Genomic DNA, 57,671 nt, shown 5'->3' on the forward strand with positions numbered 1-57,671 from the left:
CAATAATCTTATGAAAAGAAAGCAATTAATTTTATATTTTATTTGTTTAACATTGGTAATTGAACTTTATAATTTTCTAATTGCCCCATATATTTCAAATTTGCTTTTGAATATTATATTAAGCGGAATATGCGGAGGACTAATTACTTTAGTAGTTTATAAATTGAGCAAATAGAAAAGTTTTTAATTTAGTAGTAGATTTTTTGCTTATTATAAAATTTATTTCATTTTTATAGTTCAAATTTAATCTAGCTACCATTAAGGATTTTTTGGAATACTGAAATCTTATGAAAGTACGAGAAACTATTATGAAAAAAGGTATTGTTACAACTCTTTTTTATAAATATGATATAACAACAACTTTTGTGTTACTGGCTTTATTAAATCTTGGATCACCGTGGGGAAATTTTTCTTACCGTATGGTTATGGTTCTAATGAACATTGTTGTTGGAGCTAGTATGGAATATTTAGTTAATAGGTTTTCTTCAACAAGACGCCCATTGTTTAAAGGGATGGTAGCTTTAATTTTACTTTTTATAAATATAATTTGGATTTTAGTTACGGTCATCTAGTCAAGTATTGAAAGATATATGTAACCCTCTAGATTTCATCCGTTTCGGGCAAGTCTACCCTCGTCGCTTCAGCCGGCTAAAGCCGTCTTCCGTATCGTCTCGGAATAGCTAGATCCTCCACTACTGGACTTGAGAGGGCAAAATCATATATATAATTAAAATAGGATGTTTTCAAATTCTTAAACAAATAACATACTACAGAAAATTTTGTAAAAGAAAATGCAGAAAAAATATATTGTTTGTAGCAGATTGATAAAAATAGCATTGTATTAAATTTAATTAATCATTAAAAATAAGTAAATAAAACCGGATCATTAGTACTAATGATCCGGTTTATAGTTGTATGTAAGGATTAATTAACCCTTAAGAATAATAATTACTACATCTTCTGGCTTCATAATTCTTTTCCTCCTTCTTTATTTAATCTTTATATTACTAATTATATTTAGCTCAGTTATAAAATGGTTGATTAGGCATATTTGACTCAGAAATTGTTTTTGATGAATTTTTGTAATTCTTTGCTATACTCCGACATTCCTGCTCTAGATAAAATATCTATTATCTCTTCACACCTTTTTAGCTTCCTCACATTTCCTCTTTTCACTTCAATTAGATTATTAAAAAAATCAATATCCAACTTATAGAAAAGTAACTTAGGAGTTGTTTTAGTTTTGTTAACACTATTAGTAAAGTAAGAGATATTATTAAAGTCATTATTTTCAATAGAAAAAATCATGATGTTACATACTATAGCTAAAATTAGCTCTTGAATATCGCTATTTTTAGTATCTTGATATTGTCTTAAAATCGTTTTGGTGATTATTTCATTGTCTTCGAGACTATAAAAACGCATAAAATCGCAGTAAAGCATTAACTTTTCTTGAGAAAAAGAAGGAATATCAAATATCTTATTTTTAATAGACGATATTAATTCTTTATTATTGAAACTTGAATCCATTAATGCTAGAAATCCATCAATTAATAATATTTGGCTTTTTTGATCGGATTTATTTAATTTACTACTATAAACTAATTTTTTAACTTTATTCATTTTGTCAAGATTATTAGTATAATAAGCTTCAATTATCATATCTTCAATATCATTTATTTGATACTGTAAGCTATAATTTTCTTTATCAAATTTACTAAAAAATTTTTGAACAGAAATCTCATTGTAATGAAGTAAGTCTACCAAGTTCTTAATTGTGAGTTGAGTATTATTTTTTTCTACTTTTGAATAATAAGATTGTGTAACTATTGTACCAATAAAAGCTCTCTGACTTTTGCCTTGTTTTAAACGATATTCTTTCAAAAGTTCTCCAATTTTCATATTTTTGTCTCTTTCTATTTTTAGTCATATATGACTTATTTTACTGCATCCAGTTTGCTACTAGTAATATATTTAAGCAAGAGGTGAAAAATATGAATATTTTCTTAACTAATAAAAACTATCGGCTTTTCTCAATTGCTAGCTTCTTATCTAGTGCCGGTGATATCCTGTTTTATTTAGCATTTATGACGTATGCAAGTAAATTAGAAAATTATTCCTTAGCCTTGTCATTAATTGCTATTTCTGAATCAGTACCTAAATTGTTTACGATTTTTGGTGGATATTTTGCAGATAAAACTCAGAGAAAGTTTAGAAATATTTTTATGACAGCACTTGCTCGGTGCATCTTATATGGCCTAGTAGGATTTTTATTTATCAGTCGAATAGATCAGTGGAATTTAGTAATTATAGTTGTAGTTATCAACTTGATTTCTGATACATTTGGGGCTTATTCTAGTGGATTAGTTTCACCGTTAATTGTTGATTTAGTTGGACAAGACCATTTTGGTGAAGCAGAAGGATTTACTAACGGAATTAACCAAGTTATTAATATTGTTGCTCAATTTGTGGGGTCGGCATTGTTGCTAATAATGTCATATTCATCTTTAGCGTTTGTTAATGCATTGTCATTCTTGTTGGCTGGACTTTTATTTGCGAGTGTAGGATTAAAGTATAGTAAGCAAGGTGAAGGAGTTAAGAATCAAGAAGTTAATACTCAACCATTTTTTAAGACTATGAAGACATCGTTCAAGCAAGTTAAGAAACAAGTAGGACTTTTTGAAGTGGTGTTGGTTGTTGCTGTTCTTAATGGTGCCTTAAGTTCAATAGGAGCATTAATTCCAATTATGATCGCTGGACATAAGGCAACAATGGTAATTTCTAGATATAGCTTTACTATTGCTCTAATGGGAGTAGTAGTAGGTTGTGGAGCTGCCTTAGGAAGTATGTTCGGAACACAAATATTTAAGAAGTTTACTATTTTTTCCATGACAATTTTAGCAACGGTAATCTCATTATTAACCACATTTTCAATTTTTGTGGCCAACATTTATCTGATTTTAGGTTTGTACTTTTTATTGGCTTTAACAGCTAGTGCTACTTCTATTAAATTGACGCAGTGGCTCGTATCTTCAGTTGAACATAAAATATTGGCATCAACAGTTGGCTTATTAAATACAATTTTAATTGCGTCTGCACCATTAATAACGACTATTTTAACTACTATTTCTGGCCTTACCAATATTAAGTATGCACTTGTCACGCTAATAGTTTTTGAAATCTTTACGCTGTTAACCGAATGTAAAGTAAGTCAGAAAGTTAAACTTACTCAAAACACCCTTTCAGTGAAGGAATAGAAAATCCAGTAGCGTAAGGCTTTGTAGAACAAAGTAAAAGCAGTTTTCGAACTGCTTTTTTATGTATTTAAATTAAATAGATGCAGATGATACATTAGGATCGTGCAGAAAGTGAGTGCTTGATACTATCACTGTGTGATGATACTTAACTTGTATATTTATTTATAACTCCATTTAGTGCATAACTATATTCGTCTATTCCCGCTAACTTAATACTATGAGTAATATCTTTACAGTTTTCTATATAAACTTGTTTTTTATTAAAATGGTAGTCAATTAGATTTTGATAAAATGCAATTAACTCTTTTTCTAAAAACAAGCGTGGCTTTATGGAAATTTTCTTTGAATTTTGTAAAAGATAATCCGTGTAGTTATAGTTTCCTTCTTTAATAGATAGATAAAGTAAATTACCAATGATACTTAATAACACTTCTTGTATATCTACTTCTTTTGTATCTATAAACTTGTTAATAGCTTGTTTTGTAATGAAAAAATTACTATCTAAGTCATAAAATTCCATAAAATTACAAAATAGAGTTAATTTGTTTAAGTTAATAGATGGCATGTTGAAGATTTGATTTTTTAAATCTTCCCTTACTTGTATATCTGGTTCATCATCATTTGTTTTCATGCATTCAATCCAACCGCTTATCGATAAAGATAATTCATTCTTATTTGGTAAATGACTTTTATCTATTTCTTCTTTTAAAACTTCTAATTGCTTCTTATCTGATCTATAGTATGCATCTAAAGCCTCTTCCTCTATAGATAAATTTCGATAATGTTCAAAATCTCCTTTTAAAGTTAAATTTTAAAAAAAAGACCAAAGAGGAATACCATTGTGTTCTAAAACAGCAATCAGATCTTCAGCAGTAATACGATGACCATCCTTTTCAACTTTTGAATAATATGAAGTACTTACAATTCCATCTGCAAATTGTTTTTGGGTGAGTCCCTTTTTTATTCTTTCCTCTTTAAGTAATTCACCAATCGTCATATTTTTTCCTCCTAATGTTCAAATACGACATTTTTAAAAATTATTTTAATTCCTTGCTAAGATTAAGGCAACATTAAAATAAAGGAGTTAAACATTATGAACGTATTTTTGAAAAATAAAGATTATAGAAGATTTTCAATTGCTAGTTTTCTATCAGGGACTGGGGATGTACTTTTCTACTTAGCATTTATGACTTATGCAAGTAAATTACAAAACTACTCTCTAGCCTTATCATTAATTGCAATTTCTGAATCTATTCCAAGATTATTTGAGATTTTCGCAGGTTATTTTGCCGATAGAACACATAAGAAGTTCAGAAATATTTTCTTAATGGCAGTCGCAAGATTTATTTTATACGGTCTTGTTGGAATTTTATTTGCTACTAATGTTTCAGATTGGAATTTAGTGATTGCAGTAGTAGTAATTAACTTCTTCTCAGATACTTTTGGCTCATATTCAGCCGGGTTGGTATCTCCATTAATTGCAGATATCGTTGGTAAAGAAGAATTTGGTGAAGCAGAAGGCTTTACTGGTGGAGTATCGCAAATCATTAATATGGTTGCACAATTCGTTGGTTCAGGTTTACTTTTGTTCATGTCATACTCAAGTTTAGCTTTTGTTAATGCACTTACTTTCCTTGTAGCAGGGATTTTATACTTAAGTGTTGGCTTGAAACATAAAAAGCTGGTCAATCACTTGAGCGTCAAGAAGTTAATGAGCAAAAATTCTTGGCAACAATGAAGTCATCATACATGCAAGCTAAAAAGGCACATGGTTTATTAACCATTATGGTTATTGTTGCTTTACTTAATGGTGTATTAGGTGCAATGAGTGCTTTAATTCCAATTGTAATGGCAGGTCATAAGTCAACCATGTTAATTGGTAGCTACAGTTTCACAATGGCATTAATGGGCGTATTAGTCAGTCTTGGAGCTGCATTTGGTAGTATGTTTGGTCAACAATTATTTAGAAATGTTTCAGCATTCGCAATGACAATTACTGCTGGAATCTTAAGCTTCTTAACGACTCTATCTTCAATCACAGCTCATATTTACGCTATCTTGCCATTCTTCTTCCTTTTAGCAGCTACAGCTAGTATCGCTTCTATTAAATTAACTCAATGGTTAGTAAATACAGTTGAACATAAAATTTTGGCTTCAACTATGGGACTACTCAATACTTTTGCAATGGCGTCTGCACCAGTCATGACTACTATCTTTACTACTATTTCAGGCATTAGCGATGTTAGATATACTTTAATTGCACTGCTTGCAGTAGAGGTAAGTGTTGTATTCGTTGCTGTAAGATTAAGTGTAAAAGTTAAAAGATCTCAAACAGAAGCTGAAACAGTTATTAAAGTTAGTGAATAGTAAAGTAATGTTTAACGTCAATAAAAAGACATACTTAATGGAAATGAGTGGAGCTAATCCCCTAAAGTTGGACATGAATTTGAGCGTTACTACATTGAAGCATCTTCTTTTTTAAATCTTATTATCATGATGCTTCTTTTTATCAAAATTGTGAAGCCAGATACCCCATGCAGCTTGAAATACGATAATTAACATGCTAGCAGAGATGAGCACTAAGAGAATTAAGGCATAACTAGCGGTTTCACCTAATTCAGCGGTATCAAAACTATATGTAAAGAGTTTACCGCCTCCATACATAATCAAAATTATCCAATAAATGTTTGCTAGCCACCACAATTTTCTCATTTAGATACCGCTTTCATTCGCTATATATAGATATTATAGCATTCTTATAGGTAATTAAAAGTTTACTGCAAAGCTCTTAGGAAAAAGATAAGTGTATAATTAAGTAAAAAATAGAGAGGCAAGTGAACTAAATGGGACAAGCGTGGGATAAATTTAAAGAAAATACAACTGTGCATCGTCTTGTGACCCTCTGTTTAATTATTCTCGTTTTATATGCAGCTCGCTCGATGATGAACACCATCTTGCTAACGTTTATTTTTACCTATTTAATTGTGCATTTAATTCGATTTACTCAAAAGAAAATACCAAGCTTACCTGCGCAGGTAATTGTAGTTCTTGCTTATCTCTTAGTAATTGCACTTATTTACTTTGCGATTACGATCTATGTGCCGATTTTAATTAAGCAAATTATAAAAATGAGTCATTCTCTGATTAAATTCTATCAATCGGATGATATGAACTGGGTATCACGCTACTTAAGTCATTACATTAGCAATAGTGAGATTACAACACAGGCAAAACATGGTGTAACTATTTTGGTTCATGCTTTAACTAATTTTGGAACATTGACTATAGCGTTTTTCATGTCGCTAATCATGAGCTTTTTCTATACGATTGAGCTTAATTCCATGACTGAATTTTCTCATACTTTTTTGCAGAGTCGTCACTTATCTTGGCTATTTGAAGATATTGCATATTTTGGGAATAAGTTTGTTAATACTTTTGGTGTTGTTTTAGAAGCCCAATTTTTTATTGCTTTATGTAATACTGTGATGACAATGATCTGTTTAATTATTATGAGAATGCCGCAAATTATAGCTCTAGGATTAATGGTATTTATTCTTAGCTTAATCCCGGTTGCTGGAGTTATTATTTCTTTAATTCCCTTGAGCTTAGTTGCTTATTCAGTTGGAGGTCTGAGATATGTAATCTACATCTTTATTGTGATTATGATTATTCATGCCATTGAGGCCTATATTTTGAATCCAAAGTTTATGTCAAGTAAAACTGAATTGCCAATCTTTTATACCTTTGTTGTTTTACTTGCAGGGGAACATTTCCTTGGAACATGGGGATTAATCGTAGGAGTACCGATCTTTACCTTCTTGTTAGATATTTTAGGAGTAAAGTCAGTTAAAAGGAAAAAACCTCAAATTTTAAAAATTGAAAGTAAAAAATAAAAGCAGCTGTAAAGCTGCTTTTTGCATATTGTAAATAGGATAGTAGGTTCCAAATGAGAATATATGAAAAATACGAGATATGAATGGAGTCTTTTTTGGTTATTTACAATACAATATTAATTACGCAAAAAAATTAGTTTTTTGTTATTTTTTATAAAAAATTGAGATAAAAAATTTTAGAAAAAAGTAATTACTCTTTTACGAATTTGGGTCTATTTTGATCGATTTTGTGTTTTTAATAATTATTTAAGAGAACATGATAAAGTATAAGCATAAATATAAAAGTTTAGAGAGAAGAGATTTTATGGATGATTTTTTTAACTCGATTTTAAAATTGCAAAATAAAAAGACAAAGCAAAAGACGATTAAAAAAGATGGTTCTAAAGGAACTAGAAGAAGTTTAATTTGTTTTCACGATTTTAGTTTAGGTTGGCTTAAAGATTTTAGAATTTAGCAGAAAGGAAAAGCTAAAGATGTTACCAATTATTAATTTACAAGCTGTAAATCGGACTGCACACACGGAATATATGGGAGCTCCAAAGAAAAAAAGAAGAGTAACAACGACTATTATTTGTTGGAATCAATTTCAAAAATAGTGAGGAGGCATTAACATGCAAAACTATGAAGTTCTAAAGTTACAAGGAAGTCAAACATCTAATATGCAGGCGACTGGATTATTGGAATCTAAAAGAATTAGCGTATTTTGTTTTAATAAAAGAGGTAAGCACCGTCTGCCGAATGTATATTGGGACTAATGAAAAGGGATAGAATTTATTTATTTAAAATAGATGTTTTATTGTTAATTGCAATTCTATTAAGCGTTGCGGGAAGTGTATGCAATTTGATTTTACCACTTTTCGTTAGACAATTTATTGATGTTAGAGCTACAAGTCTAATGTCATTTGATTCTCTGCTACCAATTCTTACTGTATTAATGATGGGATCAATTGTAAATGCAGTAAGTATGTATCTAATTAGTGTGTCTGGTGACAGAAGAATAAGAGATATTCGTGAAAATATAGAAGAAAAATTGCTTAAATTGCCCATCTCTTTTTATAAAGAAAATGCAAGCGGAGAATTAGTAAGTCGGATTATAAACGATTCATTAATTATAAAAGAATTTACTACTAATGAAGTTCCAAATGCAATAGTTAGTATCATTACGCTTATTGGAAGTATAGGTATTCTATTATATTTGGATTTAAAGTTAACATTAGTAATTGTTCTTTCTTTTACTATAGTAGCGATTATTGCTTATCCTTTAGGAAAAATAAATGAAGGTTATTCATTCTTGATTCAGGACTATCTGAGTAAATTATCGCAGGTAATAACTGAAAATATTCAAAATATTCAAATTATCAAGCTATATAATGCTCAAAAAGAAGTAAAACATAAGTTTAAAAAGATAAATAATAACATTTATGGATTATCAAAAAAAATAGATAAAATTTTTAGCATAACTGGCCCAATTCAGACAATGTTTACACTTTTGGCTTTCTTAATAATTGTACTTTATGGAAGTACTAGAGTATCACAACATACGCTTTCAATGGGAATTTTAGCATCATTTATGATGTACATATTTGAAATTATTACTCCAATAAATACGTTAGCCAATTTTTATGTTAGTTATTCCGAAGCTAAAGGTGCATCTAAGGTAATTAGCCGAATAATGAATACTACAGAGGAAAAAGTAACTGGAAAAGACATCAATGGCATAAAAGAACCATATATAGAGATGAAAAATATTTCATTTAAATATGGGAAGAAGAGCTCACTGGTATTAAAACGTGTATCGGTATCTTTTGATTCATTAAAAAAGATTGCTATCGTTGGACCTTCAGGAGCTGGAAAAACGACGCTAATTAGTATTTTAACTAGACTCCAAGAAAAATATGATGGACTGGTATTTTTAAATGGAAGAAATAGTAAAGATTATTCCTTAGCTAGTTGGCGTAGTTTGTTTAGTGTAGTTACTCAAGAAAATAGTATATTTTCAGGAAGTATAAGAGATAATTTAACTTTTGGATTAATCGATAAGCCAAGTGAAGAAGAATTAAATCAAGCGCTGAAAGTTGCTTCTATGAGTAAAGACATAGATAAGTTTCCTGGAAAATTAGATTTTGACGTAGGTGAAAACGGTGGAAAGTTATCAGGTGGTCAACGACAAAAAATTCAAATTGCTAGAGCATATTTGAGAGATACACCGTTTATTATTTTTGATGAAGCTACATCAAATTTAGATCCTGAATCTGAATCGGAAATTTTAAGTTCAATAGATGAATTATCATCAAAAAAGACATTAATAGTAATAGCTCATAGGCTCTCTACAATTGTAAATGCAGATAAGATTTATTTTCTTGATAATCATCAAATCTTAGGAGCAGGGACGCATGAAGAGCTTCTAAGAAAAGTTGAAAAATATAAAACGTTTGTGAATGATCAGTTTATATCTAAAGAGTAATTATGAAGTATACAATTCAAGATTATTTACCATTTTTAAATGATAAAGATAATTTCTTTATTGATCCATCCAATACCGTGGATAATTTTAATATTACTCCACCATCTAAGGAATGGAAAATATATAAAGATAAACATTGGACTTTTTTAAGAAAACTTAGCGTAAAATTACCAACTCAAGGTTGGAAAATACATTTGTCGGCAGGCTATGATAAAGCAGAGTTACAATTGATGATTAATACTGCTTGTGATTATTTATTTGCAAATAATATTTGTTTTAAAGTAACTAATAGCTATGAGGAATGGTTAATAAAAAATTCTAAATCGGCAGATAGAGTTTCTGCAGGAAAATTTATAACTATCTATCCTCAAAATGAAACTCAATTTAAGCAAATAGTAGAAAAATTAAAAATTTTATTGCAACCATATAAAATTGGTCCATATATTCTGTCAGATAAAAGATATCAAGAAACAAATATTTATTATCGTTATGGTGGTTTTAAAGAAATTAAAAATAATAATGGGGAATTATGTATTAGGGATCAGCAAGGAAATCTAATTCCTGATGAAAGATTACCATTTTATAAGAAACCAGATTTTGTTGAAGATCCGTTTGAAAAAGCTACAAAAGATAAATCGAATAAAATAGTTAATAAAGATAAATTAGATAGCTACAATATTTCTAGTGCTCTGCATTTTAGTAATGCAGGTGGGGTATATTTAGGACAGTGTGGAGAACGAAAATATGTTATCAAAGAAGGAAGAAAAAATGCTGGAATAGATTCTCATCTCCAAGATGGTTTTTCAAGAATTAAGCATGAAGCTACCTTTTTAAACAAGTTGAAAGATTCTCCATATGTTGTAAATATTAAAGATTATTTTCAAGTATGGATACACAATTATTTAGTTGAAGATTATTTACCGTTAGAAAATTTGGGAGATTATATAAGCAATAAATTCCCTGTTCATGGTGATGAAGCACACTATGTAGAAAAGATTAAAACTATAGCTAAAAACTTAGTGACTGCCGTAGATGATGTTCATGAACGAGGAGTAGCATTAGGAGATTTACAGCCAGACAATATTCTGATAAATGAAAGTAAAAATCAAGTTCTTTTAATAGATTTAGAACAAGCTAATGAACTTATGGCTCAGTATGATCCTGGTCTAAAGACGGTAGGATTTGTAGATTCAAATATGGTTATTAGTACGTATGAACAAGCAGATTGGCTGGCAACATATAAAACTATTAGATATGCTTTAGAGCCCTTGATTGATATTGATTCCTTGAGTACATATAACGAGAAATATAGAGATCTAAATTGGATGAAGTATCGAGAAGAAGTAAAAAAATTCCTCCAAGAATTTAAATTAGAATGTTTTAAAAGAGGACATATTAATCATAAAAATGACAATGTTCCTACTAATCCTGTTATGCTAGGAACTTTGGATGAAAATATAACGAAGCTAAAGCGGGGGATAGTAAGTAATATAGACGATACACAATCGACTATTAACGGAGATATTGAACAATTTCTGTCTTCGACTGGAAAGATTAATGTATTAAACGGCTTGATGGGGCTCGGGTTAGTTGAACAAGAAAAAACAGAGCCAATTTTTCGTTTATATACTAATTTATATTTAAATAGTAAAGATCAACTTATCCAAATAGGTAGTAAAGATAATGGTTTGTTTACTGGAGCAGCGGGAATTGGTTCACTTATTTATAACTGGTTTGATAAAAAAATTGGTGAACAAATAATTAACAATATTGATGCAACTAAAATACACAATATGTCTTTAAAAAGTGGATTAGCTGGAATTGGATTAGCTAAACTAGCTTTGTATCAAGCTAATAAACAAGAAGAGCAAAAGGTAGAAGTTCAAAAAATTGCAAGCATTGTAACAAGTCATTATAAGGCTTGTCAAACTCTAGGAATATTGGATGGAAAGTTAGGCCTACTATTATTTTTAGAAAAAGTAGGAATATATTTTATATGATTCAAACTTAATTAAAATTGTAAAGCAAGAAATTAATAATTTTGTTGCAGTACATCTCAGTTTTAATGATGGGGTATATTTAGCCGGAACTGCTTTAGGTAGAGAATCATATTTTCCATATCTTAATAGTGGCACTGCTGGCCTGGCCCTAGTATTATTAGAATTTATGTATGATGAGATTGTTTCGAATGAAATTAGGCCACTTATTAATAAATTAATAGAGACTTTAGATGTTAATTTAACTTACATGAATGGTCTATTTGATGGTTTTGGTGGATTAATGCTAGTGGATCTTGCAGCCAAAAATTATGGCTATCCAAATTACCTTGCTAAAAAAATAGACTTAATAAACAACTATCTTGATATAGAAGAAGATCAAATCTTAGTTCCGGGACCATATGGATTAAAGAATTCAATGGACTTAGCATCTGGTGCAATAGGGATGCTAACTGTCTTTCAGGGAATTAAAGAGAATAATTGGGGAAAGTGGATACCACTTGTTCATAGCACTAACTTTTCTCTATTTGAAGGAGGTGAATAAATATGCAAAATGATGAAAAACAATCATTACTTGGCTTACAAGCTGCAAGCCCATTTGTAAGCTTTAGAAAAAAAGGTGGTAGTACTCATAACCACAATACTTATAATTCTGTTATTTGTTGGAATAAAATTATTACCTTGTTTGGTTAATTTTAGTGTATTTAAAAAAGCGTAACTTTTGTTGCGCTTTTTGGCATATAAACGTAATCTAAAATTTAAATCTAGAAGGGAAGAGACTAAATGAGTAAAAAAAGAAATTTAATTAGCTTCCAAGGCGTATTGGGATTTAATCCCAATGTAAGTTTTTTCTCGAAAATATCACCTAAGGAGCAGTTATTCATAAAACGTCTAAAGAAATATTTAGGACTTTAAAAGATGCTGTCAATTATTCTATATATGACTCTATTAGTTCTATCACCACTAGTAGATTTTTTTAATTACTTTAAAATTATTAAATTTAAGACAAAAGAAAAAATAAGTAGGATTTTGATCTTACTTGTTTTTTTGGTGACAATTTTTGAAGAAATAGTCGCAGATTTAATAGCTTTTCCTCCTCTTGATGCTGTTTTTACAATAATAGAAATGGGGCTGCTTATTTTAGTATGCTCTCGATCAAAAAAAGATTATAGAGTTCTTTTAACCGGCGCATTAATTATTGGGATTATTGACTTAGGCAATAATATAGTAGTTAGTTTTTGGGACAAGTTATTTGATATTAGAGCAGATACTAGTGCAGTGATCTACATCTTTTTAGTTTTACTATCATATATTTTTATTAGTTATTACGCTAAAAAGATTAATAAGTTAATTAGTGGTAGGAATAAAAATATTCTCTTAAATTCTGCTATTTATCTATATATTTCAAGTATTATTGCCTATATAATAGCTAGCATTGAAAAGACTTTGTCTACGGCCTTGGTTATCTTAATAGGAATTTTGATAATTCAAGGAGTATATACTATCGTTAATGTAAAAATCAGTGTACGAACAAGTAAAAATATACTGAATGAAGCTGAACAAAATTATCTAAAAAAGCAAAATGCGCAATTACAACGTAATAATAATCAGTTAAAAGAATACGCTAATTCGTTGGAAAAAGACGAAGATAGACTCCGTAGATTTAAACATGATTATCGGAATTAAATAGTTTGAAAATTAGTGCGCAAAAAGAAGATTCTAAAGTGTTAATAAAACAACTTGATGAATATACTAAAGAGCATTTTGATTCAGACGCCTTAAGTAAATTTAAAGACGTAAACCATATTCATGATGAGCTTGTAAAAAGTATTATAATAACGAAACTGTCTAAAATGTTTAACAATGGAATAAAATATAGATTTAGTTGCGAAAAAGATATAAATACTTTTCCTTTTTTATCTTCTTCTGAACATATGGATGTGGTTAGAATTCTGGGAATTACGTTTGATAATGCTATTGAAGCTACGAAAAAAGAGAAAGATCCTAAAATTGAAGCTATGCTTTATCAGAATAATGGTAATTTGGAATTCATAATTAGAAACTCTATAGCTAAAGAGATAAATAAAAATGAGGTCTTCCAGATGGGACATACAACAAAAGAAAATCATTCAGGCATAGGATTAAACAATGTTTTAAAGATTGTTGAAAAATATCCAAACAATATGATGGTGGATATTAATACAGAAGCAGGATGGTTTACGTTTAATTTGGTTATATTTAAGTAAGGAGGAATTAAAATTAAGTATTCAGTTTTTATATGTGATGATGATTTACAACAGATAAAATTTATAAATGATTGTTTAGAAAAAGCTAGCATAATCTTAAGCGATGAAGAAAAAATAGAATTTGATGTTGTAAAGAATGCTAGTAGCTATGAAGAGGCAACATCATATATTGAAAATACACATATAAGTGCCGGAATTTATTTTCTTGATATAGAGATTGGTAAAAAGTTACATGAAAAAAATGGAATTGATCTAGGTGAAGTCATTAAGGAAAAAGATAAAAAAGCCCAATTGATTTTCATTACTAGCCATGAAGATATGGCATTTTTAACGTTTGAACGAAGATTAGGCGCAATAGACTTTATTGTTAAAAGTAGTGATTTAGATAAAACCCGTGCGCGTATATTGTATGCAATTGAAAATGCAATAGATAAAATTTCAAAGTTTGATTATATAAAAAGAAATACGTTTTCTTATCGATTTGGTCAAGAAATAAAGAATATAAGTTTAGATGATGTGATTTACATTACAACTACGAATGTTGGTCATAAACTACAATTAGTAAAGAAGACAGGCTGGGCAGAATTTATTGGTAGTTTAAAAGATATTCCAACAATATACAGTCAACTGGTACAAATTAGTCAATCTTGTGTGATTAATCCGCATAATGTACAAAATATTGATTTGAAAGAGAAAAAAATAATTTTTATAAACGGAGATATTGAATACTTTTCAGTAAGAAATACTCGTAAAGTTAAAACTTTGTTTAAGATGTAGGTTATTAGATAACTTTAATTAAAACGCAAATTGCAATAATAAATTGAACACTTTTAGTTAAGCTGCTTGATAGATTAGATCTAATTCTCTTTCAAAGATTTCATCTGGTGTATGATAGGCCAGTATCTTTCTTGGCAAAGAATTGCACCAGGTTTCAATATTAATGATGTCTTGTAAAGAATAGTTAGCTATTGCTTCTCCCTTAGGAATGAATCTGCGAATAAGACCATTGTGTCTTTCAACTGTTCCCTTATCACAAGAAGTGTAAGGATGGACATAGTAAACCAGTGTATTGGATACTTTTTCTAGGTTGGAAAGATCTGCAAACTCTGAGCCATTATCAGTGGTAATGGTTTTAAAAATATCATTCCAATGTTCGCTGTATTGCCTTTGGAGTTCTTTAAAGGCCTGCATGACACTGACAGAAGTCTTGTCAGGAATACGAAGAATTAAAAACTCACGACTCATACGCTCAGATAAGGTTAGCAGTACCTCATCATCTTTGCTCTTATGTCCGAGAACTAAATCGCATTCCCAATGACCGAATTCATTACGTTTATTGATCTCTTTAGGACGTTCTTCAATGCTTCTGCCAAGTTTTTTCTTATTTTTGCGAATACGATGAAGCTTAGTATTGCGTTTAAGCTTCTCTGGCAAGTCGTAATTATAAATTCCTAATAAGCCTTGATCAACGTAATTATAAAGAGTTTTGGTGCAGACAACATCGCTGCTAGCGAATTCGCCAACAGCAGTAGCACGATTACTGCACACATCAAGCGACCAGCCATCTTTAAAAAAATGCTTGTGGACATAGCGCATGAATTGAGCTTTTCTGAGAAAGTCTGATTTGCGCCCACAATTTTTACGATGAGCTTTATATGCATCATGCCCTTGAGTAGCCTTATATTTTTTGACTTTACCATGATACAGTTTTACAGTGCCACGCTTAACCTCATAGCTGATAGTAGAAGGAGAACAGTTAAGTTCACGGGCAATTGCACGCAAAGAATAGCCATCTTTCAAACGCAATTGAATAATAACTCGCTCTTCAAATGATAAATGCTTGCCTTTAACGTGCTGGTTCATGGTAGAATGTAAAGAGTCCATTTTGACCTCCAATAGAAAGTTTTTGTGGTTATTAACATTCTATCAAACAGGTCCGAATGGACTTTTTATTTTTTATCAAGTGTTCAATTTAATTTTACAATCAGCGACTTTAATTAAAAATGCAATATTTAAATATATCATGAGTAGTCTTGGGTACAGGAGATATCCCTAAGACTATTTTTTGTTATTTTTTATAAAAAATCCAAGTGCTAATAATAACGATTTCATATATTTTTTTGATAAACTGAAAATGAAAGAAAGATATGAGGCAATGTTATGAAAAAATATGATTATATAATTTTAGGAACAGGTCCTGCTGCATATCAATTAATTAAGCTCTTGGCTACACAACATAAATCTATTTTGGTTGTAGAAAGCGGCTTATTTGGTGGAACTTGTCCCAACGTTGGATGTGAACCGAAAATATATCTAGACGGTGCTGTTCAAGCAATCTTATCTAGTCGTCAATTTGAGAAAGAGGGGATAATATCTCAAATTGGAAAACTAAATTGGTCCCAGTTAATGAAGGAAAAGAAAGAAAGATTTGCTAGCTGGCCAAATGAAACAAGAAAGAACATTAGTAAAATCAGTGATGTAATTAGCGGGAGTGCCCATTTTGTTGATCGACAAACAATTGAAGTAAATAGACAATATTTCCAGGGAAATAGAATTATAATTGCAACTGGAAGGAGACCCCATGAACTCTCGATTCCAGGGGCGAAGTTCTTACATGATAGTTCCGATGTTCTCTCTTTAAATAAGCTTCCAGAGCATGTTACGTTTATTGGCGGTGGATATGTAGCAATGGAATTAGCGACGTTTTTAGCTGCTGGGGGTAGTCAAGTAACTATTTTAGTGCGAGGAGATCGAGTATTACGGCATTTTTATCAAAAATATAGTCGTGAATTGGTTGTAAAAATGAAAGAGCGAGGAATCCAATTTAAGTTTGAAACGGAACCAACTCGTATTACGCAATTAAGTGATAAGTATGTTGTTGAATTAAATCAAGATGGACCAATGATAACGGACTATGTAGTAAATGCTAGTGGACGTACCCCAAATATTGAAAAGCTAGATCTATCAGCCGCTCAAATTGATTATTCAACTAGAGGCATTGACGTAGACCGTCATCTTCAAACAAATGTTAATAATATTTATGCTATTGGAGATGTTACGAGCCAAGACATACCAAATTTAACTCCTGTAGCAGAATTTCAAGCACAATACCTCTTTAATTCTCTTGAAAAGGGGCTTACTCAACCAATTAACTATCCGGCTATTGGGACGGGAGTATTTGCTTTTCCGCAACTAGCTCAAGCTGGAATCAATCCTGATAGTGTTCTTGAAGATGGAGATAATTTTGAAATTAGAGAATACGAACTAAGCCAAAGTAGTTTATATGCTGGTCAAAAAGAAAAAGGTTTATTAACTGTAGTTTATGATAAGACTAATTATATTGTTGGAGTTAGTGAGATAAGTACTAGCGCAATTAATGATATAAATTACTTTATTCCAATTATTGGGTTAAGAATTAATAAAAATGAATGGCATCGAAATGTCTTGCCAATTTATCCTGCATTGGCCGATAAAATTGAAGGAATTCTGAGATAGAAAAAAGCACCGTAAGGTGCTTTTTTATTACAAATCTAAATTTTATAAGTCGCTACCACCATAGTTTGGAGCTTCTTTTGCCATTTGAACATCATGTGGATGAGATTCACGTAAACCAGCATTAGTAATTTGAACAAATTGACTATTTTTAATTAATTCTTCAATTGTGCCTGCACCGACATATCCCATTCCTGCACGGAGACCACCCTCAATTTGGTAGATGATATTTAAAACATCGCCTTTATAAGGAACTAAGGCTTCAACACCTTCCGGAACTAATTTATTTGCTTCATTAACTCCACCTTGGAAGTAACGGTCAGATGATCCATGTTGTTGAGACATAGCACCAACTGAACCCATACCGCGGTAAGATTTAAATTGTTTCCCTTCATTAGTAAAGATTGTTCCTGGGGCCTCAGTGGTTCCGGAGACCATTGAACCAAGCATTACAGCATTTCCCCCTGCAGCTAAAGCCTTAACTACATCTCCAGAATATTTAATACCACCGTCAGCAATTATCTTTTTACCATATTTTTGTGCAACACTAGCAGCGTCGTAAATAGCTGTAATTTGTGGAACTCCCACACCAGCAACAATACGTGTAGTACAAATTGAACCAGGTCCAATTCCAACTTTAACAACATCTACTCCGGCGTCAAATAGGGCAGCTGTTCCTTCACCAGTAGCAACATTTCCAGCGATTAATGTAGCATTAGGAAAATGTTCACGAATTTCTTTGATTTTACGTAAAACGCCAGCGGAATGACCGTGTGCTGTATCAATGACAATTGCATCCGCGCCAGCTTCAAGTAAACTTTCAGCACGTTCAAAAGTATCACTTGTAACGCCAACAGCAGCTGCAGTTAAGAGACGACCTTGTTTATCAACTGCTGGGTGAGGTAAGTTAGGATCGACAGTTTTACCTTTAGCTTTTTTAACTTCTTCAACTTGGGCTTCGATTGAGAGGTTTTTATGAATAACCCCTAAGCCACCGTTTTCTGCCATGGCAATTGCCATGTTTCCTTCAGTAACAGTGTCCATTCCTGCAGAAATGAGTGGAATATGAAGTTGAAGATTAGGCGCTAATTTACTATCTAGTTTAACTTCATTCGGTAACACATGGCTTTCAGCTGGAATTAAAAGTACATCATCAAAAGTTAATCCTTTTTTGGCAAATTTTGTTTCCCACAAACTCATTGTAAAGTCCTTTCTTTAGAAGCAACGTTTTAATATTAAATTAGCTAAACTTTACTCAAATATGTGATAGAAGTCAATTAGAAATTTGATTTAATTTTTGAACAATTAATTTTGCTAAGAGCTCATAACCCTTAACGCCAAAATGGAGTCCATCATTCTTTTTGCCATTGAAAATTTCTGGGAAATCTTTGTTTGCCTGCATCTTACTTGCCAGATCAATAAACGAAAATTTATATTCATTTGCAACACGTTTGATTATGTTGCTATATTGCTGCACTAAAAGGTTGTTTCGTACTTTTTGCTTATTTTCATCAACTGCAGGTGGGGTAACAAAGATAGCCTTTCCTGGATAATAAAGCCAAATAATGCTAGAAGCGATTAATTTTAGATTATCTTCAAATTGTTGCAAGGAGACTTGCTTGTGTACTGCTAAGTCATTAGTGCCAACTAAAATGATCAGATAATCGCATTTTGGCTGATTGAATACCAAATTGGGTAAAGAGAGGGCAAGACCACCAGAATTAATTCCCGAGATAGCTGTATTGTAAATCTGATACGGATTTAGTTTTTGTAATTGAAAGTTAATTTCTGGGATAGAGTGGTTTTCTGAACGGGCGATTATACTGTCGCCGGTAAGAAGTAACTTCATATAAAAAATCCTTTAGGGTAGAAAAAAGACCTTGAGATTTTCTCAAGATCTTTTTGATTATCATAATTTGATTTTTAGAACTTGTTCTTGTCCAAAGCAACTGGAGAATCTGGTTTTTCACCGTTGATCATCTTTAAGTTGTTGTCAAATGCTTTAGTTACCATGTTACGTACAGCATGAGTAGTGTAGAAAGCAGTATGTGGAGTTACCAATACATTTGGACGATCAATTAAGTCAGCTAAACGAGCATCTGGGAATTCTTTGCCTTCCCAATCTTCGTTAAATACACCAACTTCACCTTCGTAAGTGTCCATTACGAAACCAAAGATCTTACCAGAATCTAAGCCGCGGATAACAGCGTCAGTATCAACAAGTGGACCACGTGAGCAGTTTACGATTACAACGCCGTCTTTCATCTTAGCGATTGATTCATCATTAATCATGTGAACATTTGCTGGAACATCTGGAACGTGAAGTGAAATTACATCAGCTTGCTTGTATAAGTCATCAAGTGAGTCAACGTAGTAACCCTTCTTTTCAAGTTCTGGGTTCTTGAAGATATCGTAAGCAATAACTTTTGCGCCAAAGCCTTCCATAATCTTCATAAATACTTGTCCGATGTGACCAGTACCTACAACACCAACAACTTGGTCACGAACTTCACGACCAATAGTAGGTGCCCAGCGTAAGTCGCGTTTAGCCATCTTTTCATCCATACGCTTATCTTGACGTAGTACGCGAGCAGCTTGAATTGCAGCATGTTCAGCAATTGCGTCAGGAGAGTATACAGGAACGTTAGTGATTTCAAAGCCTAATTCCTTAGCCTTGTCCATATCGATGTTATCAACACCAACGTTACGTAATGACATCTTAGTTACGCCAGCATCAGCTAAAGCTTGAAGAGTTTCTGGAGTGTAGTCTAATTGTTGGTAAACAACAACACCATCAGCACCCTTAGCTAATTTAGCAGTTTCAGGAGTTAAAAGTTGATCAGTGTATTCGACTTCGATATCCTTGTGTGCATCTTTCCATTCGTTTAAGAAAGGTTCTTCATCTTTACGAATAGCGTAAGCAAAAATCTTTGTCATAAATTAAACCTCCGTCAAAATTAATAGTATGACCGTCTTTTATTATACACTTGACTTTGTTAATAAAAACACAAAATCTAATTTTTTTGAAACTTCTTTTGAAGATGTTTCATGTGAAACTGTTAATGTTATAAAAAAATATTTTTTCTTTTGCTTATCAATATAGGGTGCCTTATGATAATCATTAGGGAAAAAGAGCAATAAGTAAGCTACTAATATGTTATTAAAATTTGATCAAGATAGATGAGGGAATAAGTAATGTCAGTTGTTGTTAAATATGTAGACTTAGACGATAATTTGGTGGAGCTTGCAAATTCAGGAGAGTTAGAAGGAAAAGTAGGAGAAAGAATAGAGTACAGTACAGCAGATGAGATAAGAAAATTGCTAGCTGCTGGTTATGTACTAATTAATAACCCTTTTGATTCAAATGGTGAAGTGAATTTCTTTAATGAAGATTCTCAAGAATTCACGCTTACTTTTAAACATGGTAAAGAAGAAATAACTGCCAAAAATTTAAAGTATGGTTGTCATCTAGAGGATGTTCAAATGAAAGGTGAGCAAGTAGTTCACTATCTTGGACTTGAAAAAAATATTCCTGATAAGGTTACCGAAATTGCTTTTAATAGAAAGATTATTTATGACAAAGTTACTAAGCAAAAATTATTAACTAATACCTGGCAACCAGAAAAGTACACCTTTCCTTTAGTTGCAAGTCCTACTTTTATGAACTATACACCTGATAAAGCAGTAATTGGCGGAGAAGAAGCAACCTTTCAAAAACCAAAGCATGAATATGTGGTCACTTATTTACCTAATAAGAAAAATGCCAGGAGACAGAAAGCTGAAATAAAATTTATTGACGTTGACGATAACAACAAGGAATTAGCTACTTCTGGCGAATTAAAAGGTAAGCCTGGAAAAGAAATAGCTTATGATACCGCAGAGGTTTTGAAAAATTTAACAACTAAGGGATATGAAGTTGTTACGAATGATTTTGATTCTGAGGAACAGAAGCCTGTTTTTGGAAATAGTAGAGATTATGTTCAAATCTTTTTTGTAGTTTTAAAGCATAAAAAACAAGTTGTTAACTCTGAAAATCCATTTTCAGGAATTGATACAAGTTTGTATGAAAAAGAAGTTCATCGAACGATTAGTTTTTCAGGAGTAGAAGATAAAAAGCTCAATGATGTAGTTCAAACAGCTCTTTTAAAACGCGACTTAACAATTGATCTCGTAACTAAAAAAATTATTTCGGGCGAATACACAAGTCAATGGCAGAGTAGTGAAACCTACCCTTCAGTATCTGTATCTATAGTTTCAGGATATCATACTAGGATTCGTGAAGTAGTAGCTTCACCAGTAGAAAAACAAGATTTAACTGAAGAAGTTAAATACTATCCAAATGGATATTTGATTCCTGTTGATGTAAATCACAATGAATTTTCAGAAATAAACAAAAAGCAACTAATTACTAATTCAATTGATTCAACTAAGGTGGTTTTACCTGAATTAGACCTAGAAAATATTGTCTTAAAACAAATTAAAGAAGTAAAAATTGCAGATCCGAGTCGTAATTATGAGATTCCATATTTACTAGTTCATAAATATGTTGCTGTTGATGAAAAAAATCCCCAAGAAACAGTAAGCCCCGCATATTACCGTCGAATTGTTACAGCCCGAGTTCATTATCAAGGAGCTGGAGACCAGACTCCTCCAGATGCTGAACAAACAGTGCGCTGGACAAGAACAATTACTTATGATGAAGTAAGTAAAGAAATTATTGAGAACGGGATGTATACGACCGACTGGGTAGCTGATAAAGATATTTTTGAAGCAACTCCTACACCTGTAATTAAGGGCTTCGCCGCAAATATTGGCTTAATTGGCGAACACCCAGTTACGGAAACTGACTTAATGGCTACAATTACCTATACTCCGCTTGGAAAGATGATTCCGGTTGATGAGCATGGAAATGAAATTAAAAATGCTATGCACCCAACATACGTTAATGATCCATATGATCCTGTGCGTGTCCTCTTTACTGAAGAAGTACCAGAAGTGCCAGGATATGCACCAGTTAAAAATACAATTTCTGTCAATGATCCTTTTACGGATATTAAGGTGTCCTATACTTTAAAGCCACGCTATATCCCTGTGAATAGCGAACATCCTTATCGTCCGATTAAGCCAACTTTGTATAGTGTCCCAGTTAAGGAAATAATTAAATATCAGGGAGCTGGAGACCAGACGCCAATTACTAGAATTCAGGGTGCTAATTGGACAAGAACATTGACGGTTGATGAGAATACGGGTGAATTAGTAGATGCAGGTAAATATACAACCGGGTGGCTGGTAGACAAGAAGCAATATATAGCAGTAAAAACACCAATTATTGATGGCTATCATGCAGATAAAAATATAATCGATGAAGAAAAAGTAAAAAAAGCCGATCTAAACTTCACGGTAACTTATAAAGCTAATGGGCGGATAGTACCAGTTGATGCAAAAGGGAATGTTTTAAATGGTGTAGAACAGCCACCATATGTAACCGATCCAAGCGATGCAACTAAGGTGATTAAAACACAAGGTGTACCGAGAATTATGAATTATATTCCAGATCGAGCAACAATTACCGTAAAAGATGCTAGCAAAAATACACTGGTTAAATATTATACTTTTGATGAGATGAGTGAAGTAAAAGTAGAATCTAAAAAAATAGAGCAAGAAAAAAGCAAAGATATAAAACCACAAAAGAAAGTGGAAGAAAAAGGTGCAAAGGAGGAAGAGCAGAAAGCGGAGATGGCTTCTAAGACAGAATCTACACAGGTAGATGGACAAAATGAACAAGAGCGTAAAGTATTAAAGCACATTTTTCCATGGATGAAATAGAAGATAGAGGAGCTAGATTTGATTAAGCAAATCTGGCTTTTTTATTTTCAAAGTTTTTAGACCAATTTTGAGGAAGAAGTGTATAATTAATTTTCGAAAAAACTTTTTCGGAGGAAAAATTGTGTCTGATAAAAGCGAGTCTTTGACCAAATTAGAAGAAGACGAAAAGTATAATCGGTTAACAGCATTGAAGTTATTCGCCATGACTTCATCAATGGTTATCTCAGTTAATGAGTTGGCTCCATTTGGAAAAACTGGTCCAACAGCAGTTTTTTATTTGCTATTAGCAGGCTTAATATGGTTTGTACCAATTACGCAAATGGCAGGAGAAATGGCTTCAGTTGACGGCTGGGATAAGGGTGGAATTTTTACTTGGGTAAAAGGGTCCTTAGGAGATCGAGCTGGCTGGACAGCTATGTTTTACCAATGGATTCACATTACTGTTGGGATGAATACAATGATGTACGTAATTATTGGTGCCGTATCTATTACCTTTGATACTCCTTGGTTTAACACTACACCAAGTATTAGATTTCTATTGATGATGATAATTATCTGGTCAATTACTCTTGTCGAAATGGTAGGAGTTAAGAAAATAGGCCATATTGCAGAGTGGTTATTTGGACTTGGAATAGCTTTACCGGTAATCTTGTTAATTATTACCTTCTTTGTATATCTCTTCCAAGGACGTCCCCTATATATGCATCTAAGCTTAAATAATATTTTTCCACATCATTTAACTGGGGCTACCTTAGTGGCTTTTGTGCCATTCGTGTTGGCGTTTTGTGGTGGGGAAGCATCTGCTCCGCATGCAAAATATCTAGAAAATCCTAAAAAGTATTCGACTGTTATGCTTGCTTTAGCTGTGACTGCCATTTCTTTTGACTTACTTGGTAGTACCGCAATTGGAATGACAATTCCTAAAGATCAAATTCAAAATTCAACTGGTTTTGTCTATGCCTTTGGAAAAATTTTGGATTCAATTGGCTTACCAGGTGATATTATTAAAAAGTTTATCGGTGTGTTACTGGCAGCTGGTATTATTGGAGAACTTGGAAATTGGCTTGCTGGTCCTAGTCAGGGTATGTTTGAAGCTGCTAAAGAAGGCTATATGCCTAAATTTTTCGCTAAATCTACTAATCGTGATGTACCGATGCGGTTGATTGTTTTACAGACTTTGATTGTAACTGCATCTGCAATTTTAATTACTTTCACTAGTGGTAAGAACTCTGATTTTGCTTTTAATGTTTCTTTAGCTGCTACCACTGCTCAGTACTTGATGGTCTACATTTTAATGTTGATCTCCTATATTGTTTTAAAAGTAAAACATGGGAATTTAAAACGCAGTTATTATATGGCAAAGAGTAAAACTTTAGGAGTAATAATTGCAATTATTGCCCTGGTAATAACTGTGGTAGCTTTCTTTATTTCCTTTATTCCTGCACAAGGAACACCAGCTGAATTAAGAGGTGTTTATGTTTGGACGATGATTGGTCTGTGCCTAATAGTTACGATTTTGCCATTGATTATCTATCACTACCATTACAAATTTTAATAGAATGAATAAAATTATAAGAATTATTAATAAATCGAATTTTTTACTTGTAAAAAATTACAAACCATATTAAATTAGGATTGTATTCAAGTTAAAAGTGTAAAGCAAAAGAGCTATGGTAAATTTGAGGTATCCATAGCTCTTTTGTTTATAATCTAAAAACTACATTAAGGAAATAAATTAATGAATAACCCAGAAGAAATACAGCATTTTATTGATGTATTACTCAAAGAAGATAGTTTTGTGAAAGCAGCAAAAAAGCTCTACATTTCTCAACCCTATCTCACCCAGTTAATAAAAAGAATCGAAGACCGTTTAGGAACGCCAATTATTGATCGAGATAAAAAGCCCTACGCATTGACTCAAGCAGGCTTACTGTATTATCAATATTTAGAAAATATTTCTTATAACAAACAACAATTAAATAAAAAATTAGCCCAATATACACATCCTAATAAAGAAATTATTAGAATTGGAATTTTAGAGAGTTTAGGCACTTATTTACTACCAGAAATACTGCCAGATTTTTTAAGGAAAAATCCTCGAGTAGAAATACAGCTTTTTGAAAACTTCCCAAGAGAAAGTGAAAGAAATTTACTGAGTGGAAATATTGACTGTTATATTGGTCAAACTCCAGAAGCAATTGATTCAAGCTTAGATATTGTAAGTAATGGTGGTGAAAGATATTATGTAGTAATTTCACCTTCATCTCCGTACTATCATGAAGGAAAATTTATCCTCAAGCCGAATGACTTAAATCTTAAAGACTTATTACAAGAACCATTTGTTTTAAGTGTTCCTGGTTCGGCTATTCGGCACCAAGTTAACGGAGTTTTCCAACGATTTCATTTAGAGCCACGAGTTGTTTTAGAATCTAAAAATATTATCACTGCAACTAGTCTGGCCATTCATGGTATGGGATTAACTATCTCCACTGCTAGTATCATTAAAAGAATTGGTGAAACACCAATTAATCTCTTTCCCTTAAGCTATGACTTAATTAATGTTACTTTCTTTATTGCAACAAAAGCCGAAAAAACGAAATCACAGGCTTTAAAAAATTTAATTGAAGAATTTAAAAAGAAAAATTTACAACCCATTATTAGATAAGACAAACGTAAGGTCATCCTAGATCGGCTATAACAAATTTGTTATTAGTGATTTGTAAAAAAGATATTTAAGCCTGCAAATTTAATAACTTATAATTTAGGTGAAAATATTTAAGAAAGGGTAGAAAAATTATGAAATCAGGAAAATACAACGTAAAAGCTCAAGGACATGGCGCAAGTTTCATGCCTATGGAAGTTACTCTTTCCGAAAATAAGATTGAAGATATTAAGGTTGACGCTAAAGGTGAAACTAAGGGAGTAGCTGACGAAGTATTTAGACGTTTGCCTGAAGAAATTGTTGAAAATCAGACTTTAAATGTTGATACAGTTAGTGGTGCTACTATCTCTAGTCATGGTGTTATTGATGGAGTAGCATTGGCAATTAGTGAAGCTGGCGGAGATCCAGATGAATGGAAAAACCGAGCTAAACCAAAGGAACAAAGAGCTAAAGATGAGACTTATACAACTGATGTTGTAGTGGTTGGAGCTGGTGGGGCAGGTTTAGCTGCAGCTGCTAGAAGTATTCAACATGGTAAAAAGGTTGTTATACTTGAAAAGTTCCCACAAATTGGAGGAAACACTAGTCGTGCTGGTGGTCCAATGAATGCTGCAGAACCAGATTGGCAAAATCAATTTAAAGCTTTAGCCGGTGAAAAAGAAACTTTAGAAGAACTAGCAGCAACTCCACTTGAAGAAATTGATCTAGAGTATCAAGAAGATTTTAAAAAATTACAAAAACAAATAAAAGAATATGTAGCTTCTGGTGCGGATTATCTATTTGATTCAAAATTCCTGCATGAAATTCAAACCTATTTAGGTGGTAAGAGAACCGACTTAAATGGAAACGAAATTCACGGTAACTATGCTTTAGTCAAAGAATTAATCGATAATGCCTTGGACTCAGTACACTGGTTAAGTGATTTAGGAGTAAAATTCGATCGCAGTCAAGTAACAATGCCAGTAGGTGCCTTATGGAGAAGAGGGCACAAGCCAGTTGAACCAATGGGTTATGCCTTTATTCATGTTTTAGGTGATTGGGTAAAGGATCATGGTGGAAGAATTCTGACCGATACTCGAGCTGAACACTTAATTATTGAAGATGGTCAAGTTAAAGGCATTATTGCTAAAAGACCAGATGGAAGTACGATCACGGTTCATGCTAAAGCTGTAATTCTAACTGCTGGTGGATTTGGTGCAAATACACCAATGGTTAAAAAATACAATACTTACTGGAAGCATATTGATGATAATATTGCCACTACTAATTCTCCTGCAATTACTGGGGACGGAATTAATCTTGGTAAAGAGGCAGGTGCAGACTTAGTTGGAATGGGCTTTATTCAGATGATGCCAGTTTCTGATCCAAAGACGGGTGAACTATTTACTGGTCTACAAACTCCACCAGAAAACTATATTATGGTTAATCAAAAGGGCGAGCGTTTCGTAAATGAGTTTGCAGAACGTGATGTTTTAACCAAGGCAGCTATTGATAATGGTGGCTTGTTCTATTTAATTGCCGACGATAAGATCAAAGATACTGCTTATAACACAACTCAAGAATCAATTGATGCACAGGTTAAAGCCGGTACCTTGTTTAGAGCTGATAGTTTAGAAGATTTAGCTAAGCAAGTTGGAATGGATCCTGATACTTTAGTTGAGACCATTGAGAAATATAATTCTTATGTTGAAGCAGGAAAAGATCCAGAGTTTGAAAAATCAGCCTTTAATCTAAAATGCGAAGTTGCTCCATTCTATGCAACACCAAGGAAGCCAGCCATCCACCATACTATGGGTGGTTTGAAGATTGATACAGGTGCTCATGTCTTAGATAAAGACGGTCAGCAAATTCCTGGTCTATACGCTGCTGGAGAAGTAGCTGGCGGGATTCACGCAGGTAACCGTTTAGGTGGAAATTCGCTTGCTGATATCTTTACTTTTGGTAGAATTGCCGCAAATAGCGCAAATAATGAATTAGAAAAATAGTATTAATCCATTAAAACGTTGTAAACACTAGAGTTTACAGCGTTTTTTTGCTAAAATACTAAAAATAATTAATTTTTTGGAGGAATATAATTGAAAGAAGCGCAGGAAAAGAAGCTGACGACAAAACAATATTTAATTGTAGCATCAATGATTTTTGCACTATTCTTTGGTGCAGGAAACTTAATTTTCCCACTTCATTTAGGCGAGCTTGCTGGTAAAAATTGGGGACCAGCAGCGATTGGTTTTTCAATTACTGGGGTAGTTTTACCGCTACTTTCACTCCTAGCCGTTGCTATTACTCGTAGTAATGGTGTTTATCAAATTGGGTTACCGGTAGGAAAAGTTTTTGCGCTTTCGTTTATGACTTTGATGCAGCTTGCCATCGGTCCGTTATTTGCCGCTCCAAGAAATGCAACTGTATCTTATACTGTTGGAATTGCTCCTTTATTGCCCAAGCAATTTCGGGGGACTGGCTTAGTTGTTTTTACGATTATCTTTTTTGTGATAGTGTACTCGATTGCCTATAACGAAAGTGATATTCTTTCCTCTCTGGGTAAAATTTTAAACCCAATCTTTTTAATTTTGCTGTTTATTATTTTTGTTATTGCATTTGCTTGGCCGCTCGGTAATCCCAATACTGTTCCCGTAACCAAAGACTACCTGAATGGTGCCATCGTTAAGGGATTCTTAGAGGGATATAATACTATGGATGCACTAGCAGGATTAGCATTCGGTGTCACTGTAGTAACAGCAATTAAAGAGTTAGTTAATAATGATGAAAAGAAGACTGCCAAAATAACTGCAAAGTCTGGATTAATTGCAGTTGTTGCAATTGGAGTGATTTATACCTTATTGATCGTTATTGGCGCAATGTCATTAGGACATTTTAAAATAGCGAGTGATGGTGGAATTCTGCTTTCAGAGATTGTTAAATATTATGCTGGTATTTTTGGACAAGCATTATTAGCTGTTTTAATTTTCTTAGCGTGTTTAACTACTGCAGTTGGGGTATTGGCTGCGTTTGCTCTAGATTTTAGTGCTCATTATTCAAAGGTTAGTTACAAGGGCTGGTTGACGATTGGATGTATTGGATCTTTGGCTACCGCCAATCTAGGCTTAGAGAAAATTATTCACTGGTCGCTTCCTGTCTTAATGTTTTTATATCCTTTAGCAATTGTATTAATTGTCTTATCGGTATGTTCGCCATTATTTAAGGGTGATACGGTTGTATACAAAGTTACTATGCTTTTGACTTTGATTCCAGCAGTCTTTGATTTAATTACAAACTTGCCAGCACCAATTGCTGGAACATCATTCTACAATGCCGTTAGTCGTATTAGACTTCAATATTTGCCATTTGCTAATGTTGGCCTAGCCTGGGTTGTACCAACGATCTTAGGGTTAGTTATTGGGGTTTTAGTTCACATTTGGCGTCGTAAATCTACTCGAATTTAAGAAAAGCTATGGTTAATTTGAATCATAGCTTTTTTGTTGGGATAATAAATTTGGTGATAAAAATGAGTTTAACTAATAAGGTACCTGAAAAAGACGTTCATGATTTATTTACACGAGTTGCTCCGCATTATGATCAGATGAATAATCTAATTAGCTTAGGAACACACAATGGCTGGCGGAAAAAGTTCTTTAAAGAATTAAAAGTAGAAGCTGGAGATTTTGCTTTGGACTTATGTTGCGGGACAGGTGACTTAACGATTGCGTTAGCAAAACAAGTGGGTCCCTCGGGCAATGTAATTGGACTAGATTTTAATCAAAAAATGCTCGGCTTAGCTGATAAAAAGATCAGGGCGCAAAATTTACAAAAAGAAATTCAATTAAAGCAAGGGGATGCAATGCATTTGCCTTATCCGGACCAAAGCTTTGACATTGTAACAATTGGTTTTGGTTTACGTAATGTTCCTGATGCAGATCAAGTTTTGAAAGAAATTTATCGGGTTTTAAGGCCAGATGGAAAAGTTGGAATTCTAGAGACTTCACAACCAACTAATCCAATTATTAAGTTAGGATGGGAAAGTTACTTTAAACTGTTTCCTAATTTTGCTAAATTATTGGGTGCTAATGTTGATGACTACAAGTACCTGTCACATACTACTGCTAAATTTATTTCAGCTACGCGTTTAAAGAAAATGCTTGAGCAAAATGGCTTTAAAAATGTAACAATAACCAAATTAAATTTAGGTGCTGGTGCAATTCATATCGGAATTAAAAAGAAAATGAGATAAAATATAAAATAAAAACTAAAAAGGGGAATTTTATGAGAACTGGTACTAAAATTATTACTTTAGACAACGGTTATCACTTATGGACTAATACGCAAGGCGAAGGTGATATTCATTTATTAGCACTTCACGGTGGTCCTGGTGGAAATCATGAATATTGGGAAGATGCTGCAGAACAATTAAAGAAGCAAGGGCTTAATGTTCAAGTAACTATGTATGATCAACTAGGGTCACTTTACTCTGATCAACCAGACTACTCAAATCCAGAAATTGCTAAGAAGTATTTGACTTATGAATATTTTTTAGATGAAGTTGATGAAGTGCGTGAAAAGCTTGGCTTAGATAATTTCTACTTAATTGGCCAAAGCTGGGGCGGACTTTTGGTGCAAGAATATGCAGTTAAATATGGCCAGCATTTAAAGGGAGCCATTATCTCTTCAATGGTTGATGAAATTGATGAGTACGTTGATTCTGTAAATAGAAGAAGACAAGAAGTTCTTCCTCAAACAGAAATTGATTTCATGCATGAGTGTGAGAAGAATAATGACTATGATAATCAACGCTACCAAGATGATGTACAAATTTTAAATATTAATTTTGTTGATAGAAAGCAACCTTCAAAGCTTTATCACTTAAAGGATCTTGGCGGAAGTGCTGTTTATAACGTCTTTCAAGGTGATAATGAATTTGTTATTACTGGTAAGCTTAAAGATTGGCACTTTAGAGATCAACTTAAGAATATTAAAGTACCAACTTTAATTACTTTTGGTGAAAATGAAACTATGCCAATTTCTACGGCTAAAATTATGCAAAAAGAAATTCCAAATTCACGCCTAGTTACTACTCCTGATGGGGGTCACCACCATATGGTTGATAATCCAGATGTTTACTACAAACACTTGGCTGATTTTATTCGTGAAGTTGAAGATGGTAGTTTTAAAGGTGAGTAGGAAGAGTCTGAGGATAAGTAGTAATTTGATTTAATTATAGCTCTTAGAAAAGAAAAATACTGATATATCAAGGTTTTATTTAACGATGATATATCAGTATTTTTCTTTATTTTAGAGTTTTTTCTAAAATGCTTTTTGTTTTATACGACTGCTTGTGAGGCAAATTATATACCAAGCGAATAGTTTAGCTATAATTATTAGTAATCCTTGGTCTAAAAAATTTTTACTTAAAATCCAATCTAGTAGGTTGCTGATTGGTAATAATTCCGCAAATAACTTTAACCATAAAGGATATGCCCTAACTGGAATAATTAAACCAGCTAATAAAACCAAGCAAGCCGTCATAATATTAGTTAGCCAATAGGGATTTTCATGGTTCATACCCCAATTAGCACTAAAATAGCCCAATAAAGAACTAATTAAAATTATTAACGGCAAAGCTAAAAACAATTTTGGTAATAGATTAGTTTCACCAAGTGAAACTAATCCAATGCCTCCTAATACTACGATTTCAATAGTAGCCGTAATATTAGCAATTACAAATTTAGGGAGCCAATATTTGTGAAAGGCAGGTCTAATTGAGAAAAAATCCTCAAGTAATCCAATATTTTGATCGTAAACTACTGAGGCACTAATAATCCCAATACTAGTTGTAATTCCTGTTGTCACAATCGTACCGATTAAAGATCGTGTATAATCCTGGTTAGAGTTAAAAGCAATTAGCAAGAACATCAACAATGAAACTAGTGGTAAAAATAAATAATTAACTAAAATGATGCGAATGCTGTCAAAGGTTCCAACTGAACGTAAAGTGATACGATATGTAGAATTCAAAATACATTTAGTCTCCCTTCTTTAAAGGCTCGTTTGATAACAATATTAGTCATATATTTTGATAAAAAGATAAATACAAAAACAACAACAATGTACATAATTATCCAGATGGAGTTAATGGGTAGATGATAGATTATCTTGATAGGAAAAGTTAGTGGACTAAAAATTTGAAAGGGTTGAATTTTTTGCGAAATAAAGTAAGGAATATTTAACAATCCAGATAAGAGTAATATTGGTAAAAGTAATAGTTGCTCATATACAATAGCATTTTTACTCAAAACAAAGAATAAACTAATAAAATAGCTAAGTACAGTAGCAGCTAGCCAAAGTAAAAATACGCCTAGAACTAACTGCCAGTCTAAGTATTTAATAGGTATCCCTAAAAGAATAGCTTCAATTCCTGCTAAAGGGAATGCGGTTAAACCATAAATAGCTGCAGGCATTAAGGTTGCCAACAAAACTTTTTCGCGTCTCACACCTGTGTTTAAGAGATAGGGTAAAGTTCCTTGAAAACGTTGAAATCCAAGCGCGCCGGCACTAGTTGTACATGATGCCCAAGTTCCCATTACGCCAGCAATCAACCATTCACGCCCAGTGTAGGTATGATGAACATAATGTGATAAATACTCATATAGCAACATTGTTGTTGTTTCTATTACTACTAAATTAACGAAATACGTATTTTTAATATAAAGTTTTAACTGAAATAGTGCAATTTTGATAAAGGACAATTTAGCACCTACTTCCGCTTTAATTTATTAGCTACGGCCAGATAAGCATCAGTTAAGCTAGCAGTTTCATCAACATGAGCAAATGCCTTTACACCGGCAATTGATCCTTCGTAATATATTTTTCCTCCACCAATTAGAAAAATTCTATCAGCTAAAGTTTCAATATCAGTCATATCGTGGCTCGTTAAAATAATACCGCAGCCATTATCAGCTAACTTTTTGACTAATTTTCTGATTGAGATCACTGATTCTATATCTAGACCTGCGGTAGGCTCATCCAGCATTAAAATCTTTGGATGATTTACTAATCCACGTGCGATGTGTAATCTCTGAAGCATTCCCTTTGAGTAAGAACCAGCTTTTTTATCAGCAACATTAGCAAGATTGACAGTTTCTAAAGCATGTTGAACATTTGATTTAATATGTCGTTCTTTAACACCTAAAATACGGGCAAAAAATTCAAGATTATCACGTGCAGTTGCATTGTTATAAAAACCACGGTCACCTCCAAAAACAATACCCATTTGCTTTCTAGCTTGTCTGGGTTTTTTAGTTAAATCAATTCCTTCAACTTCTATTTGTCCTAAATTAGGAATCAAATAGTTAGAGATTGATTTAATTAATGTGGTTTTGCCTGCACCATTTGGCCCAACAAATGAGATAACTTCTCCTGCATGTAATTCAAAACTAATCCCACTTACTGCATGAAATATATCATTTTTTTCCTTGTAAAAGCGTGTAATATTAAGAGCTTTAAATATAATATTGGTCATAGTTTTCACTCATTCCTGTTGGATCAGATGTCATTGAATTTAAAAGCTTTTGTGCGCAGCCCTGTTTTCCTAATTTATACATAGCTACTATCAATAATTTTTTAGATTCATTTATGCCGACTACATTACCGATTTTAATATGTTTGTGTATTGCTTTAATAACAGTATTAACAGCGGATTGAAAATTTCTCTCTACATAATAAACATATGCTAAAGAAGACAATGCCACATTCATATATAGTGATATAGTTATTTTTTTGTTAATTATTTTTTAATTATAATATATTATATTTAATTAAAATACAATGTTTTTTATGAAATTTACATTTTATTATTAATAAGCTATAGAGTAATATTAGAATATTATCACTTATTAATCACAAAAGGTGAGTAGAAAACAAAAATCATATTGACACTAACTACATATCATGCTATAATTAAGATCCTTTCTAAAATTAAACATTTGTATACGACAAAAGCCACCTGAAATAGGTGGCTTTTTTTGTTTTTTAGGAATATAGGATATAAATAATAAAAATTAGTAAGTAATAAGACTAGTTGAATTCATTGTTTTATCGTCTAGTTTATAAGTCTTTAATTCAAAATCATCTTCAAAATTACAGTAGTAAGTCTTGCTTCCAGAAGAGTAGCATGCAGTGTAAACAGTATATTCGTCACTACCTTGATCGTTGACCACGCTGCCTTTGATCATGGCAACAGACTTTAAGATATTAAAGAATTTAGCAACGTTTGCTTTTTCACCTTTGACAGTTGGATAATTTGGGTTTAAGTAAGCTGCTTTAACAAAACGGTCGGCTGGAATACTGTCACCCGGCAGGCCTAAACTACCAGTTCCTACACCCCAAGGAGCAACTTTTTGACCGTTCCAGCTTTGGGCTGTAGCGTCATGTGGATTTAAGCCAGTGTAATTACCTAGATTAGTAAGATGCCAGTTAAAGTCTGGACTATTAGTCAAAACGCCTAGCTTGTCTTCAAAGACTTTCATTCCATATTGTTTTGAAACTTCAACAATAATGGCTTCGTCACTATCACTAATGATCCAGTGAAGAGGGGCAACCGCAAATGATGAATTAATAGCTTCGTTTACTAAGTTAACATTCTTTAATGCTTCCTTTACTTCACTAACATGGGTAAAGTTTTGAGTAACCCAGAGCATAATTTCGTAAGAAGCTAAGTTAATTTTACCGTCAATAGGACCATCACTAAATTTAGCAAAATGTGGGAAGTTTAAACCGGCAATACCTAAGCCATCTTCGTTATAGCAGTCAAAGTATGATGGATAGCCATCAACCACAATTCCCATTCCGATAACAGCCTTTTTAGTAGTGGTGTTATCTAAAAACTTATATGGAAGAGGATAATGACGCGGCGTGATAATAACGCCTTCGCCATAATCTTGTCCAACATCTAGATTACGACCAAAGTATAAATTTCCTTGATCATCTGTGAATCTTAAACCAGTACACATTTCTAAAATCCTCCTTATTTAGCATTAGCTTTTGCTGCTTGCTCTACAATATATTTCTTTTGATATCTCTTAATTTGGATAACAGCAAATACCAAAATAATAAAACCAATTGCAACAAAGGCAATCATAAAGTACCAAGCAACTGTAAAGCTTGCAGCCCCTTTAATAATTCCAAAGAGTGGAGCGCCGATTGCATAGCCGATTGCATAAGCTAAACCAACGTATCCAAGCATGACGCCTTGATCTCTTGAGCCAAAGAGGTCTTTTGCCATGAAGGCTGGGCCTGACATATAACTAAATACAGCTAAGCCGCAAAAGATAGCATAGCCAATACCGGCAGCCTTACTAATAGATGAACCATATGGCTGGAAGCTAATAAAGATCATCATTAAAATAGATAAAATATACATACAACCAGCATAGGCCATTGATTTTGCTGTACCAAATTTATCAAATAAGAAACCACCAGAAATATTTCCGATTAAACAACCAACACCGTACATTGATCCAACTAAACCAACATCGGTTAAAGAAAGCTTAGTATCAAGGAAGGCAGCATAGTCTTCATTTAAAGATGCTAAGCCTAACCCAATGATTAAGAAACCAACGCTGAAAACCCAGAACCATTTCATTTGTAACACTTGTTTACTAGTCCAGCCTTTGAACTCTTTGGCCTTGGCTTCAGCTTCAGCTTTCTTGCTTTCAGCTAGTTCTTCATCGGAAACGACAATTTCATCTTTCTTAGGCGTTCTAATGAAGCAGGCGATAATTACACCGATTACTAATAAAGCAACGGCAAAGATAAAGAACGGTGCCATAGAAGTTAAATGACCGGTCTTAGTATTACCTGTCATATAGTGCTTTAAAATGGCTTGAGTGGTTGGTTGTAAAAAGATATTACCAATAGAACCACCACAGAAAGCAATTCCTAAAGCAGCACCACGTCCCTTTGCTGGGAACCAGTGATTAATAACCCATGGAACACCTTGGCCAGAGTAAAATGTTGAACCGACCATACAAATAATAGCAGCGATATAGAATCCTGGTAGTTTTGTACTAATTCCAAAAATTACGTAGGCGATGGCAGAAAGGCCAATACCAATTAAATACATCAGTCGAAAATTAACTTTTTCGAGTGCTTTACCAATAAATGGAGAAGCCACTGAAGCAAAAATTGCACCAAACGTAAAAATTAATGTATACGATGCTAAGGTAAAGTGGAAAGTATTAACTAAAGGGTGGATAAACAAAGGCTGAATGTTTTGAGCAATTCCATAAGGAATAGCTTGGGTTAACATACACAGGAAAACCATGAAGTACTTATAGCCCTTGCTTACTACTTTATCTTTAGTAGCGGCATCAGGAGACATGTAATTACCTTCTTTCTAACTAATTACTTATCTAAAATAATATTTGGCTTGTTCACGCCAATATTTTTTTGAATTTGTTTAATTTTAATAGCTGCAAAAATTAATAATATAAAACCAATTGCAACAAAGAAAATGGTACACCACCAAGCAGTTGTAAAGCTGGTAACACCTTTGATGACGCCAAAGAGTGGGGCACCAATAGCAAAACCAATTGCATAGGCTAAACTAATGTAACCTAAGTTAACCCCTTGTGCTTTGGCACCAAATAGACTCTTGGCCATGAAAGCAGGTCCAGACATGTAACTAAAGACCGATAGCCCGCTAGTAAAGGCCCAGCCCATGCCAGCGTATAAGTTAATACGATCTCCATAGGGATGTGTACTGATTAGGATCATCATCAAAATAGCGATAATCAACATGATTCCTGCATAAGCCATGGATTTAGCGGTGCCAAATTTATCAAATAAGTAACCGCCGGAAATATTGCCGATAATACCAGCAATCCCGAACACTGAACCAATCATGCCGACTTCCGTTAAGGATAATTTGGTATCTAAAAAGGCTGCATAGTCTTCATTTAAAGAAGCCAGTCCTAAGCCAATAATTAAAAAACCAATACTAAAGATCCAGAACCACTTCATATGAAGAACTTCTTTACCACTCCAACCTTGAAATTCATGTGCTTTTTTTTGAGCAGCTTCATGCCGATTCTTTTTAACTTCTTCGGCTGAGGCGAGAACCTCATCTTTCTTAGGAACTCTAATAAAAGCGGCAATAATTAGACCAACAACTAAAAGAGCAACGGCAAAAATGAAGAATGGAGCCATGGAAGTTAAATGACCAGTCTTGGTATTACCAGTCATAAAGTGCTTCAAAATTGCTTGGGTAATAGGTTGTAAGAAAATATCACCAATTGATCCCCCACAAAAGGCTAATCCAAGAGCAACACCGCGGCCCTTAAATGGAAACCAGTGATTGATAATCCAAGGAACACCTTGACCAGAATAAAAGGTTGAACCAACCATACAAATAATTCCGGCTAAATAGAAACCAGGTAATTTTGTACTAATTCCAAAAATTACATATGCTCCGGCTGAAAGGCAAATACCAATCAAATACAAAATTTTAAAATTAACTTTTTGTAAAGCTTTACCAACCATTGGTGAAACTAGAGACCCTACGACAGCCCCAAAAGTAAAAATTAATGTATAAGAAGCTAATGTAAAGTGAAAAGTATTAACCAGAGGGTGAACAAATAAAGGTTGAATTAATTGAGCAATTCCGTAAGGAATAGCTTGAGTTAACATACAGAGAAATACCATAAAGTATTTGTAGCCTTTACTGACCACCTTGTGCCTATCGCTTGGTAGATCGTTTGACATCGTATCTCTCTTCTTTCTGATAAAATACTATTAACTTTATAACTTAAATATTATTAAACACGTGAGCTTTGACTATAGCCACTTATATTGTGGTCTACTTAATTGAGTAAATCAAAAATAACGACTTATTATGTTATTTAATAAATATGATACAATACTTCGGCAAATGATCATGATAAAAACATTAAAAAAGATTGATGTTCTTAGCTTTGTATAGCATTAGTACATCAATCTTTTGTTTAAATATTTATTTTTTTACATAACCTGCAATGTCGTCTTAGTCGAAATCATAGTTTAATTTCTTACCATAGGCTTTTTCATAAGCCTTTTTCTTTTGCATGTAATCAATGTCCCGCATTCTTTTTGCGTTTTGATCAACTGTCAGACGATCCACTGGGTAGATTGTTGGTAAGACATGAAGAATATAGCGAGTCTTATGAAATTCCCTACTATTTTTTTCCATTTCTGGAAGATCTTGAATTTCCACAAAGCAGGAGATAATCGGCACTTTAGCCTTAGCCGCATAGTAATAAGCACCTTTTTGAAGGGGACGAGGCTTGCGGTAGTTATACCACATTTCTTGTTCAGGGTAGATTAAGACCCATCCCTTTTTATCAAAGACTTTCTGCAAGTGCTTTGGAAATTCCCGTCCTAAATATTGGTAGCTCTGAACAATAGGAATAGCATTGATGTTATTCATTAAAAAGCCAAAGAAACCAGGTAACTTTAGGTTAGAGTCTTCAATTACAACATAGAGCTTTTTATGGCAACGATTGGCTAATTTCTTAATTGGCAGGCTATCAGTCTGCTTAAAGTGATTAGTTGTTACAATTGCGCCATATTTAGGTCCTTGAGCTCTTTGCTTGTTTTTGATTTGTGTATGAGCCATTAAAACTAAAGTATCAATATTGATAATAGTTTGGGCGATAATGTTTTTAAATTTATGGCTCAGCTTTTTTTGTTGTTCCCAATAATCGTTGACTAACTTAATTCTTTCACTTTTAGTGAGAATTGGATCTCCTAATTCAACTTTAGCGTGCATTTTGCCTTTTTTAACGGCTGCTTTGATGTTTTCAATAACTTGTGCACGATTTTCGCCAATAATCATAGTTTAATCCTTTCGCCTTTAGCTTTTACATGAGCCCAATTATTGGGCTCAACGACTGTGCTATCTTCTTTTTCAAGCATGTGACCTAACTTAGCTCGCTCTTCTCTACTCTCTTCATCGGTATAATTATCTAATTCAGCATGTAAGTCTTCATAGAAGGGCGTCTCTTTAGCGTACTTCCAGAAATAATCTGGGTATTGAACATTATTAAAGTGCCATGGCTTAAAGAATAAGTTATAGTGAATCAAGCCTGGTTTAGAAAGGTAACTGTATAGTCATTTTCTGGATTAGAATTCTTAACTAATGAATTTAAAGATACTGCAGCATATTTGGTAAAACCATCACTAATACTATAAAAAACTGGAATAGTCATTTTGATGCCTCTTTATATTTTTACGGACGTAGTCTTTTTAACTTTTGCCCAAGTTACATCTTCATTTTTAATTTCATCGACTTTTTTAATCATCCAATCGAGATCAGCGCGGGCTTTTTTGCGATCTTCATCAGTAAAACTGTCCAATTGTTCTTTTAGTTCATCATAGTATGGTGATTTTTTAGCAATATCCCAGAAATATTGACCATATTGAACATCTGCAAAGTGCCATGGCTTAAAGAAAAGGTTATAGTGAACAATTTTTGGATCTTTGATTTCATCCATATGTTCATTAGGCATTGCATCCCACTCAAGCGGTAAGTGGTAGATTTTATCTTCACAGATTTCATTCATATAAGCTTGGTCAGGATCAATATTGTCAAAATGATATTTTTCAATTAAGGAATAAAATTTATCAACAAATTTTTTATCTCTAAATTCTTTCATATTGAATAAAATGACACCATTGTTGATGTATTTTTCTGGAGGGAAGATTCCTTGGCATTCTTTAATATAGACTTGGAGCGGCTTAATAAATCTGATTGACATATCTGGGACACTCGCAAACATGTTATCGCCAATTTCAGTATTATAAAGTTCAGCAATATCAGTACAGATAATTGTGTCGGCATCTAAGTAAACAGCCTTATCATATTGGGGGAAAAGATTAGGGATAAAGAGCCGGTAAAAAATAGACATGGTAAAGAATTGTGCTCGTAAATAATTTTCTTCACTATTGTGAATTGGAGCTACCATTTCGTCATCAATATGGAAAATATTAACGTGAACATTTTCAGTTGAAAGGTCTTCTAGACTCTTTTTATGTTCATCACTAATACTTTGGACTAAAAGGGTAATTGTGTAGTCCTTCTTTGGATCAACATGATCAATTAAAGACTGAATAGAAACAGCTGCATAGGGTGTGTAATTATCACTGATTGTATAAAAAACTGGAATAGTCATTTTCAAACTCCATCTATATATAATATTTAGTGCTGCTTTAAAAGCGGCTTAAGTTCTGTGTACTGCTTAAGTAAATCATCATATTCATGTAATTTCAAGACGCTATGAACACGTTCTACATCCCAGGGTTTAACTGTTAAAGTGTGGAAGTAGGGTTTAAAGCGAAAGCTAGTTGTAAAATGTTGGATTTTTGTATCAGGATGGAGCCGGTATTGCTCATTGTAGCAGCGAGGAGCAATTCTTTTTTCAGTCGCAAGTTTATTTAAGGCAGATTGATCGGGAAGTAGCATTTTTTTATCACTCATTTTCTCCCGAACTTTTGCAAATAATCTTGTCTTTTTAATCTCAGCCATATTTAAAAGCAATACTCCTGAGTTAAGGTAATCAAAAGTTTTATGACTGTGAAGATTGTGGAAGAAAAAGCGTCCCCAGAAATCTAAAACGCCAACTAATTCCACGTTAGTTAAGTCTTGATTGTAGAAGTCACTAATATCATCGCGCACAATAATATCGTCATCTAAGTACAAGATGCGGTCAGGAATTTGCAAAATTTGATCCGCAAATAACCTAAGCATGGCGTAAGGAGTGAAACGAGTCTCCATGTTAGCACGAGGGGGCTCTTTTTTGAATAATTCAGTACAGTCGATTAATTCAGCGGTATTATTTGGGGCTTTTTCTTTAATAATTTTTTTGATTAAGTTAAAAGCTTGGTCACTAAAAGCTTCGTATCCTTCTGCCTGCATGGTTAAGATATAAAGGTGCAGAGGAGCAGAAGTATTTTTTAATAAAGATAGAGTTGCAATTAAAATACCATCTTCGGCGTGAGAATCGCCACAAAACATAATATTCATTTTAATCTCCAATTTCTTGTTTTTGATAGTGATAATATTGATAGCTGCTATTCTTAGATCGCTTTTTTAGTTGCTCGAAGACTTGATCATGGAGCTTTTTTTGTTGCTCTTTTTTGGTCAAGGTAGAGTCTGGGAAGAAAGGCCCATCAATATAAACAGTGATTTTGGGATGCTTGCCAAATTTGCGTTTTTGATAAGTTGTCGTCATTACAAAACTTGCTTTATTTGCCTGAACTGGAAAATTAAAGCTGGTTTCTGGAAATGGTCGAATGTCGGTATAGTAAGGCCAGACATGAGCTTCTGGATAGATTACAATGTGGGCATTTTCTTTAGTTAAGGTTTTAACAGCTTTAAGTAATTTAATAGCTTGCTTAATATTTTTGCCGACTGGTAGACCTCCATAGGGCAGGAGCACTTTCCCAATAACTGGAATGCCCCAATTTGCTTGATTAGCAATGGCATAGTAATTTTTCCACCCAAATAAGGTTAGGGGCATGAAGACATCATTAATCATTTGAGTATGGTTTCCGTAAACAAAATATCCTTCATCTTTATATTTAGATAACTTATCCCTACCTATTACTTTGACATGCATTACTCCATAAGTAAAAAGATAATCAAATCCGCTAGCTAAAAAACGCATTAGATAATTAAGGGGTGTATGTTTAATGATTTGGTAATTATCGGGCAAGGTAAAGTCTTGCTTTTTACTTTCAACAACGTCATCGGTTGTGGAAGTATAGTAGATAGTATGGTGTTTAGATGGCTTAGTATTCATGATATTAATTATAGAAAAAATTTAGAAACAAAAAAAGACATCGCAATTACGATGTCTTTTAAAAATATGGGTGGTCAGGGGATCGAACCCTGGACCCACGGATTAAGAGTCCGTTGCTCTGCCAGCTGAGCTAACCACCCATTGGATAACCAACAGATACTATTATGCCAAAAAAAAATAAAAATGCAAGAACTTTTTTAGAAAATTGATATAAATTAAAGTGAGGAAAATTAGAAACAAAAAAGCATCGCAAATGCGATGCCTTTCAAAAATATGGGTGGTCAGGGGATCGAACCCTGGACCCACGGATTAAGAGTCCGTTGCTCTGCCAGCTGAGCTAACCACCCATTGGATAACCAACAAATAGTATTATGCCAGTAAAGTAAATAAAGTGCAAGCTTTTTTTTGCATAAGTTTAAAAAAAGTGGGGAAAACAGTATAATAGAGTTATTAATATTGAGGAGGCATCAGTATGCCAAAGAAGATTTTAGTCGTTGACGATGAAAAACCAATTTCTGACATTATTAAATTTAATCTGACTAAGGAAGGCTTTGATGTCGACACTGCATACGACGGCGAAGAAGCTGTTAAAAAAGTTGAGGAATATGATCCCGATTTAATGATTCTTGACTTGATGTTACCAAAAAAAGACGGCTTAGAGGTTGCGCGTGAAGTGCGCCAAACTCATGATATGCCAATTATTATGGTAACGGCTAAAGACACTGAAATTGACAAGGTGTTAGGTCTTGAAATGGGAGCAGATGATTATGTTACTAAGCCTTTTTCTAACCGTGAATTAGTTGCTAGAGTAAAGGCAAACTTGCGTAGACGTGACTTGACCCAAAAAGCTACTGAAGATGATGAAGATAAGAATATTACCATTGGCAATCTTGTGATTATGCCTGAAGCTTATATGGTTGAAAAAAATGGTGAAAAAATTGAATTAACGCATCGTGAATTTGAATTACTTCATTATTTAGCACAGCACATGGGACAAGTAATGACTAGAGAGCATTTACTACAAACTGTTTGGGGCTATGACTATTTTGGGGATGTTAGAACTGTAGATGTAACTGTTCGACGCTTACGGGAAAAGGTCGAAGACAATCCAAGTTCACCAACAATTTTAGTTACCAGACGTGGAGTAGGATATTACGTTAAAAACCCATCAGATGAATAAGGATCAAAGTCACTAGTGATAGTGGCTTTTTTTGCAATTAGGACCAATGAAGAAAACAAAAAGTGTATTAAATTCTATTAATTTTAAAATCGCAATCATTTTTATGTTGTTATTACTAGCAACGATTGAAGTAGTTGGAGCTTCTTTTACTAGACAACTTGAACAAAACTCAATTCAGAATTTTGAGTCTTCAATTCAAGTCTCAAACATTATTACCAACCAAATTGCTAGCCAATTGAGTAAGGCAAATAGTAAGAGTGCCAATCAACAACTGAGCCAGATTATTTCAAATTACAATCTTGGTGATATTAGCCAATTAATGGTGGTGGATAATAAAGGTGTAATTCGAGCTGTTTCAAATGTTAATGATCAGAATCGAATTGGACAACGAACCAGTAATGCAGATATAAAAAGCGTGCTTTCAAATGGAAAACAAGTTTCTAAGGTGATTAATGATAATGGAAACTATATGGTACAAATCTCGCCGTTAACATCTGCTAATGGAACTAATACGCCTGTTGGTGCGCTTTATGTAAGAGCAAGTTTACAGGGTGTATTCAATAACTTACGGCAAGTTTCTATTTACTTCTTGATTGCCTCGTTAATTGCGGCTGTCTTAGGTGCAGTAGTTGCCTTAGTAATTTCCCGGGCTATAACTCGGCCAATTGAAGAAATGCGTAAGCAAGCTTTGCGGGTGGCAAATGGAGATTATTCGGGCCACGTCCGGGTTTACGCCCAAGATGAGCTAGGGCAATTAGCTGAAGCATTTAACACTTTGTCGGTGCGAATTGAGAGAACTCAAGAGATTTCTGATAGTGAGCGAAGACGGTTAGATAATGTTTTGACTCACATGACAGATGGGGTTATTGCGACTGATCGTCACGGAAATATTACTATCATTAATGAAACTGCCTTAGACTTTTTAGGCAAAACTGAAAAAGATGTTATTGGGAAACCAATTACTAATTTACTCGGCTTAAAAGATGTTACAATTCAAGATCTCTTAAGCACTCAGCAAGAATTGGTTGTGCGTGTAAATGATAATACAAGAGATGAAATGATTTTACATGCTAACTTTTCTTTAATTCAGCGTGTGACTGGCTTCGTTTCAGGTCTAGTTTGTGTTTTGCATGATATTACACAACAGCAAAAAAATGAGCGGGAACAACAGCAATTTGTATCTAACGTTTCACACGAACTTAGGACTCCATTAACAAGCTTACGAGCTTATGTTGAAGCCTTAAATGATGGTGCATGGAAAGATCCAAATATTGCACCGCAATTTTTACATGTTATCCAAGACGAAACTGAGCGAATGATTAGAATGATTAATGACCTGCTTAGCTTATCAAGAATGGATCGTGGTGTAGCCAAAATGGACTTAGAATGGGTTAACTTAAATGATTTTGTTAACCACGTTCTAAACCGGTTTGATATGATGCTAAAATCTGATACAGATAAAACGCATAAAAAGAAGTATTCAATCAAGCGTGAATTTCCTCATCAAGCTTTATGGGTAGAATTTGATACTGATAAGATGATGCAAGTAATCGATAATATTATGAACAATGCGATTAAGTATTCACCTGATGGAGGCGTTATAACAGTTCGCCTTCTTCAAGCCCAAAAGCATGTCATCTTAAGTATTTCTGACCAAGGATTGGGAATTCCAAGAAAAGACTTAAACAAGATTTTCGATAGATTTTACCGTGTTGATAAGGCTCGTTCTCGTAAGCAAGGCGGAACGGGACTAGGATTAGCTATTTCTAAAGAAATAGTAGAAGCACACCATGGCCGGATTTGGGCAGATAGTGCTGAAGGTTCCGGATCAACTTTCTACATTTCTTTGCCATATGAAGCAATTAGTGAGGAAGGAGAAAACTGGGATGAGGTTTAAAGATAAAGTTTCTAGAGTGGCACTGCGTGTTAGCTTAATTGCAATGGTTGTCTTATCAATTATTCTATCGGCTGTCATTTGGGGATCAGATGCCCGATTTTCTAGAATTGAAGAAACATCTAATCAAACGCAAACTAAGGATCTAGGGCAACGTTCTTTAAGAGATATCTATTTACCAACGCAAACTTTTTATTTTAAAAATAAACAGATGTATCAAGTCTATGATACAAAGAATAATTTACCTTTGGAGTTTTCTAAATTAACTCAGTCTTTAAGACCGCTGCTACCAATCCGAATCTGGTCTAGTCAAACTAAGTATGAAAAAATGTTGAGAAATCCAAACTATATTCAGCTAACATACCCAGATCAGATAACGATCTCATTATTTTTAACTAATGTAAGAAAAAATGATAGTCGGGAATTTAATCGCTTTTTTGTCTCAACGACTTCTAGTGACTACATCTATCTAGGTAATGATGAGAACCATACACTCTATCGCATTCGTTTAAACGATGTCTCATTTAAGACCCTAATTGAGCATATTAGAAACGCTCAAACTCAAATGCCAGTCACTCTTGAACAGGTGCATGATGACTATTTACCTTTCTATGAAAAAAATCTAAGCTTACCAGTTTATAGCTACTTAACTAATGAGGAATCTGATTCATATTTCGTTTATCGTTTGTTAGGATCAGATAATCCTACCCAGCATAGTAATGGCGATACGATTACATACTCTAATGGAGTATATGAGCGTTTAATTGCTGCTAAACATACTCATAACTATGAATATATTGATTATCAACAAGATCAGATTCCTAAGACAATTAGTCGTAAATTAAATGATAGTTTATATTTCGTACGAAAGATTGGTTTATCAGAACCAGATTTAAGATTCTTTGATGCGGATGATAATACAGTTATCTATCAAAACTATGTCGAAGAATATCCAATCTTTTTACCAGGGAAATATAAGATGCGGGCACAGGTAAAATTTGCATCCAATGGGATGACGATTAATTTCAATAGTTTAGACTTACAGATTCCAATTCCAACTAATGGAGAAAAGAAAAATTTAATTCCAACTACTGAGGCCATGGATGAGTTATACCAAAAAGGATATCACCGAAAAGATATTGAAAGAATTATTATTGGATACACAGCTAAATCTTCTGACAGTAAAAATAAGAAATTAGTAGATTTAGAGCCTGCTTATTATGTAAAAATTAACAAGCAGTGGAAGACCTTAGATGAATGGCTTAATACAAATAATCAGTTAGATAGTGCAGGAAAGGAGGGACTAGTAGATGGACTTTAAAAGAATTGAATGGATATTTTTAATTGTATTTATTGGTATTAATATCTTTTTGGGAATTGAGTTATGGCAAACACCAACTCTCTTATCTGCTGGTTCTACTCCAACTCAGACTGATATTAAGAGTGAGACAAGTGCTGATCAAATCACTATTCCAAAGGTTAATGATAAACAAGAAGATGGTTATTATTTGGCCGCTAAAAATAATGATTCTTGGATCAAAAAAGCTACTCAGCAGGTAAAAGGACAAGTAGCAAGTAATTCAAGTGAAAACCTTATTTCTGTTCATCTAGATAAGCCAATTACTTTATCTAAAAATAAAAAAGAAGCTCTGAGACAAGTGATACGTTTTAAGGATGACAGTCAAAATGTATATCAAGGTAAAAATTATACTTACCTTTCAGAACTATCTGAGGGGGACGATTATATTTTTGATCAGAAGACTAAATATGGAGAATTTTTTGCTGCAACAGCTCGACTTCATATTATTGTAAAAGATAATCAAATTGTCTCTTATTCACAAAGCTATGTTGATGAATTAAATCCTGTTCGTGAACGCCAAAATACAATTAGTTCAAAAGCAGCAGTAGACTCTTTATATACTTACAGTGAATTATCAAATAATTCTAAGGTTATCTTGTTGAAGCAAGTTTATACTAAATTATTAACAGTTAAAGGAAATACCATTTATATTCCAACATGGTTAGCAGCAATTGAAAATAATACTTCTAAGACAGTTACCTTGAAGCGGGTAAATGCATTTACAGGAACAATTATTCAAAATAATGTTACGACTGATGATTCTAAGGAGTGAAAAATGTGAAAGTATCAGTTTTATCAAGCGGATCAACAGGTAATTCTACTTTAATAGAAACTGAGCAACATAAAATTTTAATGGATGCAGGTTTATCTGGAAAAAAGACTAAAGACTTACTAGCTCAAGTAGGTGTTGATATTAAAGATCTTGATATGATTTTTATTAGTCATGATCATACAGATCATTCGGGTGGCTTAGGGGTCTTAATGCGGAGGTACCCACAAATTTCAGCTTATGCAAATTCAGGTACCTGGAATTATTTAATTGAAAGTAAGAAAATCGGTAACTTGCCTGTTGAACAGATCAATACTTTTGAATCTGGGGTAACAAAAACTTTTGGTGATTTAGATGTGACTAGTTTTGCTACTAGTCATGATGCAGCTGAACCCCAATATTATGTTTTTAGTAGTGGCGGTAAACGATTTGCTTGTTTAACGGATACGGGATATGTCTCAAGCGCTGTTAAAGGTGAAATTAAGGACGCAGATGGCTATTTAATGGAGTTTAATTATGATGATATGATGCTTAGAAATGGGCCATATTCTTGGTCTTTGAAGCATCGAATTATGTCGGATGTTGGACATCTTTCAAACGATCAGGCAGCTGATACGCTACTTGATGTTGTTTCTCCAAAAACTAAAAACATCTTTTTGGCTCACCGTAGTCAACATAATAATACTCAGTATTTAGCCCATGAGACTGCACATGATTTATTAGTTGCTGGGGATGCAAATCTGCCCGCAGATGTTAAAATTATTGATACCAATCCACTAGAAGCCGGATCACTTACAGAAATATGATTTTTAGCAAATAATTTGACTTGAATTCATAAAAAATTCAAAATTTGTGATTAGGCTAGAGTAAATAGAAAAGGAGAATTTTTATGGCAGAAAATAATACTAAGAACTCTAATAAGCATAATGCTCTAATTAAAACTGGTATTGTGGGAGTAGTCGCAGGATTACTCGGTGGTGGAGTAGCTTACGCAGGTTTGTCTCAAATTAACGGACAGAATGCTCCACAAACTACTGTTGCACCAACAGCTAAGGTTGAGAAGTCTAACAGTAAGAATAGCAGTCAGATGACTAATGCCTTTAATACGGTAAAGAATTCTGTTGTTTCTGTTGTAAATTTGAAGAGACAAAGTTCTTCTTCAACTAGTGATCCATTTGGTATTTTTGGGTCTGATAGTTCCAGCTCTTCAAAGAAGAATTCTAAATCAGATTTAGAAACTTACAGTGAAGGTTCTGGAGTTATTTACATGAAATCTAATGGTAAAGGCTACATTGTAACTAATAATCACGTGGTTTCTGGAAGTGATGAAATCCAAGTTATTTTAAGCGATGGTAAGAAAGTAACAGCTAAAAAAGTTGGAACTGATGCAGAAACAGACTTGGCTGTCTTAACTATTGATGGTAAATATGTTACTCAAACTGCCCAATTTGGCTCTTCTAAGAACTTAGAGCCAGGTCAACAAGTAATTGCTGTTGGTTCTCCACTTGGGAGCGAATATGCAACTAGTGTAACTCAAGGTATTATTTCTGCTAAGAATAGAACAATAGATGTAACCAATTCATCTGGCCAAGTAACTAATCAGGCAACTGTTATTCAGACTGATGCGGCTATTAACCCTGGTAATTCAGGTGGTCCATTAGTTAATATGTCTGGCCAAGTAATTGGTATTAACTCAATGAAATTGTCTTCTTCTAGTGATGGTACTGCTGTTGAAGGAATGGGCTTTGCAATTCCTAGTGATGAAGTTGTTTCAATTATTAATCAATTGGTTAAGAATGGAAAGATTACGCGTCCAAAATTAGGCGTGAGAATTGTATCAGTTGATGAATTAACAGAATACGGTCGCAAGAAACTTGGTTTGCCTGACAGTGTTAAATCCGGTGTCTATGTCGCTAGTGTGACCAAGAATGGTAGTGCAGATAAGGCTGGCATCAAGGCTCGTGATGTGATTACTAAGATTGATGGCAAAGACGTGGATAGTGTTGTTTCACTACATACAGCTCTTTACGCACATAAGATTGGCGATACAGTAACACTTCAAGTGGTTAGAGATGGAAAATCACAGGACATTAAAGTTACCTTAAGTTAATTGAATATTATTAAATAGAAGCAAAAAAGCTATGATTATACGATTTGTAAGCGGTAATCATAGCTTTTTCTTAATATTTAAAGTGTGAAACTTAATAAAGTTCGTATTTTAAGATTGTCAAGGTCTTAGAATTAGCAAATAGATTGTGGGAAAATGTGGAAAACTCTGTGGATTGTGTATAAGTCGACAACAATAAAAATAAAAAATGTGGAAAACTTGTGAATTTTGTGTAAATAAAGTTCTGATTTTTTCACGACTGAACGGCTGTTCAAGCCTAGTATGTAAGGGATGGAGTTAAAAGTTTGGAAAATTAATTCAATTTATAAAAATGTGGAATAAGTTTTTGAAAAAAGTTATCCACTTTTTTATAAACCACAAGTTGTTGAGAACTAAAAGTTTAAACCACTAAATATAGTTTTTAGTAATCCACAGCTAGGGGAAAACTCATGTGGACGCTATGTCAATTAGGGGATAAAATAAAAAGCTAGATGTGTGAAAGGGATAAATTAGCATGAATATAAAAATTGTCTGTGTAGGGAAATTAAAGGAAAAGTATTTTAAAGATGGAATTGCAGAATATGTAAAGAGAATGAGTCGTTTTGCAAAGGTAAAAATAGTTCAAGTTCCAGATGAAAAAGCCCCCGAAAAACTAAGTCCTGCTGAAATGGAACAGGTCAAAGAAATCGAGGGAAAAAGAATTTTAGATAAGATAAAAGATAAAGAATATGTTTATGTAACTGCGATTAAGGGGAAAGAGAGAACTAGTGAGGCTTTTGCTAAAGAGTTATCTGATTTAACTACTTATGGGCATTCTGATATTACTTTTGTTATTGGAGGAAGTCTAGGTACAAGTGACGCAGTAAATAAGCGAGCTGATGATTTAATCAGTTTTGGTAAATTTACAATGCCTCATCAATTAATGCGCTTGGTTTTAACTGAACAAATTTACCGTGCCTTTATGATTAATAACGGCAGTCCATACCATAAATAATTATTTGAGAAGAAATAAGATTGGTTGAAGTAGTACTATGATGCTACTAAAAATAAGCCAATCTTTTTTTGTTAAGGCAATCGGGACAATTACACTTCTTTCTCCGGCTTCACGGTAGCCGTGTGAAATCATTCCATCAGCTAAACTATTAGACCAAGAAATTGCAGCTAAAATTGCTTTAAAATATAAGGCCGGTGAGTAGAAAGATAAGTGGTAGTGTCTCATATCCCCAACTAGGCGGATTCGATTCACTTCGGCATGAATTTTGGGAATAACATTAAAGGCCGCTAGAGTTCCATAAGCAAATTTGCTGGGTAATTTAAAATTTTGTTCTAATGAACGAGCTAGAGCAAGAAAAGAAGTCGTTTCAGTGAAAGTAGCTCCTAAAAATACATAGGCGTAAATTCTCGTAAATAAGACACAAGCTTGGTATAGGCTATGGCTAGGAGTGAAGTAGTAAATTGTAATAAAAACTACGGACGCCGCAAATAAAGGAATGATAAATAATAAAAATAGCCTCTTAAGATTAATGCGTTTAAACAGAAGATAGATAAGGCACGCCCCGATAATAATGAGGTTTGCTACTAAATTAGGTACAAGTGATATTTCCAGAGAAATAATTAAGATTAAAAATAGTTTTAGTCCGGGATTCATTTTATTTACCTCTATTTAGCGTAGAAAAGCTGATGGTCTTTTAAAACAAGGTGATAATCACATAGGTTTTGAATTTGATCAAGCTGGTGGCTAATTACGATTAAGCTATGAGTTGCATCTAAGAAGTAGTTTTTTAACAAAAAAATGACGTCTGAGACGCTTTTTTGATCTAACCCACTAAATGGTTCATCTAGTAATAAAACATCGGGATAGGCCATTAACATAACGATAATTTGAATCTTTCTTTTTTGACCACCAGAGAGAGAATAAACGACTTGTTCATCCATATTTTCTAAATTGAGTTTAGCTAGAATAGACTGAAGTTTAGACTCATTTAGAGAAGGATTTTGATTGTATTTTAAGCTAAAATCTAATTCTTCTTTCACTGTAACATTTAAGAATTGATCGTCTGGATTTTGAAAAATTTGTCCTACTTTTGACAAGTAAGGCCGGCGACGCAATTTTTTAACTTCTTTATCTTTGAAGAGTAATTCTCCTTGATAAGTAATAACCTTACTTAGGGCCTTAAATAAAGAAGTTTTACCACTACCGTTTTCTCCAGTTAGGAGGGTTGCTTTTCCGGAATAGATTTTTAAATTGGTTGAGGAAAGTAACTCTTTTTCTGGAAATGATAGTGAGAAAGAATTAAAAGAATATACGGATCCTTGATTTGTATGAGGAAGAGAAAAATTAGTTGCTACTTCTTTTTGAGAAGGTAGAGTAGTAGCTTTAATTTTTTGATTTTTGATAGCAAAAACTTTGGGATCAATTTTTTCATAATTAGCAAAGTTATGCTCACTAATCAAAATCGTTTTGCCTTCTTGATGAAGTGATTGTAAGCAGTTAAGTAGAAAAGTTCGATTGTGAGAGTCGCAATTTGCAAATGGCTCATCTAGTAAGAATAAGTCACTTTGCATTGCGATTAAGATGGCTAAAGCAACACGCTGCTTTTCACCACCTGAGAGATAAAGGAAGGAGTGGTCTAATAAATGCAAAATATTCGTTTTCTTGCTAACTTCATCGATAATCTTTTGAGCAGTAATTCGATCGATTAGTTTATTTTCTAAAGCAAAAATTAATTCTTCTCTCGGAGTTGCCATTGTGAATTGACGATTAGGATCTTGAAAGACCATCCCCCAATTAGCAAATGGCTGATTTAAAGAACCAGTAGTAATTTTGCTGTTAGAAGTAGGCTCAAGGCCAGCAATTAATTTTAAAAGTGTAGATTTTCCGCAGCCACTTGGACCAGCTAATAAGACAAAATCGCCTTGGTTAATAGTAAAATCTAAATTCTTAAAAATTAATTTATCTTGGTATTGAAAGGAAAGTTGGTTAATTTTGATTTGTTTGGATGACATGAGCTTTTTCTAGAAGATTTACGATTAATTTTACTAATACGCAGGTAAATAGGAGCATGGAGATCCAGCGAACTACAAAGTAGAGAATCATATTAAAGGTTGAAAAATAGCTATAGCCGTTTTTTATGAAATCGTACAAATAAGTGACAATGGTTGTAGTTGTAGCAGATAAGAAAAGCGTAAACCAATCATATCGACGGTAGCTAGTAAAAGTAAAACCTAATTCACTACCTAGACCTTGAACGGCACCAGAAATTAAATTAACAGCTCCCCACTGTTCCCCGGCAATCAATTCAACGCAGGAGCCTAAGAATTCTCCTAAGAAAGCAGAGCCAGGGATGCGAACAAGAAAGCCTGCTAATGGTCCTGCCATACACCACATTCCCATCATAATGTCATTAGCTAACATTCCATAGCCAATCGGAGTAAGGAGAGCCGTTAGAGCATTATAGAGGCCGTCACTAGCTAAATAAATAAAACCAAAAATAATAGCAATTAAGGCAATTAAGATGATATCTCTTACATGTAATTTTTTCATTTTTTCCTCCAAAAATAAAAAGCCACCTCAAAGAGGTGACTTAAATAAAAGTCTAAAAATAGTCATTTTCCCTACGCCGATATTAATCAAACAGGTTCAATGGGTATATTCTCAGCCCGATAGGCACCCCAGATGTATTCACAGTCTAAGCTTACGCTTAATAAGACTAAAAGACAATTAAAAATAATAAAAAGGTTATAATTAAAACAGAATAAAATCAAAGGGGACTGATTGAGATGGCAACAGCGACATTAAAAAATTATTTATTAAGTTTAATGCAAAATAATCAAGCTAGTGAAGTAGAGCTTCGAACCCAGAATTTTTTGTCCTACCGTCTTTATTTAGAGGGGATGCATTATGACTTTATTGAATATCAGTCCGAAAGCAGTCAACTGCTATATTGCCTTACTGGTAAATGCGAAGTAAAGATAGGAATGCAAATCTTTTCTTTAACAAGTGGAAACATCTTATTAATTGAAAAAGATAGCGCTTATGCAATCAAGCTTAGTGACAAGAATACAGTAATTATAAAATTTAAGCTGAGTAGCGATTTTTCATGGGAAGAGCAAATCGAAAACGTAGCAATTGATACTCCCACTGAAGAGAAGTTAAGTACACTATTTTTAAAGAATTTATCTCAGGATAAAGCCTTTTTGTTCACGACTACCTCAGTAATGTGGAGTAGCCAAAGTATTAGAGAGATAGTGCAAGATGATCTTAATCAGGCAGCATTTAATAGCACAATTGGATTAGAGTTACTTAACGTAGTGATTTTGCGCAATTTACGTGAGCAGAACTTTAAATTGAGTGAAAGAAGAGAAAATAAGTTTAAGGATGAGACCTTAGATCAGTACATTGACCAGCACTATAATGACATTACTCTAGCAGAAGCGGCTGAATATTTTGGTTTTAATCGAAATTATTTCTCTACAATGGTAAAAGAAAAAACTGGTAAGAGTTTTGTGGAACATGTTGACGATCGCCGTATGAGAGAGGCTAGAAGATTACTCGCTAAGCCAAATGTATCATTAAAAGAAATAATCGAAACTATTGGTTATTCAAGTAAGTCATTTTTCTATAAAAAATTTAAGCATTATTATGGGATGACACCAGCAGAAATGAGAAAGAAATTATTTAGAGAAGCTCATATTAATTTGAAATAGGTATACAAAAAGGGATGCAATTGCATCCCTTTTATTACATATTTCTTAATCTCTTAATTCTATCCGCAGTAGGCGGGTGAGTATCAAAGAGTGAACTTAATCCACGATTATGAAGTGGATTTTCAATATAGAGCCCAGCACTTGATGGATCTGGATCTTTCATTGGCTCACTATTAGAAATCTTCTCTAAAGCTGAAATTAGGCCTTGTGGATTCCTAGTAAGTTCTACTGAGCCTGCATCAGCTAGATATTCTCGATTACGAGACAGAGCCATTTGGGCAAGTCCTGCAGCAAGTGGTCCTAAAATTAGGGTAAAAACAATTGCTACTACCTTAAAAATTGCTTCTAAAGGACTTGAGTCTCGGTCATCTCGGTCTGAATTGCCGCCCCACCACCAAATGCGAGAGGCAAAGTTAGAAATAAAAGAAATTACTGCGGCTAGTGCAACTCCAATAGTTGAAACTAAGATATCATAATTTCTAATATGAGAAATTTCGTGGCCTAGAACGCCTTCTAACTCGCTTCTATTTAATCGTTCTCGTAAGCCAGTTGTAACGGCAACATAGCTATGCTTAGGATCTCGTCCAGTCGCAAAAGCATTCGGGCTTGGATCATCGATAATAAAGACTCTTGGCATCGGAACCTGTCCAGCCAGAGCCATATCTTCAACAATGTGCCAAAGTTCTGGATCATCTTCTTCATGAATCTCTCGTCCGTGATTCATACTCATCACTAGATTTCCAGGATTTTGAAGAACAATAAAAAGATAAATTAAACTACCAATAAGAGCAATTGCGATTCCGGAAAACGGTTCGCCATTAATTAAGTATCCTAACCCACCACCAACAAGAGCTAGAATAATAACGAATATAACAAGCAAAAATGCTGTTTTACGCTTATTGCGTGCTATTTGTTGATAGAGCATTAATTAACCTAAAATTTGACTTGAGGAACGGCCTTTTCTTCAGTTGGTGTTTGAAGATAGTCCATTTTCTTAAAGCCATGCATCTTAGCTACTAAGTTAGATGGGAAAGTTAGTAACTTCTCATTAAACATAGCAACTGTTGAGTTATAAAGTTGACGTGAGTAGGCAATCTTATTTTCAGTATTAGTAAGTTCTTCTTGGAGTGCTAAGAAGTTTTGATTTGCTTTTAAGTCAGGATAATTTTCAGCTAAAGCAAAAATACTCTTCAACGAATCAGTAATTTGATTAGAAAGTTTATTAGCTTCTTCATGATCAGAAGCTGGAAGATTTACTAATTGATTTCTTAATGAAACTACTTTTTCTAAGGTGCCGCTTTCGTGTTTAGCATATCCCTTAACTGTTTCAACTAAGTTAGGGATTAAGTCATTGCGACGCTTCAATTGAACATCAATTTGACTCCAAGCTTCATCGGCATGCACCTTAGCCTTTTGTAAGCCATTATAGATGCCAATATAAATAGCTACCAATAAAATTAAAATAATGATAATAATCCAGGTTAAACTCATAAACTGAATCCTTTCTATATATCATAAATATCAAGGTAAAAATGTTAGGAATATTGTACCAAATAACAGAAAATTAGAACATAAAAAAAGCACAGTTTTGTGCTTTTTTACGATATCTAAATAACAAAGTCTAAGACTATCCAGCCAAGGATTGTTAAAATAATTAAACCGGCAAATTCGAGAACTGAAAATACCCAGAAGAATTTGCGTTTTGATACTGTTCCGTTTTCAACAAAGCTTTTGAAAACAAGCATGTTAGCCATTGATCCGACAAGTGAACCAAATCCTCCAATATTTGAACCTAAGAATAAGGCTTCAGCATAATTAGTAAATTTACCAATTAGGATAGTTGAAGGAACATTAGAAATAAATTGGCTTGAAATAATTGAAGTTAGGAAGACAGAATGTTCAGAGAACATGGTCTTTGAAATAAGTGTAACGATAAATGGTATTTGCTGGATATCACTAATAAAAATAAAAAAGCATGTAAAAGTTAAGAGTAAAGCATAATCCACATGTAACATAATTGAAGGATTAATAATAAGAGCCAAAATTACGGCAACAATTGCTGGAACATATGCTGGAACAATATTAAAAACACCAAAGAAGAAGAAAATTGAAACAGCAATAGTCAAAACCATCGGTCTGACACTAATCCGAATATCTTCTAGAGGTACTGTAGGAATCGGTTTATCTTTAACAAAAAAGATGAATAATAAAACGATAATTAAACTGATCAGCAATAATGGAAGTGACCAGCTAAAAAATTTAAGTGGTGAAACGTTATAGCGATTAACTACAAAAATATTGTGAGGATTACCCCATGGAGTAAAAGCGGCCCCAATATTTGCTCCCATTCCGATTAAAGTGACAGGTAGTATTTCAGGTAAACTGTGTCGTTTAGCAATTGTCAAATACAATGGTATAAGAGTTAAAACGGTTATATCATTAGTTAAGAACATTGCAGATACAATTGATAAGATTGTAAAAATCGCAGTTAATCTTCTTGTACTTCTAGCACTAGCTGTAAGCTTATAAGCTAATACATCCAAAACGTGTAAGTAAGAAAAAATTTGGATGATAGTCAGCATCGCTAAAATTGAGTATAGTGTGTGGAAGTTAATATCTTCAATCCGTGGTCGGGCGAAGAATAAGCTTATGATCGTTATGACAACCGTAATTTGTAAAATACGGTCTTTAGCAATATTTTTGATGACGGTCATTAATGTCCCCTCTTAAAATTAAATCAACACTACTATTTTGAACTCTTTAGCGTAAGTTCGCAACGCTTTTTTCAGATTATACTTTCCTATTAATAGCAAGTTGAGCATTTTATTAGGAAATGAAGAAAGAAAGCTGCTATATTTAAGTTAGTAAATAACATAGGAGGAATAGACTATGCTTGATGCAAAAAATATTGAACTAAAAATAAAAGATGGTGCTAAAGAAGCTTTAGAAAAGAAGATTAAACCAGGCCAAGTTGTCTTATTAGCCTTAAATGATGGCTCAAATGGCTACTCTAAATTGGGCGGAACTTGTACAATTGGCGCTAATTTTCAGCTTGTTTTATTAGATCATAAGGATCCTGACTTTTCTATTAAAGTTAAAAATAATATGGATTTAGACATGTATACATCTGATAAAGAATTAGCATTTTTGGATGATGGATTAGTTCTTAACGCACGTAATGCTGTCTTATCTCTATCTTCAAATGAAGGGATTATTGATGGCGGAGTTACAATTTCTGAATTTAAAGGAGAAAAATTGTCTGCAGATGAGATGAAAAAATTAGGTGGAAAAATCTGCTAGGTATTGAAGTGACGTGCTTCTTCGTGGTATGATAATAAAAGATTTTCGAAAATTTTATTTGAGAGGAAGTATAGATCTATGCGTAAAGGTGAAAACTACAACACAGGTGTTACACCAAACTTAAGACCTAAGAACAAGAAGAATTCTAAGGCTCGTGTTAAGAGAGCTGCTGAAGTAGTTGCTTTCTTAAACAAAGCTGCTAAAGACGAAAACAAGTAATTAAATTTACTGTTCAATAAAGGGAGAGACGCTGTTTAGCGTCTCTCCTTTTTTTGTATCAAAAGTTATATAAATATAAATTAATATAATAACATTTTGTTGTGTTTGAAATTATATTACTATATAAATTGCCTTATAGAGGACAAAGTAATAAAGCATAGGATATAAATTTTAAAATGAATAACATTTCGATAAAAGGACTAGAATTAAAAGCAATTTTCGCCCTTATTTTGCCGTCTCTTTTTTTAGGAGTAGCAGATAATTTTTTAGATAATATTTTTTGGGGAGTTGCGATGCTTCTAGTATTAGGTGCACTTGTTGGCCTAATTCTGCCAAATATTGTTAGTACGTGGCTTATTTTAATTTTAACGGCATTGGGAATTAGTGGCTTAACCCTTGGCTATGTGAGATTAGATATTTATGCCAAGGTAATATTATTACTTTCGTTTCCAATAGAAGCCTATCTAGCGAGTC

The 57,671-nt window shown here is 33.4% G+C and carries 57 protein-coding genes, 2 tRNA genes, 2 pseudogenes and 1 riboswitch (1 of these 62 running past the window's edge); of the genes and pseudogenes, 32 read left to right on the forward strand and 29 right to left on the reverse strand.

Annotated features, from left to right (window positions below; translation table 11 throughout):
• The first annotated feature begins 308 nt into the window (after positions 1–308).
• Positions 309–572 carry a hypothetical protein gene (locus Q9R40_RS04885; protein ID WP_004898381.1) on the forward strand — a complete coding sequence of 88 codons (264 nt, stop codon included), beginning with the start codon at positions 309–311 and terminating at the stop codon, positions 570–572.
• Between the two features lie 484 nt (positions 573–1,056).
• Here Q9R40_RS04885 and Q9R40_RS04890 read toward each other — a convergent pair whose 3' ends face one another.
• Positions 1,057–1,902 carry a helix-turn-helix domain-containing protein gene (locus tag Q9R40_RS04890; protein WP_304676648.1) on the reverse strand — a complete coding sequence of 282 codons (846 nt, stop codon included), beginning with the start codon at positions 1,900–1,902 and terminating at the stop codon, positions 1,057–1,059.
• Positions 1,903–1,994: 92 nt separating this feature from the next.
• Here Q9R40_RS04890 and Q9R40_RS04895 point away from each other — a divergent pair, with 92 nt between their 5' ends.
• Entirely contained in the window at positions 1,995–3,257 is a 1,263-nt protein-coding gene (locus Q9R40_RS04895) for an MFS transporter (RefSeq protein WP_300592917.1), read from the forward strand.
• A 145-nt stretch (positions 3,258–3,402) separates the two neighbouring features.
• On the opposite strand, the gene Q9R40_RS04900 is transcribed toward Q9R40_RS04895, so the two are convergent.
• Both Q9R40_RS04900 and Q9R40_RS04905 read right to left on the reverse strand, forming a co-directional pair.
• Positions 3,403–4,023, reverse strand: a complete 621-nt coding sequence (locus Q9R40_RS04900; RefSeq protein WP_370648934.1) for an Rgg/GadR/MutR family transcriptional regulator — start codon at positions 4,021–4,023, stop codon at positions 3,403–3,405.
• 45 nt (positions 4,024–4,068) lie between these two features.
• Positions 4,069–4,254, reverse strand: coding sequence for a helix-turn-helix domain-containing protein (locus tag Q9R40_RS04905; protein ID WP_304676652.1), 186 nt, complete (start codon positions 4,252–4,254; stop codon positions 4,069–4,071).
• Between the two features lie 96 nt (positions 4,255–4,350).
• Between Q9R40_RS04905 and Q9R40_RS04910 the strand changes: the two are divergent.
• Positions 4,351–5,624 (forward strand): annotated as a pseudogene (locus Q9R40_RS04910) (MFS transporter).
• A 111-nt stretch (positions 5,625–5,735) separates the two neighbouring features.
• On the opposite strand, the gene Q9R40_RS04915 reads toward Q9R40_RS04910, so the two are convergent.
• Entirely contained in the window at positions 5,736–5,969 is a 234-nt protein-coding gene (locus Q9R40_RS04915; protein ID WP_297938212.1) for a DUF3923 family protein, read from the reverse strand.
• Between the two features lie 131 nt (positions 5,970–6,100).
• Here Q9R40_RS04915 and Q9R40_RS04920 point away from each other — a divergent pair, with 131 nt between their 5' ends.
• The 10 genes from Q9R40_RS04920 to Q9R40_RS04965 all read left to right on the forward strand — a co-directional run bounded on the left by Q9R40_RS04920 (position 6,101) and on the right by Q9R40_RS04965 (position 14,634).
• Entirely contained in the window at positions 6,101–7,150 is a 1,050-nt protein-coding gene (locus Q9R40_RS04920) for an AI-2E family transporter (protein WP_304676656.1), read from the forward strand.
• Between the two features lie 304 nt (positions 7,151–7,454).
• Entirely contained in the window at positions 7,455–7,604 is a 150-nt protein-coding gene (locus Q9R40_RS04925) for a hypothetical protein (RefSeq protein ID WP_004898392.1), read from the forward strand.
• Positions 7,605–7,761: 157 nt separating this feature from the next.
• On the forward strand, positions 7,762–7,905 hold the full coding sequence (locus Q9R40_RS04930; RefSeq protein ID WP_155762243.1) for a hypothetical protein: 144 nt from the start codon (positions 7,762–7,764) through the stop codon (positions 7,903–7,905).
• Entirely contained in the window at positions 7,905–9,614 is a 1,710-nt protein-coding gene (locus Q9R40_RS04935) for an ABC transporter ATP-binding protein (RefSeq protein ID WP_087284285.1), read from the forward strand. Before Q9R40_RS04930 ends, Q9R40_RS04935 begins: the two co-directional genes overlap by 1 nt.
• A 2-nt stretch (positions 9,615–9,616) precedes the next feature.
• A complete protein-coding gene (locus Q9R40_RS04940; RefSeq protein WP_304676660.1) occupies positions 9,617–11,614 on the forward strand; it encodes a hypothetical protein in 1,998 nt (665 codons plus the stop codon).
• A 166-nt stretch (positions 11,615–11,780) separates the two neighbouring features.
• A complete protein-coding gene (locus Q9R40_RS04945; protein WP_304676663.1) occupies positions 11,781–12,155 on the forward strand; it encodes a hypothetical protein in 375 nt (124 codons plus the stop codon).
• Positions 12,156–12,157: 2 nt separating this feature from the next.
• A complete protein-coding gene (locus tag Q9R40_RS04950) occupies positions 12,158–12,304 on the forward strand; it encodes a hypothetical protein (protein WP_004898404.1) in 147 nt (48 codons plus the stop codon).
• A gap of 336 nt (positions 12,305–12,640) precedes the next feature.
• Positions 12,641–13,297, forward strand: a complete 657-nt coding sequence (locus Q9R40_RS04955) for a hypothetical protein (protein ID WP_304676667.1) — start codon at positions 12,641–12,643, stop codon at positions 13,295–13,297.
• Positions 13,298–13,302: 5 nt separating this feature from the next.
• Positions 13,303–13,857: a GHKL domain-containing protein gene (locus Q9R40_RS04960; RefSeq protein WP_304676668.1), complete on the forward strand. Its 555-nt coding sequence runs from the start codon at positions 13,303–13,305 to the stop codon at positions 13,855–13,857.
• A 30-nt stretch (positions 13,858–13,887) separates the two neighbouring features.
• Positions 13,888–14,634, forward strand: coding sequence for a LytTR family DNA-binding domain-containing protein (locus Q9R40_RS04965; RefSeq protein ID WP_228370386.1), 747 nt, complete (start codon positions 13,888–13,890; stop codon positions 14,632–14,634).
• Positions 14,635–14,691: 57 nt separating this feature from the next.
• Here Q9R40_RS04965 and Q9R40_RS04970 read toward each other — a convergent pair whose 3' ends face one another.
• On the reverse strand, positions 14,692–15,741 hold the full coding sequence (locus tag Q9R40_RS04970) for an IS30-like element ISLjo1 family transposase (RefSeq protein ID WP_304676671.1): 1,050 nt from the start codon (positions 15,739–15,741) through the stop codon (positions 14,692–14,694).
• Between the two features lie 276 nt (positions 15,742–16,017).
• On the opposite strand from Q9R40_RS04970, the gene Q9R40_RS04975 reads away from it, so the two are divergent.
• Positions 16,018–17,352, forward strand: coding sequence for an NAD(P)/FAD-dependent oxidoreductase (locus tag Q9R40_RS04975; RefSeq protein WP_304676674.1), 1,335 nt, complete (start codon positions 16,018–16,020; stop codon positions 17,350–17,352).
• 42 nt (positions 17,353–17,394) lie between these two features.
• On the opposite strand, the gene Q9R40_RS04980 is transcribed toward Q9R40_RS04975, so the two are convergent.
• From Q9R40_RS04980 to Q9R40_RS04990, 3 genes are all read right to left on the reverse strand, one after another.
• The gene (locus tag Q9R40_RS04980) at positions 17,395–18,549 is read right to left on the reverse strand and encodes an IMP dehydrogenase (protein ID WP_304676676.1); all 1,155 of its coding nucleotides are present in this window, start codon (positions 18,547–18,549) and stop codon (positions 17,395–17,397) included.
• Between the two features lie 73 nt (positions 18,550–18,622).
• On the reverse strand, positions 18,623–19,198 hold the full coding sequence (locus tag Q9R40_RS04985) for an SGNH/GDSL hydrolase family protein (RefSeq protein WP_300592869.1): 576 nt from the start codon (positions 19,196–19,198) through the stop codon (positions 18,623–18,625).
• Between the two features lie 74 nt (positions 19,199–19,272).
• Positions 19,273–20,286, reverse strand: coding sequence for a D-2-hydroxyacid dehydrogenase (locus Q9R40_RS04990; RefSeq protein WP_004896265.1), 1,014 nt, complete (start codon positions 20,284–20,286; stop codon positions 19,273–19,275).
• 258 nt (positions 20,287–20,544) lie between these two features.
• Between Q9R40_RS04990 and Q9R40_RS04995 the strand changes: the two genes are divergently transcribed.
• The 7 genes from Q9R40_RS04995 to Q9R40_RS05025 all read left to right on the forward strand — a co-directional run bounded on the left by Q9R40_RS04995 (position 20,545) and on the right by Q9R40_RS05025 (position 31,009).
• Positions 20,545–23,175, forward strand: coding sequence for a hypothetical protein (locus Q9R40_RS04995; RefSeq protein ID WP_304676686.1), 2,631 nt, complete (start codon positions 20,545–20,547; stop codon positions 23,173–23,175).
• Between the two features lie 121 nt (positions 23,176–23,296).
• Entirely contained in the window at positions 23,297–24,730 is a 1,434-nt protein-coding gene (locus tag Q9R40_RS05000) for an APC family permease (protein ID WP_304676689.1), read from the forward strand.
• Positions 24,731–24,913: 183 nt separating this feature from the next.
• A complete protein-coding gene (locus tag Q9R40_RS05005) occupies positions 24,914–25,840 on the forward strand; it encodes a LysR family transcriptional regulator (protein WP_304676691.1) in 927 nt (308 codons plus the stop codon).
• A 131-nt stretch (positions 25,841–25,971) separates the two neighbouring features.
• Positions 25,972–27,822, forward strand: a complete 1,851-nt coding sequence (locus Q9R40_RS05010; protein ID WP_304676694.1) for a flavocytochrome c — start codon at positions 25,972–25,974, stop codon at positions 27,820–27,822.
• A gap of 90 nt (positions 27,823–27,912) precedes the next feature.
• Positions 27,913–29,277 (forward strand): branched-chain amino acid transport system II carrier protein, encoded by a 1,365-nt coding sequence (brnQ, locus tag Q9R40_RS05015; RefSeq protein WP_304676696.1) that lies wholly within the window; start codon positions 27,913–27,915, stop codon positions 29,275–29,277.
• 62 nt (positions 29,278–29,339) lie between these two features.
• Positions 29,340–30,062, forward strand: coding sequence for a bifunctional demethylmenaquinone methyltransferase/2-methoxy-6-polyprenyl-1,4-benzoquinol methylase UbiE (ubiE, locus tag Q9R40_RS05020; protein WP_304676699.1), 723 nt, complete (start codon positions 29,340–29,342; stop codon positions 30,060–30,062).
• A gap of 32 nt (positions 30,063–30,094) precedes the next feature.
• Complete coding sequence (locus Q9R40_RS05025; RefSeq protein WP_297938262.1) at positions 30,095–31,009, forward strand: prolyl aminopeptidase; 915 nt, start codon at positions 30,095–30,097, stop codon at positions 31,007–31,009.
• A 123-nt stretch (positions 31,010–31,132) separates the two neighbouring features.
• On the opposite strand, the gene Q9R40_RS05030 is transcribed toward Q9R40_RS05025, so the two are convergent.
• From Q9R40_RS05030 to Q9R40_RS05100, 15 genes and pseudogenes are all read right to left on the reverse strand, one after another.
• A complete protein-coding gene (locus Q9R40_RS05030; protein WP_300592848.1) occupies positions 31,133–31,843 on the reverse strand; it encodes an ABC transporter permease in 711 nt (236 codons plus the stop codon).
• Positions 31,840–32,574 (reverse strand): ABC transporter permease, encoded by a 735-nt coding sequence (locus tag Q9R40_RS05035; RefSeq protein ID WP_300735053.1) that lies wholly within the window; start codon positions 32,572–32,574, stop codon positions 31,840–31,842. The genes Q9R40_RS05030 and Q9R40_RS05035 overlap by 4 nt, the downstream gene beginning before the upstream one ends.
• An 8-nt stretch (positions 32,575–32,582) precedes the next feature.
• The gene (locus Q9R40_RS05040) at positions 32,583–33,347 is read right to left on the reverse strand and encodes an ABC transporter ATP-binding protein (RefSeq protein ID WP_300592842.1); all 765 of its coding nucleotides are present in this window, start codon (positions 33,345–33,347) and stop codon (positions 32,583–32,585) included.
• Entirely contained in the window at positions 33,328–33,570 is a 243-nt protein-coding gene (locus tag Q9R40_RS05045) for a hypothetical protein (protein ID WP_304676705.1), read from the reverse strand. Before Q9R40_RS05045 ends, Q9R40_RS05040 begins: the two co-directional genes overlap by 20 nt.
• Positions 33,571–33,885: 315 nt before the next feature.
• Complete coding sequence (gene bsh / locus Q9R40_RS05050) at positions 33,886–34,836, reverse strand: choloylglycine hydrolase (RefSeq protein WP_304676708.1); 951 nt, start codon at positions 34,834–34,836, stop codon at positions 33,886–33,888.
• A 14-nt stretch (positions 34,837–34,850) separates the two neighbouring features.
• Positions 34,851–36,206 carry a conjugated bile salt MFS transporter gene (locus Q9R40_RS05055; protein ID WP_304676710.1) on the reverse strand — a complete coding sequence of 452 codons (1,356 nt, stop codon included), beginning with the start codon at positions 36,204–36,206 and terminating at the stop codon, positions 34,851–34,853.
• A 23-nt stretch (positions 36,207–36,229) separates the two neighbouring features.
• A complete protein-coding gene (locus tag Q9R40_RS05060) occupies positions 36,230–37,588 on the reverse strand; it encodes a conjugated bile salt MFS transporter (RefSeq protein ID WP_061400895.1) in 1,359 nt (452 codons plus the stop codon).
• Between the two features lie 277 nt (positions 37,589–37,865).
• Complete coding sequence (locus tag Q9R40_RS05065; RefSeq protein ID WP_304676713.1) at positions 37,866–38,696, reverse strand: lysophospholipid acyltransferase family protein; 831 nt, start codon at positions 38,694–38,696, stop codon at positions 37,866–37,868.
• Positions 38,693–38,959, reverse strand: a pseudogene (locus tag Q9R40_RS05070) (glycosyltransferase family 8 protein); the annotation flags it as partial. The pseudogene Q9R40_RS05070 and the gene Q9R40_RS05065, both read right to left, overlap by 4 nt.
• Complete coding sequence (locus Q9R40_RS05075) at positions 38,941–39,069, reverse strand: hypothetical protein (protein WP_297938285.1); 129 nt, start codon at positions 39,067–39,069, stop codon at positions 38,941–38,943. The pseudogene Q9R40_RS05070 and the gene Q9R40_RS05075, both read right to left, overlap by 19 nt.
• A 12-nt stretch (positions 39,070–39,081) precedes the next feature.
• Positions 39,082–40,032 (reverse strand): glycosyltransferase family 8 protein, encoded by a 951-nt coding sequence (locus Q9R40_RS05080; RefSeq protein WP_297938288.1) that lies wholly within the window; start codon positions 40,030–40,032, stop codon positions 39,082–39,084.
• 26 nt (positions 40,033–40,058) lie between these two features.
• Positions 40,059–40,883, reverse strand: coding sequence for a glycosyltransferase (locus tag Q9R40_RS05085; RefSeq protein ID WP_304676718.1), 825 nt, complete (start codon positions 40,881–40,883; stop codon positions 40,059–40,061).
• A gap of 1 nt (position 40,884) precedes the next feature.
• Positions 40,885–41,661, reverse strand: coding sequence for a 1-acyl-sn-glycerol-3-phosphate acyltransferase (locus Q9R40_RS05090; protein ID WP_297938293.1), 777 nt, complete (start codon positions 41,659–41,661; stop codon positions 40,885–40,887).
• Between the two features lie 67 nt (positions 41,662–41,728).
• A tRNA-Lys gene (locus Q9R40_RS05095) sits at positions 41,729–41,801 on the reverse strand.
• Positions 41,802–41,935: 134 nt separating this feature from the next.
• Positions 41,936–42,008, reverse strand: a tRNA-Lys gene (locus Q9R40_RS05100).
• 125 nt (positions 42,009–42,133) lie between these two features.
• On the opposite strand from Q9R40_RS05100, the gene yycF reads away from it, so the two are divergent.
• From yycF to rlmH, 7 genes are all read left to right on the forward strand, one after another.
• A complete protein-coding gene (yycF, locus tag Q9R40_RS05105) occupies positions 42,134–42,841 on the forward strand; it encodes a response regulator YycF (protein WP_297938296.1) in 708 nt (235 codons plus the stop codon).
• A 46-nt stretch (positions 42,842–42,887) separates the two neighbouring features.
• The gene (gene walK, locus Q9R40_RS05110; RefSeq protein ID WP_304676722.1) at positions 42,888–44,738 is read left to right on the forward strand and encodes a cell wall metabolism sensor histidine kinase WalK; all 1,851 of its coding nucleotides are present in this window, start codon (positions 42,888–42,890) and stop codon (positions 44,736–44,738) included.
• Entirely contained in the window at positions 44,728–46,056 is a 1,329-nt protein-coding gene (gene yycH / locus Q9R40_RS05115; protein WP_304676724.1) for a two-component system activity regulator YycH, read from the forward strand. Before walK ends, yycH begins: the two co-directional genes overlap by 11 nt.
• Entirely contained in the window at positions 46,046–46,867 is an 822-nt protein-coding gene (locus Q9R40_RS05120) for a two-component system regulatory protein YycI (protein ID WP_304676725.1), read from the forward strand. The genes yycH and Q9R40_RS05120 overlap by 11 nt, the downstream gene beginning before the upstream one ends.
• 5 nt (positions 46,868–46,872) lie before the next feature.
• A complete protein-coding gene (locus Q9R40_RS05125; RefSeq protein ID WP_300722888.1) occupies positions 46,873–47,670 on the forward strand; it encodes an MBL fold metallo-hydrolase in 798 nt (265 codons plus the stop codon).
• An 83-nt stretch (positions 47,671–47,753) separates the two neighbouring features.
• Positions 47,754–48,974, forward strand: coding sequence for a S1C family serine protease (locus Q9R40_RS05130; RefSeq protein ID WP_094497626.1), 1,221 nt, complete (start codon positions 47,754–47,756; stop codon positions 48,972–48,974).
• A 511-nt stretch (positions 48,975–49,485) separates the two neighbouring features.
• Positions 49,486–49,965: a 23S rRNA (pseudouridine(1915)-N(3))-methyltransferase RlmH gene (gene rlmH / locus Q9R40_RS05135; RefSeq protein WP_304676728.1), complete on the forward strand. Its 480-nt coding sequence runs from the start codon at positions 49,486–49,488 to the stop codon at positions 49,963–49,965.
• Here rlmH and Q9R40_RS05140 read toward each other — a convergent pair whose 3' ends face one another.
• Genes Q9R40_RS05140 through Q9R40_RS05150 form a run of 3 tightly spaced genes read right to left on the reverse strand, consistent with a single transcriptional unit; the run spans position 49,966 to position 52,515 of the window.
• Positions 49,966–50,619: an energy-coupling factor transporter transmembrane protein EcfT gene (locus Q9R40_RS05140; RefSeq protein ID WP_304676730.1), complete on the reverse strand. Its 654-nt coding sequence runs from the start codon at positions 50,617–50,619 to the stop codon at positions 49,966–49,968.
• Positions 50,620–50,630: 11 nt separating this feature from the next.
• Complete coding sequence (locus Q9R40_RS05145; protein WP_304676732.1) at positions 50,631–51,977, reverse strand: ATP-binding cassette domain-containing protein; 1,347 nt, start codon at positions 51,975–51,977, stop codon at positions 50,631–50,633.
• Positions 51,952–52,515: an ECF transporter S component gene (locus Q9R40_RS05150; RefSeq protein ID WP_304676735.1), complete on the reverse strand. Its 564-nt coding sequence runs from the start codon at positions 52,513–52,515 to the stop codon at positions 51,952–51,954. The genes Q9R40_RS05145 and Q9R40_RS05150 overlap by 26 nt, the downstream gene beginning before the upstream one ends.
• 50 nt (positions 52,516–52,565) lie before the next feature.
• Positions 52,566–52,656, reverse strand: a riboswitch (TPP riboswitch).
• A gap of 95 nt (positions 52,657–52,751) precedes the next feature.
• On the opposite strand from Q9R40_RS05150, the gene Q9R40_RS05155 reads away from it, so the two are divergent.
• Complete coding sequence (locus Q9R40_RS05155; RefSeq protein ID WP_270516429.1) at positions 52,752–53,678, forward strand: AraC family transcriptional regulator; 927 nt, start codon at positions 52,752–52,754, stop codon at positions 53,676–53,678.
• 34 nt (positions 53,679–53,712) lie between these two features.
• Here Q9R40_RS05155 and htpX read toward each other — a convergent pair whose 3' ends face one another.
• The 3 genes from htpX to Q9R40_RS05170 form a co-directional block, all read right to left on the reverse strand.
• Complete coding sequence (gene htpX / locus Q9R40_RS05160; protein ID WP_300722877.1) at positions 53,713–54,603, reverse strand: zinc metalloprotease HtpX; 891 nt, start codon at positions 54,601–54,603, stop codon at positions 53,713–53,715.
• 8 nt (positions 54,604–54,611) lie between these two features.
• Positions 54,612–55,169: a LemA family protein gene (locus tag Q9R40_RS05165; protein WP_004896202.1), complete on the reverse strand. Its 558-nt coding sequence runs from the start codon at positions 55,167–55,169 to the stop codon at positions 54,612–54,614.
• Positions 55,170–55,285: 116 nt separating this feature from the next.
• The gene (locus Q9R40_RS05170) at positions 55,286–56,392 is read right to left on the reverse strand and encodes an SLC13 family permease (protein ID WP_297938328.1); all 1,107 of its coding nucleotides are present in this window, start codon (positions 56,390–56,392) and stop codon (positions 55,286–55,288) included.
• Positions 56,393–56,567: 175 nt separating this feature from the next.
• On the opposite strand from Q9R40_RS05170, the gene Q9R40_RS05175 reads away from it, so the two are divergent.
• From Q9R40_RS05175 to Q9R40_RS05185, 3 genes are all read left to right on the forward strand, one after another.
• Positions 56,568–56,978, forward strand: a complete 411-nt coding sequence (locus Q9R40_RS05175) for an iron-sulfur cluster biosynthesis family protein (protein ID WP_297938331.1) — start codon at positions 56,568–56,570, stop codon at positions 56,976–56,978.
• A gap of 78 nt (positions 56,979–57,056) precedes the next feature.
• Complete coding sequence (locus Q9R40_RS05180; RefSeq protein ID WP_003649666.1) at positions 57,057–57,197, forward strand: hypothetical protein; 141 nt, start codon at positions 57,057–57,059, stop codon at positions 57,195–57,197.
• A 176-nt stretch (positions 57,198–57,373) separates the two neighbouring features.
• Positions 57,374–57,671, forward strand: the start of a protein-coding gene (locus tag Q9R40_RS05185; protein ID WP_304676749.1) for a hypothetical protein. 563 nt of this gene lie beyond the right edge of the window; the window shows 298 of its 861 coding nt (coding positions 1–298); the start codon lies at positions 57,374–57,376; its stop codon lies off the right edge, out of view.

The organism is uncultured Lactobacillus sp. (assembly GCF_948948975.1).
Taxonomy (GTDB): Bacteria; Bacillota; Bacilli; order Lactobacillales; family Lactobacillaceae; genus Lactobacillus.

Coding starts and splice junctions, on each gene's coding strand:
- Q9R40_RS04885 (WP_004898381.1), top strand. CDS start 309: ATGAAAAAAGGTATTGTTACAACTCTTTTTTATAAATATGATATAACA.
- Q9R40_RS04890 (WP_304676648.1), bottom strand. CDS start 1,902: ATGAAAATTGGAGAACTTTTGAAAGAATATCGTTTAAAACAAGGCAAA.
- Q9R40_RS04895 (WP_300592917.1), top strand. CDS start 1,995: ATGAATATTTTCTTAACTAATAAAAACTATCGGCTTTTCTCAATTGCT.
- Q9R40_RS04905 (WP_304676652.1), bottom strand. CDS start 4,254: ATGACGATTGGTGAATTACTTAAAGAGGAAAGAATAAAAAAGGGACTC.
- Q9R40_RS04915 (WP_297938212.1), bottom strand. CDS start 5,969: ATGAGAAAATTGTGGTGGCTAGCAAACATTTATTGGATAATTTTGATT.
- Q9R40_RS04920 (WP_304676656.1), top strand. CDS start 6,101: ATGGGACAAGCGTGGGATAAATTTAAAGAAAATACAACTGTGCATCGT.
- Q9R40_RS04925 (WP_004898392.1), top strand. CDS start 7,455: ATGGATGATTTTTTTAACTCGATTTTAAAATTGCAAAATAAAAAGACA.
- Q9R40_RS04930 (WP_155762243.1), top strand. CDS start 7,762: ATGCAAAACTATGAAGTTCTAAAGTTACAAGGAAGTCAAACATCTAAT.
- Q9R40_RS04935 (WP_087284285.1), top strand. CDS start 7,905: ATGAAAAGGGATAGAATTTATTTATTTAAAATAGATGTTTTATTGTTA.
- Q9R40_RS04940 (WP_304676660.1), top strand. CDS start 9,617: ATGAAGTATACAATTCAAGATTATTTACCATTTTTAAATGATAAAGAT.
- Q9R40_RS04945 (WP_304676663.1), top strand. CDS start 11,781: ATGTATGATGAGATTGTTTCGAATGAAATTAGGCCACTTATTAATAAA.
- Q9R40_RS04950 (WP_004898404.1), top strand. CDS start 12,158: ATGCAAAATGATGAAAAACAATCATTACTTGGCTTACAAGCTGCAAGC.
- Q9R40_RS04970 (WP_304676671.1), bottom strand. CDS start 15,741: ATGGACTCTTTACATTCTACCATGAACCAGCACGTTAAAGGCAAGCAT.
- Q9R40_RS04975 (WP_304676674.1), top strand. CDS start 16,018: ATGAAAAAATATGATTATATAATTTTAGGAACAGGTCCTGCTGCATAT.
- Q9R40_RS04980 (WP_304676676.1), bottom strand. CDS start 18,549: ATGAGTTTGTGGGAAACAAAATTTGCCAAAAAAGGATTAACTTTTGAT.
- Q9R40_RS04985 (WP_300592869.1), bottom strand. CDS start 19,198: ATGAAGTTACTTCTTACCGGCGACAGTATAATCGCCCGTTCAGAAAAC.
- Q9R40_RS04990 (WP_004896265.1), bottom strand. CDS start 20,286: ATGACAAAGATTTTTGCTTACGCTATTCGTAAAGATGAAGAACCTTTC.
- Q9R40_RS04995 (WP_304676686.1), top strand. CDS start 20,545: ATGTCAGTTGTTGTTAAATATGTAGACTTAGACGATAATTTGGTGGAG.
- Q9R40_RS05005 (WP_304676691.1), top strand. CDS start 24,914: ATGAATAACCCAGAAGAAATACAGCATTTTATTGATGTATTACTCAAA.
- Q9R40_RS05010 (WP_304676694.1), top strand. CDS start 25,972: ATGAAATCAGGAAAATACAACGTAAAAGCTCAAGGACATGGCGCAAGT.
- ubiE (WP_304676699.1), top strand. CDS start 29,340: ATGAGTTTAACTAATAAGGTACCTGAAAAAGACGTTCATGATTTATTT.
- Q9R40_RS05025 (WP_297938262.1), top strand. CDS start 30,095: ATGAGAACTGGTACTAAAATTATTACTTTAGACAACGGTTATCACTTA.
- Q9R40_RS05040 (WP_300592842.1), bottom strand. CDS start 33,347: ATGACCAATATTATATTTAAAGCTCTTAATATTACACGCTTTTACAAG.
- bsh (WP_304676708.1), bottom strand. CDS start 34,836: ATGTGTACTGGTTTAAGATTCACAGATGATCAAGGAAATTTATACTTT.
- Q9R40_RS05055 (WP_304676710.1), bottom strand. CDS start 36,206: ATGTCTCCTGATGCCGCTACTAAAGATAAAGTAGTAAGCAAGGGCTAT.
- Q9R40_RS05060 (WP_061400895.1), bottom strand. CDS start 37,588: ATGTCAAACGATCTACCAAGCGATAGGCACAAGGTGGTCAGTAAAGGC.
- Q9R40_RS05065 (WP_304676713.1), bottom strand. CDS start 38,696: ATGATTATTGGCGAAAATCGTGCACAAGTTATTGAAAACATCAAAGCA.
- Q9R40_RS05075 (WP_297938285.1), bottom strand. CDS start 39,069: ATGACTATTCCAGTTTTTTATAGTATTAGTGATGGTTTTACCAAATAT.
- Q9R40_RS05080 (WP_297938288.1), bottom strand. CDS start 40,032: ATGACTATTCCAGTTTTTTATACAATCAGTGATAATTACACACCCTAT.
- Q9R40_RS05085 (WP_304676718.1), bottom strand. CDS start 40,883: ATGAATATTATGTTTTGTGGCGATTCTCACGCCGAAGATGGTATTTTA.
- Q9R40_RS05090 (WP_297938293.1), bottom strand. CDS start 41,661: ATGAATACTAAGCCATCTAAACACCATACTATCTACTATACTTCCACA.
- yycF (WP_297938296.1), top strand. CDS start 42,134: ATGCCAAAGAAGATTTTAGTCGTTGACGATGAAAAACCAATTTCTGAC.
- walK (WP_304676722.1), top strand. CDS start 42,888: ATGAAGAAAACAAAAAGTGTATTAAATTCTATTAATTTTAAAATCGCA.
- yycH (WP_304676724.1), top strand. CDS start 44,728: ATGAGGTTTAAAGATAAAGTTTCTAGAGTGGCACTGCGTGTTAGCTTA.
- Q9R40_RS05120 (WP_304676725.1), top strand. CDS start 46,046: ATGGACTTTAAAAGAATTGAATGGATATTTTTAATTGTATTTATTGGT.
- Q9R40_RS05130 (WP_094497626.1), top strand. CDS start 47,754: ATGGCAGAAAATAATACTAAGAACTCTAATAAGCATAATGCTCTAATT.
- rlmH (WP_304676728.1), top strand. CDS start 49,486: ATGAATATAAAAATTGTCTGTGTAGGGAAATTAAAGGAAAAGTATTTT.
- Q9R40_RS05140 (WP_304676730.1), bottom strand. CDS start 50,619: ATGAATCCCGGACTAAAACTATTTTTAATCTTAATTATTTCTCTGGAA.
- Q9R40_RS05145 (WP_304676732.1), bottom strand. CDS start 51,977: ATGTCATCCAAACAAATCAAAATTAACCAACTTTCCTTTCAATACCAA.
- Q9R40_RS05150 (WP_304676735.1), bottom strand. CDS start 52,515: ATGAAAAAATTACATGTAAGAGATATCATCTTAATTGCCTTAATTGCT.
- Q9R40_RS05155 (WP_270516429.1), top strand. CDS start 52,752: ATGGCAACAGCGACATTAAAAAATTATTTATTAAGTTTAATGCAAAAT.
- htpX (WP_300722877.1), bottom strand. CDS start 54,603: ATGCTCTATCAACAAATAGCACGCAATAAGCGTAAAACAGCATTTTTG.
- Q9R40_RS05165 (WP_004896202.1), bottom strand. CDS start 55,169: ATGAGTTTAACCTGGATTATTATCATTATTTTAATTTTATTGGTAGCT.
- Q9R40_RS05170 (WP_297938328.1), bottom strand. CDS start 56,392: ATGACCGTCATCAAAAATATTGCTAAAGACCGTATTTTACAAATTACG.
- Q9R40_RS05175 (WP_297938331.1), top strand. CDS start 56,568: ATGCTTGATGCAAAAAATATTGAACTAAAAATAAAAGATGGTGCTAAA.
- Q9R40_RS05180 (WP_003649666.1), top strand. CDS start 57,057: ATGCGTAAAGGTGAAAACTACAACACAGGTGTTACACCAAACTTAAGA.